The sequence below is a fragment of the Mycolicibacterium septicum DSM 44393 genome (genome assembly GCF_000455325.1).
GTDB lineage: Bacteria > Actinomycetota > Actinomycetes > Mycobacteriales > Mycobacteriaceae > Mycobacterium > Mycobacterium septicum.
In genome coordinates this window covers 3,675,317-3,732,987 of record NZ_HG322951.1, presented here as the reverse complement: position 1 = coordinate 3,732,987, position 57,671 = coordinate 3,675,317, and the positions used below count along the sequence as shown (strand labels likewise).

36 protein-coding genes and 1 tRNA gene (1 of these 37 cut by a window edge) are annotated in these 57,671 nt (G+C 66.8%); 17 read left to right on the top strand and 20 right to left on the bottom strand.

The features are described 5' to 3' along the window. Window positions 1-547, top strand: the 3' portion of a protein-coding gene (locus TX88_RS17535; protein ID WP_044518532.1) for an isocitrate/isopropylmalate dehydrogenase family protein. The gene continues 518 nt to the left of window position 1, outside the view; 547 of the gene's 1,065 nt are visible here — the last part of the coding sequence; its start codon lies beyond the left edge, outside the window; its stop codon occupies window positions 545-547. Window positions 548-550: 3 nt separating this feature from the next. Here TX88_RS17535 and TX88_RS17530 read toward each other — a convergent pair whose 3' ends face one another. Continuing rightward, window positions 551-1,939 carry a purine-cytosine permease family protein gene (locus TX88_RS17530; RefSeq protein WP_044518531.1) on the bottom strand — a complete coding sequence of 463 codons (1,389 nt, stop codon included), beginning with the start codon at window positions 1,937-1,939 and terminating at the stop codon, window positions 551-553. Between the two features lie 94 nt (window positions 1,940-2,033). Between TX88_RS17530 and TX88_RS17525 the strand changes: the two genes are divergently transcribed. From TX88_RS17525 to TX88_RS17505, 5 genes are all read left to right on the top strand, one after another. After that, a complete protein-coding gene (locus TX88_RS17525; RefSeq protein WP_110917964.1) occupies window positions 2,034-3,503 on the top strand; it encodes an MFS transporter in 1,470 nt (489 codons plus the stop codon). 429 nt (window positions 3,504-3,932) lie between these two features. Further along, window positions 3,933-4,961, top strand: coding sequence for an ABC transporter ATP-binding protein (locus TX88_RS17520; protein WP_244438443.1), 1,029 nt, complete (start codon window positions 3,933-3,935; stop codon window positions 4,959-4,961). Between the two features lie 68 nt (window positions 4,962-5,029). Further along, window positions 5,030-6,226 carry a polyamine ABC transporter substrate-binding protein gene (locus TX88_RS17515; protein WP_044518529.1) on the top strand — a complete coding sequence of 399 codons (1,197 nt, stop codon included), beginning with the start codon at window positions 5,030-5,032 and terminating at the stop codon, window positions 6,224-6,226. A 5-nt stretch (window positions 6,227-6,231) separates the two neighbouring features. After that, window positions 6,232-7,107, top strand: coding sequence for an ABC transporter permease (locus tag TX88_RS17510; RefSeq protein WP_044518528.1), 876 nt, complete (start codon window positions 6,232-6,234; stop codon window positions 7,105-7,107). Then, window positions 7,104-7,949, top strand: coding sequence for an ABC transporter permease (locus TX88_RS17505; protein WP_044518527.1), 846 nt, complete (start codon window positions 7,104-7,106; stop codon window positions 7,947-7,949). Before TX88_RS17510 ends, TX88_RS17505 begins: the two co-directional genes overlap by 4 nt. 2 nt (window positions 7,950-7,951) lie before the next feature. Here TX88_RS17505 and TX88_RS17500 read toward each other — a convergent pair whose 3' ends face one another. The 4 genes from TX88_RS17500 to TX88_RS17485 are packed head-to-tail and all read right to left on the bottom strand — an operon-like array spanning window position 7,952 to window position 10,304. Continuing rightward, window positions 7,952-8,308 (bottom strand): hypothetical protein, encoded by a 357-nt coding sequence (locus tag TX88_RS17500; protein WP_044518526.1) that lies wholly within the window; start codon window positions 8,306-8,308, stop codon window positions 7,952-7,954. A 19-nt stretch (window positions 8,309-8,327) separates the two neighbouring features. After that, complete coding sequence (locus TX88_RS17495; protein ID WP_044519522.1) at window positions 8,328-9,161, bottom strand: EamA family transporter; 834 nt, start codon at window positions 9,159-9,161, stop codon at window positions 8,328-8,330. Window positions 9,162-9,196: 35 nt separating this feature from the next. Further along, on the bottom strand, window positions 9,197-9,814 hold the full coding sequence (locus tag TX88_RS17490; RefSeq protein ID WP_044518524.1) for a TetR/AcrR family transcriptional regulator: 618 nt from the start codon (window positions 9,812-9,814) through the stop codon (window positions 9,197-9,199). A gap of 19 nt (window positions 9,815-9,833) precedes the next feature. Then, window positions 9,834-10,304 carry a hypothetical protein gene (locus TX88_RS17485; RefSeq protein WP_162563154.1) on the bottom strand — a complete coding sequence of 157 codons (471 nt, stop codon included), beginning with the start codon at window positions 10,302-10,304 and terminating at the stop codon, window positions 9,834-9,836. A gap of 195 nt (window positions 10,305-10,499) precedes the next feature. Here TX88_RS17485 and TX88_RS17480 point away from each other — a divergent pair, with 195 nt between their 5' ends. The 4 genes from TX88_RS17480 to TX88_RS17465 all read left to right on the top strand — a co-directional run bounded on the left by TX88_RS17480 (window position 10,500) and on the right by TX88_RS17465 (window position 14,220). Continuing rightward, complete coding sequence (locus TX88_RS17480; RefSeq protein WP_044518521.1) at window positions 10,500-11,858, top strand: aromatic ring-hydroxylating oxygenase subunit alpha; 1,359 nt, start codon at window positions 10,500-10,502, stop codon at window positions 11,856-11,858. A 41-nt stretch (window positions 11,859-11,899) separates the two neighbouring features. After that, window positions 11,900-12,364: a hypothetical protein gene (locus TX88_RS17475; RefSeq protein ID WP_209446996.1), complete on the top strand. Its 465-nt coding sequence runs from the start codon at window positions 11,900-11,902 to the stop codon at window positions 12,362-12,364. After that, the gene (locus TX88_RS17470; protein WP_244438442.1) at window positions 12,361-13,674 is read left to right on the top strand and encodes a cytochrome P450; all 1,314 of its coding nucleotides are present in this window, start codon (window positions 12,361-12,363) and stop codon (window positions 13,672-13,674) included. The genes TX88_RS17475 and TX88_RS17470 overlap by 4 nt, the downstream gene beginning before the upstream one ends. A 78-nt stretch (window positions 13,675-13,752) precedes the next feature. Further along, window positions 13,753-14,220, top strand: a complete 468-nt coding sequence (locus TX88_RS17465) for a GtrA family protein (protein WP_044518517.1) — start codon at window positions 13,753-13,755, stop codon at window positions 14,218-14,220. An 11-nt stretch (window positions 14,221-14,231) separates the two neighbouring features. Here the strand turns inward: TX88_RS17465 and TX88_RS17460 are convergent, their stop codons facing one another. The 3 genes from TX88_RS17460 to TX88_RS17450 all read right to left on the bottom strand — a co-directional run bounded on the left by TX88_RS17460 (window position 14,232) and on the right by TX88_RS17450 (window position 17,330). After that, entirely contained in the window at window positions 14,232-15,602 is a 1,371-nt protein-coding gene (locus TX88_RS17460; protein ID WP_044518516.1) for an LLM class flavin-dependent oxidoreductase, read from the bottom strand. 166 nt (window positions 15,603-15,768) lie between these two features. Then, on the bottom strand, window positions 15,769-16,587 hold the full coding sequence (locus TX88_RS17455) for an acyl-CoA thioesterase domain-containing protein (RefSeq protein WP_044518514.1): 819 nt from the start codon (window positions 16,585-16,587) through the stop codon (window positions 15,769-15,771). 44 nt (window positions 16,588-16,631) lie between these two features. Then, a complete protein-coding gene (locus TX88_RS17450; RefSeq protein ID WP_044518513.1) occupies window positions 16,632-17,330 on the bottom strand; it encodes an MBL fold metallo-hydrolase in 699 nt (232 codons plus the stop codon). Between the two features lie 89 nt (window positions 17,331-17,419). Between TX88_RS17450 and TX88_RS17445 the strand changes: the two genes are divergently transcribed. The 3 genes from TX88_RS17445 to TX88_RS17435 all read left to right on the top strand — a co-directional run bounded on the left by TX88_RS17445 (window position 17,420) and on the right by TX88_RS17435 (window position 19,584). Beyond that, on the top strand, window positions 17,420-18,202 hold the full coding sequence (locus tag TX88_RS17445; RefSeq protein WP_210741479.1) for a serine hydrolase: 783 nt from the start codon (window positions 17,420-17,422) through the stop codon (window positions 18,200-18,202). 74 nt (window positions 18,203-18,276) lie between these two features. Further along, window positions 18,277-19,044 (top strand): DoxX family protein, encoded by a 768-nt coding sequence (locus TX88_RS17440; RefSeq protein WP_044518511.1) that lies wholly within the window; start codon window positions 18,277-18,279, stop codon window positions 19,042-19,044. 9 nt (window positions 19,045-19,053) lie between these two features. Continuing rightward, a complete protein-coding gene (locus tag TX88_RS17435) occupies window positions 19,054-19,584 on the top strand; it encodes an RDD family protein (RefSeq protein WP_044518510.1) in 531 nt (176 codons plus the stop codon). Between the two features lie 60 nt (window positions 19,585-19,644). Here TX88_RS17435 and TX88_RS17430 read toward each other — a convergent pair whose 3' ends face one another. Next, window positions 19,645-21,102: a GntT/GntP/DsdX family permease gene (locus TX88_RS17430; RefSeq protein ID WP_044518508.1), complete on the bottom strand. Its 1,458-nt coding sequence runs from the start codon at window positions 21,100-21,102 to the stop codon at window positions 19,645-19,647. Beyond that, on the bottom strand, window positions 21,099-21,614 hold the full coding sequence (locus TX88_RS17425) for a gluconokinase (protein ID WP_044518507.1): 516 nt from the start codon (window positions 21,612-21,614) through the stop codon (window positions 21,099-21,101). The genes TX88_RS17430 and TX88_RS17425 overlap by 4 nt, the downstream gene beginning before the upstream one ends. 124 nt (window positions 21,615-21,738) lie before the next feature. On the opposite strand from TX88_RS17425, the gene TX88_RS17420 reads away from it, so the two are divergent. Next, the gene (locus TX88_RS17420) at window positions 21,739-22,455 is read left to right on the top strand and encodes a FadR/GntR family transcriptional regulator (protein WP_044518505.1); all 717 of its coding nucleotides are present in this window, start codon (window positions 21,739-21,741) and stop codon (window positions 22,453-22,455) included. Between the two features lie 8 nt (window positions 22,456-22,463). Further along, entirely contained in the window at window positions 22,464-23,351 is an 888-nt protein-coding gene (locus tag TX88_RS17415) for an SCO6745 family protein (protein WP_044518503.1), read from the top strand. Between the two features lie 3 nt (window positions 23,352-23,354). On the opposite strand, the gene TX88_RS17410 is transcribed toward TX88_RS17415, so the two are convergent. The 7 genes from TX88_RS17410 to TX88_RS17380 all read right to left on the bottom strand — a co-directional run bounded on the left by TX88_RS17410 (window position 23,355) and on the right by TX88_RS17380 (window position 29,682). Continuing rightward, on the bottom strand, window positions 23,355-23,681 hold the full coding sequence (locus TX88_RS17410) for a YnfA family protein (protein WP_044519519.1): 327 nt from the start codon (window positions 23,679-23,681) through the stop codon (window positions 23,355-23,357). Window positions 23,682-23,744: 63 nt separating this feature from the next. Then, on the bottom strand, window positions 23,745-24,491 hold the full coding sequence (locus TX88_RS17405; protein WP_044518500.1) for an ABC transporter ATP-binding protein: 747 nt from the start codon (window positions 24,489-24,491) through the stop codon (window positions 23,745-23,747). Beyond that, window positions 24,475-25,329 (bottom strand): ABC transporter ATP-binding protein, encoded by an 855-nt coding sequence (locus tag TX88_RS17400; RefSeq protein WP_044518499.1) that lies wholly within the window; start codon window positions 25,327-25,329, stop codon window positions 24,475-24,477. Before TX88_RS17400 ends, TX88_RS17405 begins: the two co-directional genes overlap by 17 nt. Next, on the bottom strand, window positions 25,326-26,528 hold the full coding sequence (locus TX88_RS17395; protein ID WP_044518497.1) for a branched-chain amino acid ABC transporter permease: 1,203 nt from the start codon (window positions 26,526-26,528) through the stop codon (window positions 25,326-25,328). Before TX88_RS17395 ends, TX88_RS17400 begins: the two co-directional genes overlap by 4 nt. Next, window positions 26,525-27,562, bottom strand: coding sequence for a branched-chain amino acid ABC transporter permease (locus tag TX88_RS17390; RefSeq protein ID WP_044518495.1), 1,038 nt, complete (start codon window positions 27,560-27,562; stop codon window positions 26,525-26,527). Before TX88_RS17390 ends, TX88_RS17395 begins: the two co-directional genes overlap by 4 nt. An 84-nt stretch (window positions 27,563-27,646) precedes the next feature. Next, on the bottom strand, window positions 27,647-28,858 hold the full coding sequence (locus tag TX88_RS17385; protein WP_044518494.1) for a branched-chain amino acid ABC transporter substrate-binding protein: 1,212 nt from the start codon (window positions 28,856-28,858) through the stop codon (window positions 27,647-27,649). Between the two features lie 197 nt (window positions 28,859-29,055). Next, the gene (locus TX88_RS17380; protein ID WP_044518492.1) at window positions 29,056-29,682 is read right to left on the bottom strand and encodes a two-component system response regulator PdtaR; all 627 of its coding nucleotides are present in this window, start codon (window positions 29,680-29,682) and stop codon (window positions 29,056-29,058) included. Between the two features lie 83 nt (window positions 29,683-29,765). Here TX88_RS17380 and TX88_RS17375 point away from each other — a divergent pair. Further along, a tRNA-Leu gene (locus tag TX88_RS17375) sits at window positions 29,766-29,842 on the top strand. 26 nt (window positions 29,843-29,868) lie between these two features. Here TX88_RS17375 and TX88_RS17370 read toward each other — a convergent pair. Then, window positions 29,869-30,129 carry an Mtp family mycobacterial-type pilin gene (locus tag TX88_RS17370; protein ID WP_044518490.1) on the bottom strand — a complete coding sequence of 87 codons (261 nt, stop codon included), beginning with the start codon at window positions 30,127-30,129 and terminating at the stop codon, window positions 29,869-29,871. A gap of 198 nt (window positions 30,130-30,327) precedes the next feature. Here TX88_RS17370 and TX88_RS17365 point away from each other — a divergent pair, with 198 nt between their 5' ends. Then, a complete protein-coding gene (locus TX88_RS17365; protein ID WP_044518489.1) occupies window positions 30,328-31,002 on the top strand; it encodes a methyltransferase family protein in 675 nt (224 codons plus the stop codon). A 39-nt stretch (window positions 31,003-31,041) separates the two neighbouring features. Here TX88_RS17365 and TX88_RS35830 read toward each other — a convergent pair whose 3' ends face one another. Further along, window positions 31,042-39,207 carry a non-ribosomal peptide synthetase gene (locus tag TX88_RS35830; RefSeq protein WP_044518488.1) on the bottom strand — a complete coding sequence of 2,722 codons (8,166 nt, stop codon included), beginning with the start codon at window positions 39,205-39,207 and terminating at the stop codon, window positions 31,042-31,044. Next, window positions 39,204-57,671 (bottom strand): non-ribosomal peptide synthetase (locus tag TX88_RS17355; protein ID WP_044518486.1); only part of this gene is annotated, 18,468 nt, incomplete at its 5' end. The genes TX88_RS35830 and TX88_RS17355, both read right to left, overlap by 4 nt.

Here is a 57,671-nt window from a genome sequence, read left to right as displayed (position 1 = left end):
GTCCGTCCGGCGCAAGTCGGTCACCGTCGCCCACAAGACGAATGTCCTGGCCAAGACCACCGGGCTGTTCCGCGACGTGTGCCAGGCGGTTGCCCAGAGCTACCCCGATGTCCAAGTCCGTGGTGAGCATATCGACGCCTTGGCGGCTCGATTGGTGAGCCACCCGCGCGACTTCGATGTGATCGTGGCCGAGAACATGTTCGGCGACATCCTGTCCGACCTCGCCGGCCAGTTGAGCGGCTCACTCGGGATGGCGCCCTCGATCAACGCGTCGCACACTCACGCGATGGCGCAGGCAGCCCACGGGTCTGCGCCCGACATCGCCGGACGCGACATCGCCAATCCGGTCGCGATGATCCTGTCCACCGCGATGCTGCTGCGATGGCTGGCCGGTCGGGAGGACGGCACACCGGCGCTCGGCATTGCCGCGGATCGCATCGAGGACGCGGTCCGGCGGACCCTCGATGCCGGTGTCGGCACCGCCGACATCGGCGGCAGCGCGTCCACGTCGTCGTTCACCGAGCACGTACTGGCCGCACTGGCCTGACGCCTATGGCCGGGCCGCCCGCCGTGTCAGCAGTCGGTAACCTCCGTAAAGCACCAGCGCCGCAACAAAATTGACGAAGTAGGCGATGTCGGCACCGTGCCATGCGGTGGCCACCGCACCCTGGATCAGGGTGGTGTTCATGAACGGCACGGCGACGGCGTAGGCCACCAGGAAGGTGATCAGAGCCGCCACCGCATCGCGGCGCCCGGTGAGTTCGGTGCTCGGATCGATGGTGTTGCGGCCGCGGATACGGATCGTCCAGTCCACCACGACCACAGCGACAAACGCCGGAATCCAGTAGCTGACCAACAGCAGGACGTCGGTGAACCTGGTCGCGGTGTCGGCGGCGTGCAGCCACAGGATCAAACCGAAGGCCAGCGCCGTCACGATGATCGCCGACACCGGCCGCCGCACCCGCACACCGATGGTCTGCAATGCCAAGGAGCCGCTGTAGTCGTTCATCACCCCCGACCCGACCGCCGCGAGCGCGATCACCAACAACGCCAGACCGCCGAGCAGGCCCCCGCCCATGACCGCGTGAACACCGTCGGCGGTGTGTTCACCGATGACCGACGCGGCCGCGATCCCGATGCCCTGAACGAAGATGTAGCCCAGCACGATCCCGGCGAACGAGTACCCGAACACCTGCCACCGCGACGAGTCGCTGGGGAGATACCGACTGAAATCCGCGGCGTAGCTGGCCCACGAGATCGTCAGGCTCAGGGCAATGGTGACCTCGAAAACGAATGCTCCGGCCAGATCGGCACCGGACACCGACGGCGCCACGACGATGTCATGGCCGCTGACCAGCTTGACCGTGAAGACCGCGAACGTGATGAAGAGGATGACGGTCAACACCGCCTGCAGGCGGTGGATCAACTCGTAGCCGAAGAACCCGACGACGCCCTGCACCGCCAGCACGATCAACACCGCGCTCCAGAACGGGATGCCCAGCAGCGCCGCCAGTGCCTCCCCGCCGAACAACCCGACGAGGGCGTCCCAGGCGATCGACGATCCCCACTGCAGGATGCCCGGCACCACGACAAGACCGCCGAATGCCATGCGCGCGTTGGGAAGTTGGCCCGCCCCGGTGCGCGGACCCCACGTCGACAGATAGGCGACCACGGCCGAACCCGCAACGGTGCCGATCACCATGGCCAGCAGTCCCAGCCAGAAGCCCAGTCCGAGGGTGATCGCCAATGTCCCGGTGAAGACGCCGGTCATGTTCACCTGCGGTGCGAACCACACCGTGAACAGCCGGGCGGGATGTCCGTACCGTTGGTCGGCGGCCAGCGGTGCGATCCCATGGGTCTCCACGGTCAGATCACCCGAGCCGGTCGGGCGGCGCCCGCTGAACGTGGATGCGTTGAGCGCACTGACGCCGAAAGCCATTCGTCTATTCGACCACGCACCCGGTGTGCGGGCGCGTGCCGCATCAAGGCCATAATCGGGAAACACAAAGATTAGCTATGGATCGGAGCGGGACGTGGCCAGGACCGAAACCGACCGGTCCGCCTCCCCCGCGGTGCCCGGAGCACCCCGTCGGCCCGGTGTCCTGATCGTCGGCCTGAGTCTGGTGGCCCTCACCGTCGCCATCCTGCAGACCGCAGTGGTCCCCATCCTTGGCATCATCGCCCGGCAGCTCGACACCTCGTCGGTGGCGGTCAGCTGGGCTGTGACCGCCAACCTGCTGGCGGCCGCCGCGTCGACCCCGCTGATCGGCCGGCTGGCCGACCTCTACAGCAAGAAGCGGGTCCTGCTCGGCGTGCTGGTGGTCGTGCTGGCGGGTTCGGTGCTGGCCGCGGTGACGGCGTCGGTACCGCTGCTGGTGGCGGCACGCATCCTGCAGGGCGCCTCGTACGCGCTCTATCCGATCAGCATCGCGATCCTGCGCGAAGAACTCGCCGAGGATCGCCTGGTCGGCGCGATGTCGGTGTTGTCCGGGACGCTGGGCTTCGGCGGCGGCGTCGGCCTCGTCGTCACCGGCCTCCTGATGTCGGGCGACGCCGGGTATCACCGGGTCTTCTGGCTCACCACCGCGTTCACCGCCGTCGTCATCGTGGTGGCAGTCGTGGTCGTACCCAACCGCAAGCCCGCCGCCGGCGGTGCGATCGACTGGCTGGGCGCTGCGGGCCTGGCGATCGGGCTCTCGTCGGTGCTGCTGGCCATCACCCAGGGCAACTCGTGGGGCTGGACCCACCCGGGGACGATCGGCTTTCTGGCCGGCGGTATCGGCGTGCTGATCAGCTGGTGGTGGTGGGAACGACGAGTCGCCGATCCCCTGGTCTCGACCACGATGCTGGCCCGGCGTCCCATCCTGCTGACCAATCTGGCCACGATCCTGGTCGGAATGGGGCTGTACTTCGCCTTCCTCGGCCTCACCCAGTTCGTGCAGATGTCACGGCAGGTCGCCGGCTACGGGTTCGGGGCCACCGTGCTCCAAGCCAGCGTCTACTTCCTGCTGCCCGGAGCGCTGACCGGTTTTCTGGTGGCGCTCGTCAGCGGCCGGTACATCGACCGATACGGCGCCCGCCGGGTGCTGGTGGTGGCCGCCGTCGCCGGCATCGCCGGATTCGTCATGCTCGCCGTCGCCCATGGCCGTCCCTGGCAGGTCGTCGTGGCCGGCGTCTTGGCCAACGCCTACATCAGCCTGGGCTACGGCGCCCTGCCCGCATTGGTCGTCAGCGAGGTGGACGCCAGCGAGACGGGCATCGCCACGAGCATGAACGCGATCGCACGGACGATCGGCAGCTCCGTGGCGGCCGCTGTCGTGGCGGTGTTGCTGGGGCATCGCATGGTCCCATCGGAGGGCAGCTTCGTGACGATCTTCGTCGCCGGAGCGGTCACCGCCGCCCTCGCGATGGCTCTCATCGCGGTGTCCCGAGCACCCGACCGCCACGGCGAGTCCGTGCGCACCATGTCCGAGTCCCGGGCCATGAACCACGAGTGGGGCTGATTTCTCCAGTCGCCGGATTCCCGTCGTGACAGCCCGCTGAGCTGCGAAACTTGAGCCCAGCCAGTCACTGCCCCTCCGGACCATGGACCGACCGCACCCGCCGTGGCCGTTCGCCTGCCACGCTATGGAATCGCGCTGTCAACCCGATTCTGACGAAGGATTCCATTGAAAAATTGTTAATTCATTGCGGAAACGGTTGCGAAGGTCGGCTCCATCGGCGATTGTTTACCGACAGCTTCCCGGCTGTACTGGAGGAGGATTCCGCTGACCGGCCCAGATATCACCGCCGTCGACAAGTCGACGGGACACGACGGCACGCCACGCACCGGCGCGCCAGTCATAGAGATCGACCACGTCACGAAACGGTTCGGCGACTACCTAGCCGTAGCCGAGGCGGACTTCTCCATCGCATCGGGTGAGTTCTTCTCGATGCTCGGCCCCTCGGGCTGCGGGAAGACCACCACGCTGCGCATGATCGCCGGATTCGAAAGCCCGACCGAGGGTGCCATCCGGCTCGAGGGCGTCGACGTCTCCCACACGCCACCGCACAAGCGCAACGTCAACACGGTCTTCCAGCACTATGCGCTGTTCCCGCACATGACCGTGTGGGACAACGTGGCCTACGGGCCGCGCAGCGCGAAGAAGGACAAGGCTGAGATCAAACGCAGCGTCGACGAGCTGCTCGAGATCGTCCGGCTCACCGACTTCGCCAAGCGCAAGCCGGGCCAGCTCTCGGGCGGCCAGCAGCAGCGGGTCGCGTTGGCCCGTGCCCTGGTCAACTACCCCAGCGCACTGTTGCTCGATGAGCCGCTGGGCGCCCTGGATCTCAAGCTGCGCCACGCGATGCAGTTCGAACTCAAGCGCATTCAGCGCGAGGTCGGCATCACGTTCATCTACGTCACCCACGATCAGGAAGAGGCGCTCACGATGAGCGACCGGATCGCGGTGATGAACAACGGAAACGTCGAACAGATCGGCAGCCCCACCGAGATCTACGACCGCCCGGCAACGGTGTTCGTCGCCAGCTTCATCGGGCAGGCCAACCTGTGGCCGGGCCGCCAGACCGGGCGGACCAACCGCGACTTCGTCGAGGTCGACGTGCTCGGCACGACGCTCAAGGCCAAGCCCGGCGACACCACCATCGAACCCGGCGGCCACGCCACCCTGATGATCCGGCCCGAGCGGGTCCGCGTCTCGATGGAGGTGCCCACCGGAGATGTGGCCACCGTGCCCGCCACCGTCAAGGACCTGACGTTCCAGGGTCCGGTTCTCCGGCTTTCCCTTGCCGCACCTGATGATTCGACGATCATCGCCCACGTCGGCCCCGAGCAGGACCTCCCACTTCTGCGCCCGGGCGACCAGGTGCACGTGAGTTGGTCACCGGGCGCGTCGCGGGTACTTCCGGCCGCGGACATCCCCACCACCGAGGATCTCGAAGAGATGCTCGACGACACGTAGGCATTGGCACCAGCCGACCCTCGCCCACCCTTCATCGACGAAAGCGCCCGAATTCAGAAAGGTCGCCCATGCCCGCTCAATTCGATCCCCAACTTCTCGCCCGGCTCACCGCGAATCGCACCTCGAGGCGCCGCTTCCTGGGAGGCGGCGCAGCAGCCGCCGCCGCACTCGCGCTGGGTCCGTCCGTGCTGGCCGCGTGCGGATCAGGTGGTGAGGGAGGTTCCGGTGCGACATCGTCGGCCGCCCCCGACGACGGCTCACCGGCCACCGGCGAAGTCCGCATCTCCAACTGGCCGCTGTACATGGCCGAAGGATTCGTCGCGGCGTTCCAGACCGCATCGGGTCTGACCGTGGATTACAAAGAGGATTTCAACGACAACGAACAGTGGTTCGCCAAGGTCAAGGAACCGTTGTCCCGCAAGCAGGACATCGGCGCCGATCTCGTCGTACCCACCGAGTTCATGGCGGTCCGGCTCGCCGGGCTCAAGTGGCTCAACGAGATCCGTGATTCCCGCGTCCCCAACAAGAAGAACCTGCGCGAGGACCTGCTCAACTCGAAGGCCGATCCGGGCCGCAAGTACACCGCGCCGTACATGACCGGCATGGTGGGCCTGGCCTACAACAAGGCCGCGACCGGGCGCGACATCACCAAGATCGACGATCTGTGGGATCCCGCGTTCAAGGGCCGGGTCAGCTTGTTGTCCGACGTCCAGGACGGGCTCGGCATGATCATGCAGTGGCAGGGCAATTCCGTCGAGGATCCGACCACCGAGTCCATCACCAAGGCCGTCGATTTCGTCCGTGAGCAGAAGGACAAGGGTCAGATCCGCCGGTTCACCGGCAACGACTACGCCGACGATCTGGCGGCCGGCAACATCGCTGTCGCTCAGGCGTATTCGGGTGACGTGGTGCAGCTGCAGGCCGACAACCCGGACCTGCAGTTCATCGTGCCCGAGACCGGCGGCGACTGGTTCATCGACACCATGGTGATCCCCTACACCACGCAGAACCAGAAGGCCGCCGAGGCGTGGATCGACTACGTCTACGACCGGGCGAACTACGCCAAGCTCATCGCGTTCACCCAGTTCGTGCCGGTGTTGTCGGACATGACCGACGAACTCGCCAAGATCGATCCGAAGCTGGCGAGCAACCCGCTGATCAACCCGCCTGCCGACATGCTCGCGAAGCTCAAGTCGTGGCCGGCCCTCACTGACGAGAAGACCCAGGAGTTCAACAGTCTCTACGCCGCAGTGACCGGAGGCTGACGCCGATGGCGGGCGCAGCCACCAGCAACCGGCAGCGGAGCAAGATCGCTCCCTACCTGATGATCCTGCCGGCGCTGGTGTACCTGGGGATCTTCTTTGTGGTGCCGTTCTTCTCGTTGGCGCGCACCTCGTTGTCGACGTCGGGCGGTTCGGTGTACCTACCGACGCTGGAGTTCGATTGGAACTTCGGCAACTACCTGCACGCGTTCAGCGCGTATCAGGACCAGATTCTGCGGACGTTCGGCTACGCATTCGTGGCGACCGTGCTGTGTGCGGTAATGGCCTTTCCGCTGGCCTACGTCATCGCCTTCAAGGCCGGCCGATACAAGAACCTGATCCTGGGCCTGGTCATCCTGCCGTTCTTCGTGACCTTCCTGATCCGCACCATCGCGTGGAAGACGATTCTGGCCGATGACGGATTGGTGGTCAGCGCACTCGGATCCATCGGATTGCTGCCGAGTGAAGGACGGCTGCTGTCGACGAGCTGGGCCGTGATCGGAGGCCTGACCTACAACTGGATCATCTTCATGATCCTGCCGCTGTACGTGAGTCTCGAGAAGATCGATCCCCGCCTGATCGAGGCCTCCAAGGACCTGTACTCGTCGAATACCCGCAGCTTCACCAAAGTCATTCTGCCGCTGTCCATGCCAGGAGTGCTGGCCGGAAGCATGCTGGTGTTCATCCCCGCGGCCGGCGATTTCATCAACGCCGACTACCTCGGCAGCACGCAAACCACCATGATCGGCAACGTGATTCAGAAGCAGTTCCTGGTGGTCAAGGACTATCCGGCCGCGGCCGCACTCAGCATGGTGCTGATGGCGATCATCCTGGTCGGGGTGCTGCTCTACACGCGGGCGCTGGGCACGGAGGATCTCGTATGACGTCGACCGCGTTGGCAGACGCCACGAGCCCGGCCACCCCGAAGGTGGTCAAAGGATCACCGCGATGGGGTGATTGGTCCCTGCGGATCGTCGCCGGCCTGGTGCTGCTGTACCTGTTCCTGCCGATCTTCGTGATCGTGTTGTTCTCGTTCAACAAGCCGGCGGGCAAGTTCAACTACACCTGGCAGGGCTTCACCCTCGACAACTGGGCACACCCGTTCAAGTACCCGGCGCTGACCGATGCGCTCAAGTTGAGCCTGAACGTCGCGGCGGTATCCACCGCGGTAGCCGTTGTGCTCGGCACGTTGGTCGCCATCGCGCTCGTGCGCCAACGGTTCCGGGGCCAGAAGGCGGTCGACACGTTCCTGGTGCTACCGCTGACCGCACCTGAGGTCGTGATGGGTGCCTCGTTGCTGACCCTGTTCCTCGACCTCGGCTGGGCAGCGGGCTACACCACGATCCTCATCGCCCACATCGCGTTCGAGGTGAGCTTCATCGCCATGACGGTGCGGGCGCGAGTGCGCGGATTCGACTGGACGCTTGAGGACGCGTCGATGGATCTCGGGGCCAGCCCGACCAGAACGTTCTTCAAAGTGACTCTGCCGCTGATCGTTCCGGGCATCGTGGCCGCTGCGATGTTGTCGTTCGCCCTGTCCCTGGACGACTTCATCATCACCTACTTCGTCAGCGGCTCCACGGTCACCTATCCGCTGTACGTCAACGCGGCGGTCAAGGCTGCGGTACCCCCGCAGATCAATGTGCTGGCCACGGCGATCCTGGTGGCGAGCCTCCTGCTGCTCATGTTCGGAACGCTGTACCGGCGCAAGCGTATCGACGCCTGACGTCAGGGTGCGTCGAGTCCCACCGTGACGGCCACTTTGCCCCGGTCGTCACGGTGGGCAACGGCGTGCCCCGTACGGTCGCTGCCGTCCAGGTTCAGCAGGGTGAGCTGACCGCCCTCGCCGAGGAAGTTTCGCCACCAGTTCTTGCTGTCCGGCGCCATCACGTTGATGGTCACCTCGTTGCCCTCGCGCGTCACGGAAACCGGAGTCTCGAACGTGCGGCCCGACCGGCGCCCGGTGTACCGGATGACCACCACACCGTGGCCGATCCACCGGCCGAACACCGGAACTCGGGTGAGGCCGATCGCGGCCGCGTTGAACCAGCGGGTGATCGGGGAATTGAAGATTCCACGTGCCATTGGCGCCAGGGTAGCCGGATCAGCCGATCTCGGCAGGGACCGGCGTGGCACGCGCCCCGGTACGCGCCGCGCCGATCCCGGCGGCCACCACGAGGCAGATGCCGATCACGGCGGCCGGGGCCGGGACCTGGTGGAGCAGAACGAAACCGACCAGCATCGCAAATGCCGGCTCCAGGGCCATCAGGGTGCCGAACGCGGCCGTACTCAGGTACCGCAGCGCAGACATCTCGAGGGCGAACGGGATCACCGGCAGCAGGATCGCCAGCCCCACTCCGATGAGGAGCAGCTGCGGCGTCAGCTGAGGAAACACCGACGGCCCGACTACCGCGGTGCCGACCAGGCCGGCGACCGGCATGGACACCGCCAGCCCCTTGATGCCGGCCACCTCGTCACCGACCCGTTGCGTCAGCAGGATGTAGCAGGCCCAGCACAGCGCGGCACACACCGCGTAGAGCACACCGATGAGATCGACGTCGCCTGTCCAGGGCTCGGTGAGCAGCACCACGCCGGCCGCTGCCAGCCCGGGCCACAGAATCCGATTGCGCCCCTTCCCGTGGGCCACGGCGACCCCGAGCGGGCCGAGGAATTCCAGCGCGCTGGCCGTGCCGAGCGGGATCCGGGACAGCGCCGCCATGAAGAGCATCGTCACCCCGGCCGTGACCACGCCGAGCGCGACGCAGGTCCAGAATGCGGATTTGGTGAAGGCCGACGGGCGCGGCCGCACGATCACGAGCATCAGAACGCCGGCCCACGCCAGGCGCAGCCAAGCGGCACCCTCGGCTCCGATGTCATCGATCAGACCGACCGCAACCGCGAGCCCGATCTGCACGCACAGCATGGAGGCCATGGCCATCAGCGCGCCGGTGCGCGCCGGATGTCCGCTGTTGGTCACAAGTTGTTCCCCTTGGGGACAACGATATTGGCCATCACCATGCGAAGGAACGGCCGGTAGACCGCCTGGCCGTCGAGCAGGCTGTTGAGCGTGACGCCGTCGTTGGCGGCCAGAATGACCCGGGCCAGGTCCAGCGCCGGGATGCTCAGGTGGCCTCCCAGCCGGGCAGCGCCTTTGGAGACGTAGTCGGCGAGGGCACGAACCGTCTCCTCCCGCTGTGCGGCCACGCGCTCCCGCGCCTCGGGATTGCGCAGCAGGAACAGCGTGTACTCGGATCCGAGGACCGCGCGGTCGGGCCCCTCGGCCGCGACCAGATCCCGCCAGCGGTCGCCGAGTTCGTCGGCATCGAGGTCCTCGAGCCGGTGAAACGTCGCGATGACGTCGGCGAACCCGTCGAGGAATTGTTGGCGCTGCCGTTCGATGACCGCCAGGAACAACTCGGCCTTACTCCCGAAATGGGAGTAGATGGCACCGCGCGTGTAGCCTCCGACCTCCGCGATGTCTTCGAGCGCGGCTCCGTCAAACCCCTTGCGCGCAAACACCTCCTCAGCGGCGTCCAGCAGGACGTTGCGGGTGTGCTCCAAGCGGCGTTGTTTGGTCCAGCGTTCGGCCATAGCCCCATCCTGTCAAAGGTCATCGCACTTGTGTTGTCACGGTCCGGCCAGCAGATGGGCCGATTGACCACCGCAGGTCGGTAGGGCGGAACATCTCCACCTCTCCGACGGAGCCAGCTCGCCCACAGGCTGTCAGCGCCTGCGCCTTGAAGGCCCGCGCAGCAAAGCTGAGCCGATGGTGGAGTACGCCGTCGACGACCACCTGCGGACTGGCCCTTCCCGTTGCGGCCTCGCCGGGGTCCGGCCGGTCACAGAGATACGTCTGAAGCTGCTCAGCCCCGGCAGGCACCGGGGCGAGCCGGACCAGCGGCACTCCGGTGCCGGCGATGGCGACCTCCGATCCGGCGGCCCGCGCCTCGGCGCCCAGAATCGTCAGCGCCACCGACCCGGTCACCTCGGGCAGCCAGACCACGACCTGCCAGCCCGCGAGTGCCCGGTCGCAGATCAGCCCGCCGGCCCAGATCACCGCCTGCTCCGCACTTTCAGCCATGAGCTCCAACTGAGACCGCACCCGCAACACCTCCACGATCGCTGCGCTTCGACCACGCATATTCATTCTTGTATTAGATATACGCATATGTATAGTAGTGATTGCAGTCACAAGCACCACTGGCGCCGACAGGGCCGGCATACCGGCCGTCAGCGACACCTCACCCGCCCACATATCGATCGAGGAGGTCCGCCCGTGCCGACAGCACGCCCCGGAGATTGGGTCGAGAACGCCACCCGCCTGGACGACATCGCCCCGGATGCGTACCGGATGGAGATTCCGACGAGTCGCTACGTCGCGCCGGAATTTGTTGCCCAGGAACGTGATTCGATCTGGAAGAAAGTCTGGCAGGTGGTCGGCCGGGTCGATGAGTTGAACAAGGCCGGCGACTGGAAGCAGTACCGCATCTTCGATCAGTCCTACATCATCGTGCGCGGCAAGGACGACGGGATCCGCGCGTTCGTCAATGCCTGCCGCCATCGGGGCAACGTGCTGTGCCGCGAGGCCCGCGGGAATGCCAAGCGAGGCTTCCTGTGCCAGTACCACCTGTGGTCCTACGACCTGGACGGCCGCCTCAAGGGCATGTTGCGGGAGGCGCTGGCCGGCCCGATCGACAAGGACACACATGGGCTGATCGAGGTCGCGGTGGACACCTTCGCCGGGTTCATCTTCCTCAATCCGGATCCGGATGCGGCACCGTTGGCGGACTTCATCGGAGAGGAGGTGGCGACCATGCTGGCGCCGTACCACCTCGACGAAATGGTCACCGTGATGGACGTGACCGAGGCCATCGACTGCAACTGGAAGGTCGTGCTCGACGCCTTCCAGGAGGGCTACCACATCGACGGGATCCACCCACAGCTCCTGCGGGTCATCAACATCGATCCCGCCACCAGCCGGTACCGGTTCTTCGAGCAGCACAGTGTGTCGATGGCGCCGTTCGACGTCGTCGGCGCCACCCCGGAGCATCAGGTCGACGGAATCATGGACCTGCCCGAGACCTTCCCCTCGACCGTCGCGGTGATCCCCCGCTTCCAGGAACTCGTCGCCGAATACCGCGCCGACGACGGGTCGCTGAATTTTCCCGAGGAGGTCACCGCCCGCACGTTGCTGCAGAAAGCGACGCGAGACACCTTGACCGCCATGGGGCTTGACGTCAGCGGGCTGACCGACGCCCAGATGAGCGACAACCACGGCTGGGTGTTGTTCCCGAACTTCTTCATGACCATCCGCGCCGGCGAAGCGCACATCATCATGTCGCTGCCCCACCCCGACGGAGACCCCAACCGGTGCATCTGGCACGTCGCCAGCTACATGTGGTTGCCGGACGAGGCCAAAGCCGCGTTCACAGCCGAACCTATCGTCGTCGACGAAGCCGGCAGCTACAAGTATTTCGAAGCGTTGCAACAGGATTACGAGCAGATGCCCCGCCAGCAGACCGGGTTGCGTAACACTGCGCTGCAGCATATGGCCCTGGTCAAGGAAGAGGTCGTCATCGCGCACTTCCATTCGGTCGTCGACAAGTATCTCGAGTCGGCCGGCGTCCGCTCCTGATCGATCCTGTCTCGAAAATCACTACAGAAGAGGTCTTTTCGTTGAAGCATGTCAGTGAGGTCGTCGACGATTACACCGGCCGGAGTCGCGCGGCGGTGCAGTACGCGGTCACCACCAAGCGGCTCGTGGACGCCGCCAAACAACCCGGGTTCGGGGACGAAGGCTGGGCGCCGCTGGCGGATCTGGTCGCCGCCGACGAGTTCGAACGGGTCGGCAACTTCAAAGAGGTGATGAACTGGGAGCAGTACACCGGCTTCCTGACCAACTGGGCGACCGCCTCGGAATGGGACGGCTTGTTCAAACGGGTCAGCGAGGTCGACGGCGTGGTGTTCCTCGAGCTCGAAGAACGCACGAAGATGGGCGATTTCGAGTCCGTGGTCAACTCGATCTCGGTGTACGAGTTCACCCCCGACGACAAGATCCGTCACATCGACGTCTATCTGCAGATGGCGTTGCCGAACACCGAGATGCTGACCAGCTATGAGGGAGTTGAGATCTCGGAGTGAGCATCGAGACCAACCGTGGCGATGTCGACGCCGTCGACTTCTTCACCGACAACAGGCTCTTGCACGACCCCTACGCCTACCTGGCTGAGTTGCGCACGGAATGTCCGCTACGCACGGAGACACACCACGGCGTCGTGATGGTCACCGGATACGACGAGGGCGTGGCGATCTACAACGACAGTGAACGCTTCTCCTCGTGCCTGTCGGTCACCGGCCCGTTTCCCGGTTTTCCGGTTCCACTCGACGGATCGGGCGCTACCGACATCTCGGATCTGATCGAATCCCACCGCGACGACCTGCCGTTCAACGACCAGCTGCCCACCTTCGATCCGCCGAAGCACACGGATCATCGTGCCCTGCTGGCCAGAATGATCACGCCCAAGCGGCTCAAGGAGAACGAACAGTTCATCTGGCGGATCGCCGACCGTCAGTACGACACCGCATTGACCGACGGCTGCTGCGAGTTCATCGACGATTTCGCGGGCCCCTTCGCGATGCTGGTGATCGCCGACCTGCTCGGAGTTCCCGAATCCGATCATCCCGAGTTCCAGCAAGCCTTGCTGCACGGCGGCCACACCGGCACGATCGGCAGCAGTAAGGGCGAGTCGCTGCAACAGACGCCCCTGGAGTACCTGTACGGGAAATTCACCGAGTACATCGGTGACCGGCGGGCCCGGCCGCGCGAGGACGTCCTGACCGGGGTTTCTGCTGCGACCTTCCCGGACGGGAGCACCCCCGAGGTGATCGACGCGGTCCGGGTGGCCGCCAACCTGTTCGCCGCGGGACAGGAGACCACCATCCGGTTGCTGTCGGCCGCGGTGCTGATCCTGGCCGAAGATCAGCAGTTGCAGCGTCGGCTGCGCGCCGACCGCACGCTGATCCCACGTTTCATCGAGGAGTCCCTGCGCTACGAGAGCCCGGTGCGCGGAGATTTCCGGCTCGCCAAGGTCCCCGTGAGAATCGGCGGCGTCGAGGTTCCCGCCGGGACCACCGTCATGCTGGTGAACGCCGCGATGAACCGGGATCCCGCCAAGTTCGAGAATCCGGACCGCTTCGATGCCGACCGCGCCAATGCCCGCAACCATGTGGCGTTCGGTCGCGGACCGCACAGCTGCCCGGGTGCCCCATTGGCCCGCACCGAAGGCCTGGTCAGCCTGAACCGGCTACTCGACCGCACCGAACGCATCTGGATCGACGAGGAGGTCCACGGCCCGCCGGACGCCCGCAGATACCGCTATCTGCCCACGTTCATCCTGCGGGGTCTGACGCATCTGAACATCCGGTTCACCCCGGCCCGAACCGGGGCATGATGCGCGGGATCGCCAGGGCTTCATCGGAGTTCGCTCGGCGCTCACGAACCTGACACCTTCCGATGCCACGGTGTCCATGTGCGAGACGATCGAAGCCGGGCAGCTACCGCCGAACGGTTCCACCGGTTCTGTGTCCTGGTCGTCCGCGCGCTGCCGGCGCCGCTGAATTCTGTTGTGGCCCCGACATTTCTCGGTTTCGTCTTGATCAACACGTTCACCTTCGGCGTCGACCTGGCGATCCTCACGGCCCTGCACGGCGCATTCAGGGTGCCGCTCCCGCTCGCGGTGACCGTCGGATACGTGGGGGCGTTCGGCCTGGCGTACTACCTGAACCGGACCCTGAACTTCCGTTCGCACGCCGCCGTCGGTCCCCAGCTGACGGTGTACGTGGTGGTCGTCGTGATCAATTACCTGGCATTCATCCTGGGGGTGTCCAGCGGGCTGGCGGCTGTCGGTGTCGAGTACCACCTGGCCCGCATCGTTGCGGGCGGCTGCGAGGCGATCTACATGTACAGCGCCATGCGGTGGCTCGTGTTTCGCCGTTGACGCACCGGGAGTCAGCTGGTCAGGGATTCGGCGAGGTCGCGGTAGCCCGCCGCCCGGTGCGATTCGGGCAGCCGCGGACCGCGCCCGAACATCTTGTTGCGCAACGTGCCCTCCTCGTACGAGGTCTTGTACAGCCCGCGCCGCTGCAACTCCGGCACCACGTGGTCGACGAAATCGACGAACGAGCCCGGTGTGATCACGTTGGTCAGGTTGAAACCGTCGACATCGGTCTCCTCGAACCACTCCTGCAGCTCGTCGGCCACCTTCGTCGGCGACCCGACGGTGAAGCCGCCCTCGGCGTCGATCGACTTCGAGTCGATGAAGTCGCGCAACGTCCACTGGCCCTGGCCGAACGTCTCCACCGAGGACTTCAGGAACTCGTTGTCGGTGACCGCCACCGGATCATCGAGGTCGAACCGCGACAGGTCGGTGCCGAGCCACCCGGACCACAGTGCCAGCGTCCCTTCCGGATCGGTGTAACGCCGGAACTCGTCATATCGGGCTTGCGCGGCCTGCTCGGTCGCCCCCGTCACGACCACGTGCCCGTTCACGATCTTGACGTCATACGGGTCACGCCCGGCCGCCGCGGCCCTGGCCCGGATATCGGCCACCGCCTCGCGCAACAGTTCCTTGGTCGGCGCCCCGATGAAGATCACCTCGGCGTTCTCGGCCCCGAACTGACGGCCGCGATTCGACGCACCGGCCTGGTAGAGCACCGGGGTGCGCTGCGGCGAGGGTTCGCACAAGTGGATGCCGGGGACGCGAAAGTGCTTGCCGTCATGCCCGATCGGGTGCACCTTGGCGGGATCGGCGTAGGCGGCCCGACCCGGCGCGGTGCCGACGGCATCGTCTTCCCATGAACCCTCCCACAGCTTGTACAGCACCTCGGTGTACTCGTCGGCGATGTCGTAGCGGTCGGCATGGGGGGTGATGGTGTCCAGGCCGTGGTTGCGCGCGGCACTCTCCAGATAGCCGGTGACGATGTTCCAGCCGACCCGCCCCTTGGTCAGGTGATCCAGCGTGGACATCCGGCGGGCGAACGAGTACGGGTGCTCGAACGACGTGGCCGCGGTGATACCGAAGCCGAGATTGTCGGTCACGGTGGCCATTGCGGGCACCACCAACAGCGGATCGTTGACCGGCACCTGGGCGCCCGAACGCAGCGCGGCTGCCGGGCCACCCCCGTAGACGTCGTAGATGCCGAGCACGTCGGCGATGAACAGTCCGTCGAACAGGCCGCGTTCGAGCAACCGGGCCAGGTCCAGCCAGTAGTCGATGTCCTTGTAGCGCACCGCCTGCGAGTCCGGGTGTCGCCAGGTACCGGCCACGATGTGGGCCACGCAGTTCATGTCGAACGCATTGAGCACGATCTGGCGTGTCACGGGAGACCTCCGGCAGCAGGTTCAGCTCCGCCGGCGGAGACCGGCGAACAACGCGCGGGCTCACAGATCCCGCGGGGCGGCGAAACTATCTGCCAACCCGGCGGCCGAAACAAGGGATCAAATCCGGCCGATCAAAATCGGACGACCACATCGGCCGGCATGTCGGTCACCGTGGTGCGGTGCGATCCGGAAACGGGTCGTGGGAGAAATCGATCTGCGCCGCGGGATTGCTGATCGCCGTGACAAGGCCGGTACCGAACGCCCCCGCGCTGTCGAACAGCGTCGACCCACCGACGGCGACACCATCGGCGGCCCAGTGCGAATCGGCCTGGACGCCGATCCACTCGTCGCCGGGCAACCGCGACAGGGCGACGGTCAGGTCACCGTTGATGTAACCGACACCGGCGGTGCCCAGGTTGGTCACCAGGCTGGTGCCCTCGGCGGCCATCGCGGCCCGCACGAACGGCGAGTTGGGCTGTCCCTGCACCACGGTGATGGTCCGATTCATGAAGCGCTTGCGGGACGCGTTCTGATGTTCGGCGATGGCGCGACTCCAACCGCCCGCATCGCTGCCCATATAGGTGGTCCGGTCCCCATCGAGCGCGGTCGGCGGCTCGAAGTGGGTCGGCGCCGTCCACTCCTCACCGCGCGGGGGTGCACTGAGCCGGTACTGCACCAACGTCGCACGTGCCACGGTGACACCGTCCTGCACCAGCTCGCATTCGGAGTTGCGGACCCGCCGACCGTCGCGGACCAACGCCACCTTCGTCGTGGTCGGCACCCCGCGCGCGGCCTTGAACAGGTCGACCGTCAACCGGGCCGGCAGAAATTCGGGCAGTCCGAAGGCCGCTTCCAGCGCCCGCGCGGCCAGACCGACCAACGCCGGTCCGTTGAGGTGATCCTCACCCCAGTGGCTCTGCGCAAAGCGGGTCGGCTGGAACCTGTCCTGCTCGGACTGCACAAAATGGGCGTCAACCTCGGTCATCGGCGAATCGTCGCATATGGGCTAACTAAATTTGTCGGCGGGGATCACGAAGCGGACCAGGCGCTCAGCCAGCGCTGCTGCAGCCGGATGAAATGCGCGTCGACGACGGCGCCGTGGCCGGGGACGAACACTCCGTCCTCCCCGCCCGCGGCGAGCACCGCGTCCAGGGTGACCGGCCAGGCCTCGAGGTCGGAGTCGGCGTCGATGACCGGGTCACCGGACTGCTCGACGAGATCGCCGCAGAACACCACCGTGTGCCTGCCCGGCACCGTGACGATCAGGTCGTGGTCGGTGTGGCCCCGGCCGGGACGCCGGATGGTCACGGTCCGACCGCCGAGATCGATATCGCCGCCGGACACCTGGTGTGCGGGGACGGGCATCGCCGCGATGGCCTGGTCGACATCGTCGGCATCGGCGCCGTAGCGGATCGCATCCTCGCGCAGGTGCGCCCGGCCCGATGTCATGGCAGCGGCAACCTCTGGTGCGCAATGGATTTCGGCCTCGCTGAACCACGAGCAGCCGAGGACGTGGTCGAAATGGTTGTGCGTCAGGACGATATGCCCGACCCGTCGCGCCGTCAGCGCGGCAACGTCGGCCTCGATGCCGCGGGCCTCGGCCAACGTGGTGCCGGAATCGACCAACAGGGCGTGCGTGCGACCACCGACGAGTCCTACCGTCACATCCAGGAACGGCAGGCGGGTGCGCCACACACCCTCGCCCAACTGTTCCCAGTCGTAGTTCATTGCCCACCGTCGATGCCGGCAATGGGACGCACGCCTGCGAAGCTACTCCTGTGCATCGCCTCCTGTTCTCTGTTTGCGTACTCGTCGCGATGGCGTGCGGCATCACGATCCCGTCGGCGCGGGCAGCCTGCACGACGGGGGCGGACTGCAGCCTCGCCGAGCGCGTCGCCGCCGCCGACGCCTATCTGGCGGGCCGCCCCGGCACGGTCGGATACGTGCTGCGCGACCGCACCACCGGCGCCGTCTACCGGAACGCGCACGCCGGTGACCTGGTGTGGACGGCGTCCACGATCAAGCTGGGCATGGTGGTCGACCTGCTGACCAGGCAACGGGCCGGGGCCGTGACGCTGACCGATTCGGACCGGGCCCTGATGGCAGCGATGCTGCACTCGTCCGACGACGACGCCGCCGACACCCTGTGGACCCGGTACAGCGGCGCCGATCACCAGGCCTTCAACGCCGATTTCGGGGCGTACGGGCTGACCGGGCTACAACCGCAACGCGGATTCAGCAAGACCTTCCCGTACTGGGGCTTCCAGAAGGCCACGCCCGAGGATCTGGACCGGTTGATGAACTACACGCTGACCAGCCTCCCGCCGGCCGAAACGGCAGGCATCGTGGACGCACTGCAGCACGTGGACGCCAACCAGCAGTGGGGTGTCTGGGGTGCGGGCGCGGCGATGAATCCCGGTAACAAGGACGGCTGGTCACTCGAACAGGGCGGCTGGGTGATCAACAGCGTCGGTTTCGCGGGACCGCAGCAGCGGTACACGTTGGCGATCATGAATGCCCTCGGCGACCAGGGCGGCTACGACGACGGAGTCCAGACCACCACCCACCTCAGCGAAGTTCTCCTGGCCGGTCCTCACTGAGCCGACCGCACAGGTTTGCTCTGGCGGCCTGGGGGAACTCCTAGCCCATGTTGATCAGACGAATCGCCCGCCCCATGCTGTCTGCGACCTTCATTGCCCGCGGTGTGGACACCCTGCGCGACCCGAGTACCTCCACCGAGACGACACAGAGAACCCTCGGCGCGCTGAGCGCACTGCCCGGCCCGGTGGGTGCCGGAGTTCCCAACAACGCCCATACCGTCGCCCGGGTCAACGCGGTGGTCCAGGTGGCGGGTGGGCTGCTGCTGGCCGCCGGGCGTGCGCCCCGCCTGACCGCGGCGGCCCTTGCCGTCACGATGATTCCGGGAAGCCTTGGTTCGCAGGCATTCTTGAAGGATTCCGACCCGCAACACGCCGCGCGCCAGCGCCGTGAGTTTCTGACCGACGTGAGCCTGCTGGGCGGTCTGATCATCGCGGCGGCCGACACCGCGGGCAAGCCATCGCTGGCCTGGCGTGGACGCCGTGCCGCGCGACACGTCTCGGCCAGTGTCGCCGCCGCCGTTCCCGGTGTGGCGGCGGGCGGTGACACGCTCGCCGACAGTGCCATCGCCGAGAAGATCGGTCACGGTCTGGCCGTCGGCGCCGAACGCGGCCGCGAACTCGCCGACGCGGCTGTGGACAGGGCGACCGAATTGGCCTCGGAGTTGGCCCAACTCGCGCGTGAACATGGACCCGAGGTGGCCGACGCCGCCCGTGCGCGGGCCGGCGAACTCGCCCATGTCGCCCGCGAACGCGCACCCGAACTGGCCGAGGCCGCCCGGGAACGCTCCGCTGCTCTTGCCGATCTCGCACGAACCCAACTCGACCAGCGCCTTGATCGGTAGCGTTGTGGCATGACCACGGGTGACTATCAACCGGAATTCGGGCAATACGGACAACCGGGCGGCTACCCACCGCCCTACGGCGGGCAGGTCCCGGGCGGCTATCCCCCGCCCTACGGCACGCAGACCCCCGGCGGTTTGGGCCGGCGCTGGCTGGCCCGGGTGATCGACGGCATCCTCGTCGCGATCGTGGCGTTCTTCCTGTCGTTCGTCACCGACTCGCTGTCGAGCTACTGGGTGACCGGCTTGTTCACCGGATTGCTGATGTTCGTGTACTTCGTCGGTCTCGAAGTGGCGACAGGTGCCACACCGGGCAAGAAGATGCTGGGCCTCGCGGTGCACGGCGCGGGCAACACACCGAAGCCGACTGCCAAAGAGTCAGCCATCCGCAATGCCTTTACCCTGCTGCCGATCATCCCGTTCGCGGGTGGCTTCCTGGCCATCGTCGCGATGATCATCATCGCGGTGACGATCAGCTCCAGCCCCACCAAGCAGGGCAAGCACGACGAACTCGCCGGCGGCACGCAGGTGGTCCGGGGCTGAAACCCGTTGCGTGAGGTGCCCGTTGGATCGGGCGCCTCACGCCGGGGCCGGTCAACCGGCTCAGACCACCAGGCCCAGCAACAGGACGAAGATCAGGCCGGACACCGACAGCGCCGTCTCCATCAGGGACCACGATTTGATCGTCTGGCCGACCGTCATCCCGAAATACTCCTTCACGAGCCAGAATCCGGCGTCGTTGACGTGCGAGAAGAACAACGAGCCGGCACCCACCGCAAGCACCACCAGGGACACCTCCCCGGTGCTCATCCCCTCGACCAGTCCGAGCATGAGTGACGACGCGGTGATGGTGGCCACGGTGGCCGATCCCGTGGCCAACCGGATCAGCACGGCCAGCACCCACGCCAGCAGCACCACCGAAAGATTGGCGCCCTTGGCCCATTCGGCGAGCAGGGTTCCGATCCCGGTATCGACCAGAACCTGTTTGAATCCGCCACCGGCCGCGACGATCAAGATGATGCCGGCCACCGGCGGAAGCGATGACTCGATGGTTTTCACGATCTGGTCGCGGCTCATCTTGGCGCCGCCACCGAGCGTGAACATTCCGACCACCACCGCGATCAGCAGCGCCATCAACGGCTGTCCGAGGATGTCGAACGTCTGACGGATAAGGTGCGACTTGTCCTCGACGAAGATGTCGACCAGCGCCTTGCCCATCATCAGTGCCACCGGCAGCAGAACGCTGAACATGGTGATCCCGAACGTCGGTCGCGCCTTCGTAGCGGTCGTCGTGGTCGTGCCGGCCGCGGCCGCGGCACCGCCGCCGGAGTCCGCGCCCGTCGAGCCCGCCGCAGGGTCGGCGGCGTCGAACCGGTCCGGGACCTCAAGGACCACCCAGCGTCCGGCCAACTTGCCGAACAACGGACCTGCCACCACGATCGTCGGGATCGCGACCAGCACACCCAGCGCCAAGGTGACACCGAGGTCTGCGTTGAGCAATGAGATCGCGGCGACGGGTCCCGGGTGTGGTGGTACGAATCCGTGCATGGCCGACAGGCCTGCCAGCGCGGGGATGCCGACCGTGATCAGGGACAGCTGCGAACGGCGGGCCACCAGATAGATGACCGGCATCAGCAGCACCAGACCGATCTCGAAGAACATCGGCAGACCGATGATCGCGCCCACCAACGCCATTGCCCACGGGAGCGCCCGTGGTGAGGCGTGCCCGACGATGGTGTCCACGATCTCGTCCGCTCCCCCAGAGTCGGCCAGGAGTTTGGCGAACATCGCACCGAGAGCGATCAATATGCCGACGCTGGCAGCGGTGGACCCGAATCCGGTGGAGAACGAGGCGAGCACGTCGCTGACGTTCTCGCCCGCCGCCATGCCCACGGTCAGCGCGCCGAAGATGAGGGCCAGGAACGGATGCAGTTTGACGATCGTGATGAGCACGACGATCAGGGCGATGCCGGCCAGCGCGGCCAGGACCAGCTGCGCGCCGCCCGCCACCGGCTCGACCAGCTCCGTCCCGGCCGCGAGATGAGTGAGCGTCGAGGTCATCGGTTGTCCTGTTCTGTTGTCTCGGTGTCGGATTGGGCAATGTACTCGTCGACGATGTCGTCGATGCTCTGATCCACGTCGATGGCGATGCCGGCCTCGTCGGGTCCGAGCGGCTCCAGCGTGGCGAATTGGGAGTCCAGCAGGGCCGCCGGCATGAAATGCCCGGGGCGGCTGGCCTGGCGCCGACGGATCACCTCGGCCGAGCCGCTCAGGAACAGGAACACCACATCGGCGCAGTGCCGCCGCAGTTGGTCGCGGTACTTGTGTTTGAGCGCCGAGCAGCTCATCACGCCGCCGTCGTGGTGCTTGGCGAGCCACTCACCGATCGACTCCAGCCACGGATAGCGATCGTCGTCGTCGAGGGCGTGGCCCGCGGACATCTTGGCGATGTTTGCCGCGGGGTGGAAGTCGTCGGCATCGGCGAACGGCACCCGCATCCGCTGCGCCAACGCGGCGCCGACGGTCGACTTACCCGACCCCGATACACCCATGACCACGACTGGTGAACCCATACATCCGCCCTCACGATATGTGTCTGCCGTCACACAGCATGACTTAAAAAGCATACGTTTGCAAGAGTGTCACGATTACATCTGTTTTTTCACCGCTCAATACCGGATATGACAGGATGTAACCGTGTCCTCGCCCTCAAACGTCGGCGCGCTGCATGCCAGCCTGCTGACCGCGCTCGGCACCGGCATCGTCTCCGGTGAGCTGGCGGCCGAGCAGGTGCTGACCCTGGACCGGGTCAGCACCGAGCACGAGGTATCCCGCAGTGTCGCGCGCGAAGTGATCCGGGTCCTGGAATCGATGGGCATGGTGGAATCACGGCGCCGGGTGGGAATCACCGTCCAGCCCGCGCGCAAATGGAATGTGTTCGACCCCAGGCTGATTCGCTGGCGCCTGCAGGCCGGCGACCGCGCCGCCCTGCTGGCGTCGCTGTCGGAACTCCGGCGGGGTTTCGAACCGGCCGCCGCAGCACTCGCCGCCCGGCGCGCGAACCCGGACCAATGCCGGATCCTGGCCGCCGCGGTTTCCGACATGGTGGTGCACGGCCGGTCCGGCAACCTCGACGCCTACTTGTTGGCGGACAAGGTTTTCCACCAGACGCTCCTGGACGCGAGCGGCAACGAGATGTTCCGCGCACTCAATGACGTGGTGGCCGAGGTCCTGGCCGGGCGCACCCAGCACGGCCTGATGCCGGACTCCCCCAACCCGGCCGCCATCGCGTTGCACGACGAGGTGGCCCGGGCGATCCGGCTGCGCGACGAGGACGGCGCCGAACGGGCGATGCGGGCCATCATCGACGAGGCCGCCACCGCGGTGACCGACGGTGACGGTCCCGATGCTTAACTAGCCGTATGGGTCGTACTCCGGAATTGGCACGTCGTTTCTTCGACCGGCTGGAGCCGGTACACGGGGTCACCTACTTCGCCCCGGAGTCGCTCGCGGCGTTCGCCGAATTGGGCTATCCCGGCTTCTGGATGGGCTACTTCGGCGCCCGCTCGGCGCCGCTGGGCATCGTGCCGCCCGAAGTCGTCGCCGCGGCGTTCTACAACTTCACCACCGCGCGGGTGGCCAGGGCGTTACCCGCGGCATGGGACAAGGCAAGTCCGGCAAAGCTTTTGCAGCTGCGGTCGGAGTCGGCCGTCGCGGCACTGCGTCGCTCCGGGGTGACCGACTCCGAGTCGACCCGCCTCGCGGCCGAGTTGGCCGCGAAGGCAGCCCGCACCGCGCCCCTGGACGGCCGGCCGCTCTACGCCGCCAACCGGGCCCTGCCCTGGCCGGAGGAACCGATCGCCAAGCTCTGGCATGCGGTCACCCTGCTGCGTGAACAACGCGGCGACGGCCATATCGCCGTGCTGGTCGCCGAGGGGATCAGCGGACGGGAATGCAATGTGCTGCACGCCGCGGCCGGCCGGGTGCCGCGCGAGATGATCATGCGCGGCCGCGACTACGACGACGAACAGTGGGCGGGCTACGTCGAGCAGTTGCGCTCGCGCGGCTGGCTCGACGGCCAGGGTGAGCTCACGGACGCCGGGCGAGACGTCAAGCAGGCGGTCGAGGACCGGACCGATGCCCTGGCCCTGGGCGCGCTGGACGCGTTGACCGACGACGAGATCACCACCCTGTTCCGGGTGCTGACGCCGATCACCCGGCAGGTGGTGGCCGCCGGCGACGTGCCCGCCGCGACCCCGATGGGCCTGAGCCGCGACGACCTCGACGACGACAGCGCCCATCTGGGCTGACGATCAGCGCGGGGCGTACATGATCAGCCCGACGCCGACGAGGGCCACGAGCGCACCGGCGACATCCCAGCGGTCGGGCCGGAAGCCGTCGGCCACCATGCCCCACAGCAACGAACCGGCGATGAACACGCCGCCGTAGGCAGCCAGGACCCGGCCGAAGTGCGCGTCGGGCTGGAATGCCGCGACGAAGCCGTAGGCGCCGAGCGCGATCACCCCGGCGCCCATCCACATCCAGCCGCGGTGCTCGCGCACGCCCTGCCATACCAGCCAGGCGCCGCCGATCTCCAGCACGGCGGCCAGGACGAACAGCGCGATCGATTTGCCTACCATCACCACCTCAGAGTGCCGTGAGCGTGCGCAATTGTGGGCTTTTGCGCGGCGTGTCGGGCCCGGTTACGCGACACCGAGGTAGGCAGCACGAATGCTGTCGTCTGCCAACAGTTCCCGCGCATCACCGGTGCGGGTGACATTGCCGGTCTCCAGGATGTAGCCGCGGTCGGACCGGCTCAGCGCCTGTTGGGCATTCTGTTCGACCAGAAGCACCGTGGTGCCCTGGGTGTTGATCTCGGAGATGATCTTGAAGATCTGCGAGATCACCATCGGCGCCAGTCCCATCGACGGCTCGTCGAGTAGCAGCACCCTGGGCCGGGACATCAGTGCCCGGCCGATGGCCAGCATCTGCTGCTCCCCGCCGGAGAGGGTGCCGCCCACCTGGGAGCGCCGCTCGGCCAGCCTCGGGAAGGTCGTGAACACCCAGTCCAACCGCTCGTCATGCTCCCCGCGGGACGCGAATTTGCGTCCATAGCAACCCATCTCGAGGTTCTCCAGCACCGTCATGCCGGGGAACACTCCGCGCCCCTCGGGAGCCTGGATCAGCCCGTCGATCACGCGCTGGTGTGCTTTCACCCGGGAGATGTCACGGCCCTCGAACCAGACCGAACCCGAGGTCAACGGCCGCAGACCCGAGATCGCGCGCATCATCGTGGTCTTACCGGCCCCGTTGGAGCCCAGCAGCGTGACCAGCTCCCCCTCGTGCACCACCAGCGAAACCCCGTGCAACGCCTTGATCCGGCCGTAGTGCACCACCACGTCCCGCACCTCGAGCAGCACCGGGCGGCTGGTCTCAACCGAGCTCGTCATCGGGTACCCCCAGATAGGCGGCGATGACCTTCGGGTCCTCGCGGATTTCGTGTGGCAGTCCGTCGGCGATCTTGCGGCCGAATTCCAGCACCACGATGCGGTCGGTCACCCCCATCACCAGACGCATGTCGTGCTCGATCAGCAGCACCGTGTAGCCGTCGTCGCGGATCTTGCGGATCAACTCGATCAATGACGCCTTCTCGGCGGGATTGAACCCGGCGGCCGGCTCGTCCAGGCACAACAGCTTGGGCTCGGTGGCCAGTGCGCGGGCGATCTCGAGCCGGCGCTGGTCACCGTAGGGCAGATTCTTGGCCTTCTCCTCGCCGCGGTGGGCGATCCCCACAAAGTGCAGCAAGGCCGCGGCGCGTTCGATCGCCGACCGTTCCTCGCGACGGTGCCGAGGGGAACGCACGAGGGCACCGGGCACCGACGTCTTGTGTCGCGCATCGGTGCCCACCATGACGTTCTCCAGCGCGGTCATCTCTCCGAAGAGCCGGATGTTCTGGAAGGTACGGGCGATGCCGCGGCGCGTGATCTGGTGCCGCTTGATCCGGCCCAGCGGCGCGCCGTCGAAGATGACCGATCCCGAGCTGGGCCGGTAGACACCGGTGATCGCATTGAAGCAGGTGGTCTTGCCCGCGCCGTTGGGCCCGATCAGACCGAGGATCTCACCGCGGCGGATGTTGAAGCTGACCGAGTCCAGGGCAACGAGGCCACCGAACTTGACGGTGAGATCCCTGGTCTCCAAAAGGATCTCGCCCTCGGCGGCCTGGATCTCGCGGTGCACCCCGGCCAGTTCCTCGACGCTCTCGGTCACGCCGGGCATGGGCTCACTCATCCCACCGGCTCCTTGTCCGTGTTGCCGCGCAACAACTGTCGAGCCGATCTGCCGTACGTCAACAGCTGCTGGCGTACCGGGAAAAGACCTTGCGGCCGGAAGATCATCAGTACCACCAGCGCCAAACCGAAGAAGAGATACTTGAGGTCACCGAGGTTGATCCCGAGGAACTCGACTCCCAGGAGCCGGTTGGGCAGATACACAACGATGAAGGCACCGAAAATGACGCCGAGCTTGTTGCCCTGCCCGCCGAGCACCACCGCGCACAGGAACAACATCGAGTTGATGATGTTGAACGTCGGCGGCGCCACGTACTGAACCTGGCCGGCGTAGAGCGCCCCCGAGAGGCCGCCGATCGCGGCGCCGATCACGAACGCCCACAGCTTGAACCGGAAGGTGTTGACGCCCATCACCTCTGCGGCGTCCTCGTCCTCGCGGACCGCCACCCAGGCGCGCCCGACCCGGCTGCGCTCCAGGTTGCCCACCAACAGGAGGATGCCGACCATCAGGATCAGGCCCAGCCAGAACCACCAGGTGCCGTAGTTCGCCTCACCGGCCGAGTTGCCGCTGGAGAACACCCCGTTGGGCAGCTTCTCGCTCTCCCCCAGCCGTGGGTACGCAACCTGGTTGAGTCCACGCGAACCGTTGGTGACGTCGGACAGGTTGTCGGCGAGCAGACGGATGATCTCGCCGAATCCGAGGGTGACGATGGCCAGATAGTCCCCACGCAACCGCAGGGTCGGCGTTCCCAGGATCAGCCCGGCCAGCGCGGTGACCGCCATCGCCAGCGGCACACACGACAGCCAGGCCCAGTCCTTGCTGAAGAATCCGTCGGGCCCCACTTTGTTCCACGGACTGTCGGGGCTGGTCAGCAGCGCGACCGTGTAGGCGCCGACCGCGTAGAAGCCCACGTAACCGAGGTCGAGGAGACCGGCCTGCCCGACGACGACGTTGAGCCCGATCGCGATGATGGCGACCATCGCGAATTGAGCCATGGTGCCGCCGAAGCTGATGCCGGTGGTGTTGAGGAAGCTGGGCGTGAACAACGGCAACAGGGCCAGCAGTCCGAAACCCACCACGCCGACAAGCCATTTGGCCACCCGCGGCAGGCTGGACCACGAGTCGCGAATCGCGTCGCCGGGGGCCAGCAGTGTCTTGGTCACCGACCCGGCGGACTCTGAACCGTGATGCTCGCTCATACCCGCGCCTTCCCGAGGCTCTCACCGAGTATGCCGGTCGGCCGGAACAGCAGGACCAGCACCAGCAGAACGAATGCCACGACGTCACGCCACTGCGTTCCGAATACCGCCTGCCCGTAGTTCTCCATGACGCCCAGCAGCAGACCGCCCAGCAGAGCGCCGCGAAGATTACCGATGCCGCCGAGCACCGCTGCCGAGAACGCCTTGATGCCGAGCAGGAATCCGCCGGAATAGATGATGCCCTGCGGAACCTTCAACGTGTAGAGCAGCGCTGCCGCACCCGCCAGCAGACCGCCGATGAGGAAGGTCCGCATGATGATGCGTTCCCGGGAGACACCCATCAGCGTCGCGGTGGTCGGGTCCTGCGCCACGGCCCGGATGCCGCGGCCGAACTTGGTGCGGTTGATCGCGATGTCGGTCAGCACGGCGAGCACCAGCGCGGCTCCCACGATCACCAGTGTCACGTTCGACACCGTGGCGCCGAAGATCGTGAACTGAGTCTTGGGCTGGACCAGGACGATGGGTTGTTGAGCGTTGCTTCCGCCGTAGCCCTTCAGGAGCTTCGGCAACACGAAGTGCACGAACTCCTGCAGCACGAACGACATTCCGATCGCCGTGATGAGGAAGGTCAGGGCGCGGGCGTTGCGTTTTCGCAGCGGCCGGTAGGCGATCAGTTCCAGACCGACCGCCGCCGATCCCGAGACCAACATCGCGAACAGCATGGCGATGCCGAGATACAGCACTGTCAGCGCGACGCCCTTGTTGTACGCGTTACCGCTCGGGGCGAAACCGAGGATGACGTCCAGACAGAAGTAGGCGCCGAACATGCCCAGCATGAAGATCTCGGAATGGGCGAAGTTGATCAGGCGCAGGACACCGAAGACCAGGGTGTAGCCCACCGCCACCAGCGCGTAGATCGCACCCCAGGACAGGCCGTCGATCGTCAACTGCCAGAAGCCGTCTCGCAGGCCATCCAGGTTGAAGCTGATGTTGGATGCCAGGCAGGCGGACTGCTCGACGCACTGGTGGATCATCCGGCGGCGGCTCCTGACTTCGTGGTGTGTAACGAAACGCGTCCGAGTCCTGGTGACGGTCTCGGACGCGTTTCGTCTGGTGGGCTATTTGACTTCGTACATCCAGATCAGGGTGGTGGTGAGCTCACCCTTGTCCGTCCACTGGTACTTGCGGCCCACGCCTTGGCCCTCGTACTTGCGGACGTAGTCCAGCAGTGCCGGCCGGGTGATGGCACCCGAGTCGATGCCCTTGAGCAGGATGGTGCCCAGGTCGTAGCCCTCGGTGCTGTAGGTGCCCGGTGCCTGGCCGAACTTCTGGGTGTACTCGTCGGCGAACGATCCGGTGGCCGGACCGCACGGGCAGGACAGCAGGGCGCCCTTCGACGATTCACCGGCCTGGTCGACGAACTGCGGATCCTTGGTGCCGTCGGCGCTGACGAAGGTCGCCGTTACGCCGCCGTCCTTGAGCTGCTGGACGAACGGTGCGGCCTCGGAGTAGTAGCCGCTGTAGAACACCGAGTCCGGAGCGGCTCCCTTGATCTGGGTGACGGCAGCCGAGAACTCCTTGTCGCCCTTCTTCACCGAGATGTTGCATGACGAATCCGCAACCGGGCCAAGGGTTTCACGCACCGTCTCGGCCAGACCGAGCCCATAGTCGGTGCTGTCGTCGACCACACACACCTTCTTGTTGCCGAGAGTGTTCTTGAGGTAGTTGGCCACCGAGGGGCCCTGGACGCCGTCGTTGGCCAGGCCGCGGAAGAAGGTCTTCCACCCGTTCTCGCTCAACGTGACGTTGGTGGCCGATGCGGTGGCCGCGACCAGACCGGCCTGGTTGAACACGTCACCGGTGGCCTTGGTCTCCCCGGAGAACGCGGGCCCGATCAAGCCGATGATGAACGCCTCGTCGACGATCTGCGGCGCCACACCGGTCGCCTTCTGCGGATCACCTTCGGTGTCAAAGCTCTTGAGCTGCACCTGGCAGCCGGAGTTGGCGGCGTTGTGCTTGTCGATTGCGAGCTGCACGCCGTTCTTGATGTTGATGCCGAGCGCGGCGTCCGGACCGTTGAGCGCACCCATCATGCCGATCATCACCGGCGGGCAGGTGGCCTTCCCGTCGCCGGCGGGATCGGCCGGGCTGACGCCCTCGGCGGCCTTGACCTCAGCACCGTTCTCGTCGATCTGGACCTTCTCGACGATCTTCAAATTGGTCTGCGATGCCTCGCCTTCCGGCGAGGATTGGTTACAGCCGGCAATCGCCAGGGCAACCACACCCGCACTTCCGAGAGCAAATGCTTTCCGTGCCACGCGACCGCGCACGCTTCACCTCCGGGTCAGAGTTGTCAGCGGCACCGGCGCCCTGACCTTGTGAGGGCTGGGCGCCGGAGCTTCGGGTAGAACATAGCCAACGACCGGCCCGAGTGCGGGATGTTGAGTGAATGGTTCGTCCGTGGGTCCTGGTTGAATGCGGAATTTCGGCCCGGCGGAAACCCACAATTAACAACCGGGCCCGCCGATCAGCTCTCCTGAACGGGTGATTCCTCGGAGTCGTCGAGGGTTTCCAATACCACCTCGGCCACCCGTTTCATGGTGGTGCGGCGGTCCATCGCGGCGCGCTGAATCCACTTGAACGCCTCGGGCTCGGTCATCTGGTGTTTGCTCTGCAGCAAACCCTTGGCCCGCTCGACCAGCTTGCGGGTCTCCAGACGATCCCCCAGCGTCGCCACTTCGTTTTCCAGTGCGGCGATCTCGCTGAACCGGCTCACCGCCACCTCGATGGCCGGGACCAGGTCGGTGATGCTGAAGGGCTTGACCAGGTACGCCATCGCCCCGGCATCGCGGGCCCGCTCGACCAGCTCCCGCTGACTGAACGCGGTCAGGATGACGATCGGGGCGATGCGCTTGCTGGCGATCTCGGAAGCCGCGTCGATACCGTCGCGACGCGGCATCTTGACGTCCATGATCACCAGGTCCGGGCGCAGCGACTCGGCGAGCTCGACGGCCTCTTGCCCGTCGCCGGCCTCACCGACGACCTCGTAGCCCTCCTCCCGGAGCATCTCCGCGAGGTCGAGGCGGATGAGCGCCTCATCCTCGGCGATGAGCACGCGGCGGGGGCTGTCAGCGTCTTTCGGTGACCCGGTCATGGGGAACATTCTGTCGTGGAGGCCGCCGTTCGGCGACCTCGGGGCCATCCTCTATGGTGGTAGGCCGCAGTACTGATCGGCACGCCCTCGTATCCCAACTGGCAGAGGAAACGGATTCAAAACCCGTACAGTGTGAGTTCGAATCTCACCGAGGGCACCACCACACACCAATCGGCCCCTGGCTGATCAGAAGCCCGGACGCCAATCGCCGCGTCCGTGCCAGTGCCCGCGGTCACGGGCCTCGCCGTCGAAGTAATAGTCGTCATGGCACCGGTCGCCGCCCCAGTTGAAGCCCCATTCGGGGTGCCAGAACTCCCCCGGGCACCAGTGGTAATCCGGCAGCGGCACTGTGGGCGCCGCCTGTGCGACAGCTCCGCCCAGACCCGCGAGACCGATACCTGCGGTGAGTACCGCTGCCGTTGCCGCAACACGTGCTTTCGTCATCATGAGTCAGGACTATCACCGCCGACTCGGTGTACCGCTGCGAGAAGGCTTCGGGTCCGCTGTCGCTTCTAGGCGACCTGCGTTCAGGGCTTTGACTTGTCCGTCAATCTCGCCCGTCTCACAGGTGACCGACGGTAGGTTGAGCCGTGCGCTGGGTTGCGCCCGCCGGCAGTCTGTGCCGCGACGGACGACAGGAGGATCGTGAAAGCCGTTGCGAGAGTAGTCGGGTTCGGGCTTGTCGAACTCATCGTGTTCGGCTTGGTGCTGTTCTCACTCGCAGGCACCCTCGACTTCTGGCAGGCCTGGGCTTTTCTCGTGGTGTTCGCCCTTTCGACGTGGATTCCCAGCATCTTGTTGCAACGGACAAACCCCGAGGCACACCAACGGCGTAAGCACGCCGGACCGGCCGCCGAGACCCGAACGGTGCAGAAGATCCTCATCGGCGGCTGGTACCTGTCGCTGGCGGCGATGGTCGTGGTCAGCGCCCTGGACCACCGCTTCGACTGGTCGGCGGTACCGGCGGCGATCTGCGTTGCCGGTGATGTTCTGGTGGCCGTCGGACTGGGTGTCACGAGCCTGGTGGTCATCCAGAACAGCTTCGCGGCCTCCACCGTGCAGGTGGAGTCGGGCCAGAAGCTCGCCTCGACCGGCCTGTACGGGTTGGTTCGTCACCCGATGTACACCGGCAACGTGCTGACGATCGTCGGCTTCCCCCTCGCACTCGGCTCCTACTGGGGGCTCCTGCCCGTCATACCGGGCCTCATCGTGCTCGTCATCCGCATCCGGGATGAGGAAAAGCTGCTTGTCGCAGAGCTGGACGGCTACCGCGAATACGCACAGAAAGCGCGCTACCGCCTGGTCCCCTATATGTGGTGACGACCGCACCGGCCCGCACGGGGCCGGCGCGGCAGTCGTTCACTGCACCGGTGCGTTCGCCAACTGCTGAGCCAAGCTGCGTACGGACGGCGCGTCGAACAGCGCGAGCATCGTGAGTTCGACGTCGAGAGCTCCATTGATCGCGGCGATGGCACGCATCGCGGAAATCGAATCGCCACCCGCATCGAAGAACGACTCCTCCACACCCACCCGGTCGACGCCAAGCACCTCGGCGTAGATGCTGGCCACGATCTGCTCGACCAGGGTGGTCGGGGGGCGATAGGCACCGTCGGCCTCACCGGTTTCGGGTGCTGGTACCGCGCTGGTGTCCGGCCGAGCCGATACCGCCTTGCGCCCCCACCCGTCCAGGCGCGCGGTCTTCGTCAGGAGATCCAGGGACGACACGCGGCGACCCGGATGGGCCGTCATCCCCACCAACACCTTCTTGAAACGCTCCATCAGCGCTTCTACGGTTTCGCCGTCGAATACATCGGTGTCGTATTGGACCCGCAGCTCCAACTCGCGACCGGGCCCGGCTTGCACCGCGATCGGGTAGTGATAGAAGTCGCGGCTGCTGAAACCGGTGACGGCCAATCCCTCGCCGCCCGGTGGTGTTCCGGTATCGGTCGGATAGTTCTCGTACACGAAGACGGTGTCGAAGAGGCTGTCCTGGCCGGTCATACGGTGGATGTCGCTGAGCGCCACGTGCTGATGATCGAGTGTGTCGTTGTGGGCACTCTGCAACTGATCCAGCAGGTCGGCCGTGGTGGTGTCCGGGGTGAAGGTGGCCCGCACCGGCACCGTGTTGATCAGCAGGCCGACCATCGAATCCGCACCGTCCACCTCCGGTGGCCTACCCGAGACGACGGTTCCGAAGGCGACGTCGTGATGGCCGGTCAGCGAGCTGAGCAGGAGTGCCCAGGCCCCCTGCAAGACGACGTTCACGGTGGTGTGATGCGCGCGCGCGAGTTTCGTGAGCGCCCGCGTGGTCTTGGCGGGCACCCGGTACGAGCCGACACAACGCTCCCCGAACCGCAGCTTCTGCGGCGGTCCGACGAGAATCGGAGTGTCGAAACCGGCCAGCACCTCACGCCACACCGCATGGGCGGCATGGTGATCGCGTTCGGACAGCCACGTCATGAAGCTGCGGTACGGGGAGGCCGCGGGCAGCCGCAGCCCCTGGTAGCCGGCGAAGATCTCCTGCATCAGGATCGGCATCGACCAGCCGTCGAGCACGATGTGATGGTTGGTCAGGACGAACCGGTGCCGGTCCTCCGCGATACGGATGAGGGCCGTCCGGAAGGCAGGTTGGTTCTCGAGGTCGCACACTGCGCCACGTTCGGCGGCGCAGATCTCCTCGATCTGCTGGTCGATGCCAACGCCGCTGGCGCCCAACTCGATATACCGCCAGGGCGCCACCGGATCAGCGGGGATCACCTGCACGGGTTGCTCGAATTGCGGGCAGAAGCGGGCAGCCAGATGCGGATGCCGGCTCACCACGGTCTGCACGGCATCGCGCAGCCGGTGTACGTCGAGCGGACCGCTCAATGCCAGGTCCAGCTGTACCGCATAGACATCGTCACCGGAGGAGTTCGCGATGCCGGCGTGGTAGAGCAGTCCCTGCTGCAACGGCGTCAGGAGAAGCACGTCGGCGATGGGGAATTCGCTGTGCAGCGCATCGATCTGGTGCTGGCTCAGCCTTGCCGGCGCGATGTCCGACGGCGTCAATCCGCCCCCGCCCCGCCTGACATGGGCACAGATCCCGGCCAGGGCGTCGAACCACAGCCGGCTGATCCGGGTCACAGCCGTACGATCCAGTGCGGTGGGCGCCCACGTCCAGGTGGCATTCAGGTGCGGGCCGCTGTCGGTGTCGATGGTGACCGCATTGAGCTCCACGGTGTGCGCCAGCGCAATCGGCATCGCGCCGGCCGCACCGGTCATCGACAGGCCGTCCTGACTGAAACGCCACACGTCACCGGACGCGTACGCCGCCGGGGAGCCCAGCCGGCCGAGATAGTTGAACCCGATCACCGGATCGGATCCGGCCAGATCCACGTCGGGGTTGAGGTAGCGCAGCAGTCCGTAACTCAGGCCGTCGGGCAGGTTTCGAAGCTGCTCTTTTGCGTCCTTGATGACCGCGCCGAGCGCCGCATCGCCTGCCACCACCTGCGTCCAGCGCAGCCCACCGACCGCCAGCGATACCGGGTACTTGGCGGTGAACCACCCCACCGTGCGCGACAGGTCGACCTCTGGGTCGTCGGGTGCGCCCAGATCTGCCAAGTCCTCCTGGCGCCCGTGGCCCTCCACATCGATGGCGATCGGAGCGCCGCCCGTCCCCAGATACTGGGCCCACGCCAGTGCGAGCGCGATCAACAGGATCTCTTGCACCCCGGCGTGAAACGCCGCAGGCACGTCACCCAGCAGCATGTGGGTGGTCTCGGCATCCAGGAACTCCGACAGGTACCCGGCGGTGGCGAACGTATCCTCCGCGGGCCGCGGTGCCGGCAATGCGGGTGGGATCGAGGCCACCTGCCGCCACGCCTCCGCGCGGCCGACCACGTCGGGGTGGTGCGCGTACTCAGCCAGCAGGTCCGCCCATCGTTTGAACGACGACCCGGTCGGCGGCAGCAGCACCGGCTGCTCGCCGCGATGCTGGGTCCAGGCGATGTTGAGGTCCTCCAGCACAATTCGCCACGACACTCCGTCGACAGCCATGTGGTGGGCGACCAGCGCCAGTTGCCCCGTGGCGGAGCTCCACAACGCGCTCAACATCACCCCGGCGGCGGGATTCAACCGCGACCGCGCCGCCGCCAGCGCGTCTTCCGTCAACAGATCGACGGTGAGCAGATGCTCGCGGGCATCCACCGCATCCGGTTCGGGCACCGTCAACGCCCATCCACCGGCGCCGTCGTCCTCGGCACGCAATCGGAGCATTCCGTGCCGAGCCAGCAAGGCCTGCAACAGGATTACGACATCGTCCTCGGACGCACCGGCGGGTGCCTGCAGCACCACCGTCTGATTGAACTCGTCGATCGGGCCGTCGACACGCTCCAGGCCCTTGAGCCACCGCATGATCGGAGTCGCCACGACCGGACCGAGACCCTCGTCGATCACGTCGCCCGCGTTGTTGGCCATCCTGACCACTCGCGCCAACCGGGCCACCGTCTGCTGGACGAAGATGTCACGTGGGCGCCCGGTCAGGCCGGCACCGTGGGCGCGCCAGATCACCTGAATGGCCGAAATGCTGTCGCCGCCAAGGTCGAAGAACGAGTCGTCGACACCTACCTGTTCCAGACCGAGGACTTGGGCGAAGATCCCCGCCAGAAGCTCCTCGACACCAGTGGCCGGAGCACGGTACCGATCGACGTCCTGGTACTCCGGTGCAGGCAACGCACGGATGTCGAGTTTTCCGTTGACCGTCAACGGCAGGGCCTCGATCTCCACCACCGCGGTCGGGACCATGTAGGGCGGCAGCTTCTCAGCCAGCGCGGCACGCAACTCAGCGGGATCGGCGGTCCCGGTGACATAACCGACCAGCCGCTTGTCCCCCGGCCGGTCCTCACGGGCGATCACCACCGCCTGCTCGACACCGTCCAAAGCCTTCAGCGCGGATTGGATCTCGCCCAATTCGATGCGATACCCACGAATCTTGACCTGCTCATCGGCCCGGCCCAGGTATTGCAGTTCCCCGTCCGCGCGCCAACACACCAGATCCCCGGTGCGATACATCCGCATCCCCGGCGACCCGAACGGGCACGCGACAAACCGCGTCGAGGTCAACGGCGCCCGGCCCACATAGCCGGAACCCAAACCCGCACCGGCGACATACAACTCGCCCACCACCCCGACGGGCACCGGACGCAACCAGCGATCGAGCACGACAAAGGCCAGGTGCTTCAGCGGCACACCGATCGGACTGACCGCGACCTCCGCATCGAGCTCGGTGATCTCCCGGAACGAGGCGTGCACCGTGGTCTCGGTGATCCCGTACATGTTGATCAACCGCGGCAACACCGGATGGTCCTGGAACCACTCCGCCAGCCGAGTCGGGTCCAGTGCTTCACCGCCGAATACGACCAACTCGAGCTCGAGCTCAGAACCCACACCCGATGAGAGCTCATCCGCGGCTTGCAGCGCATAGAACGCCGACGGCGTCTGACTCAACACACTGACCCGCTCGGCGACCAGCAGGGCGTGGAACTCTTCGGGCGACCGTGCCACCGAATCGGACACCACCACCAGCCGGCCGCCGTGCAACAGTGCGCCGAAAATCTCCCAGACCGAGAAGTCGAAGGCCAGCGAATGACTCTGCGTCCACACTTGATCCGCCGACAACTCCAGATCGGCGTCCAGCGCCTGCAGCAAGCGAGTCACGTTGTGGTGCGGGATCGCCACACCTTTCGGCACACCCGTGGTGCCCGAGGTGTAGATCAGGTACGCGATGTCGTCCGGTCCCGGCCCCGGCAGGGCTGTATCGGGTTGGCCGGCCACCGCGGCATCGTCGACGGCGATCACCCTCAATTCGTGCCCGGCCAGCCGGTCGGCCAGATCCGTGGTGGTGACCGCCGCCAGCGGTGTGGCATCGCTGAGGATGAACTCCAGCCGGGAATCGGGCACTGCGGGATCGATCGGCACGTACGCCGCGCCGGTCTTGAGCACCGCGAAGATCGCGACGATCGCCTCTACCGACCTCGAGAACAGCAACGCCACGCGCCGGCCCGGACCAACACCCTGCTCGACGAGCAGGTGCGCCAATCGATTCGCGGCCCGATCGAGATCCCCGTATGTGATGTGGCTTCCGTCGAAACTGACGGCCACCGCACCGGGATCACGGGTCACCTGAGCGTCGAACAGAACCGGAATCGACACCGGGCCGGGGGCTGGACGGGTCAGCGTCGCGAGATTGCCCACCGTGTCCAGACGCGCCCGCTCGTCGGCATCGAGCACATCGATCGCCGACACACGCAGGGTCGGATCGGCAGCCATCGCCTGAAGGACCCGCTGCAACCGGTCGATGAGGGCTTCGATGCTGCCGGCGTCGAAGACATCGGTACGGAACTCGACGGTGCCGGAAATTCCCGCGGCCTCACCGGTTTCCGTCCACCGTTCTGCCAACGACAACGACAGGTCCATCCGCGCGGTGTGGGTGTCCAGTGGCAACTGAGTGACCTGCAGATCCCCCAGCGACACCCCGCCGCCGTCGTCACCCGGCTGTCCGGGAACGTTCTGCCAGGCCAGCATCACCTGCACCAGTGGGTGGTGGGTCAGGGACCGGGTCGGATTGAGCCGCTCGACAAGCACCTCGAACGGCACGTCCTGGTGCTCGAACGCACCCAGACTGCGTGCCCGAACTTGCGCCAGCACTTCGGCGACACTCGGGTCTCCGTCCAGATCGACGCGCAGCACCAACGTGTTGACGAAGAACCCGATCAGCTCGTCGAGGGCCGGGTCACGGCGCCCGGCGATCGGAAAGCCCACCGCCACATCTGAACTCGCGCTGAGCTTCGACAGCAGAGTCAGCAGTGCCGCTTGAATGACCATGAATTTGGTCGCGTTGTGTTCGCGAGCCAGGCGAGCCACCTGTTGCTGCAGATCGGCGGGCCATTCCACATCGACTCGGTCGCCATTCTGGTCGGCCACCAAGGGATAGGGACGATCAGTCGGCAATGCCAGGCGTTCGGGCATCCCGCCGAGTGCGTCCGCCCAGAACCTCAGCTGCTGGGAGATGCGGCTGTCGCTGTCCTCCAGATCGCCGAGCTGGGCACGCTGCCACAACGTGTAGTCGGCGTACTGGACCGCCAACGGCTGCCAGCCCGGCGCCTTCCCTTCACGCCGACTCGCATACGCCACCCCCAGATCGGCGACCAGCGGAGTGATCGACCAACCGTCTGCGGCAATGTGATGCACCACTGCCACCAGCACATGCGCATCCTCGGCTACCCGGAAAACCTTCGCCCGCAGCGGGATCTCGGCAGCGAGGTCGAAGCTGTGACGCGCCGCGGCCTCGACGGCCTGCTCCAACCTGGCGGACGGCCATCCGACCGCATCAACCACCTCCCAGCCGAACTCGGTCCGCTCGGCGGGAACAATCAGCTGCTGAGGCGTCCCGTCAACCGTCGGGAACGACGTACGCAGACTCTCGTGGCGATCCAAGAGGTCCTTGAACGCCGCGCCCAGGGCATCGACATCAAGCGGACCATCCAACCGCAGACCTGCCGCCAGGTTGTAAACCGGTGAAGGCCCGTTCAATTGGTCGATGAACCACAACCGGCTCTGCGCAAACGACAGCGGCATCACCGCGGGCCGCTCGGCGGCCACCAAGGGTTGATGCCGGCCTTCGTCGTCACCGATGCGGAGCATCAGCTGGGCGACCGTCGGAGCATCGAACAGGAGGCGCTCTTCGAGGCCGGTGCCCAGGGTCCGGTTGAGGGCCGCGATCAGGCGCATGGCCTGCAGGGAATCACCGCCGAGATCGAAGAATGAATCGTCGACGCCGACGCGGTCCACGCCGAGGATCTGGGCGTAGATGCCGGCCAGGATCTCCTCGGTGGGCGTACTCGGGGCCCGGTAGCTTTCCAGGAGTTGGTATTCCGGTGCCGGCAAAGCCTTTTTGTCGAGCTTGCCGTTCACCGTCAACGGCACCGCCTGCAAGCCGACCACGGCCGCGGGCACCATATAGGGCGGCAGCGTCTCCCCCAGCGCCGCACGCGCAACGGACACATCGACGGTCCCGGTGACATAACCGACCAGCCGCTTGTCGCCCGGCCGGTCCTCACGGGCGATCACCACCGCCTGCTCGACACCGTCCAGGGCCGCCAGCGCGGACTGGATTTCGCCGAGCTCGATGCGATACCCACGAATCTTGACCTGCTCATCGGCCCGGCCCAGGTACTGCAACTGCCCATCGGCGCCCCACGACACCAGATCCCCGGTGCGATACATCCGGATCCCCGGTGTTCCCGCGCTGCCGAACGGGCAGGCCACAAACCGCGTCGACGTCAACGGCGCCCGGCCCACATAGCCATAGCCCAAACCTGCACCGGCGACGTACAACTCGCCTACGACCCCGACCGGAACCGGTCGCAACCAGCCGTCGAGCACGAAGAAGGCCAGATCCGCCAGCGGCACACCGATCGGACTGACCGCATTCCCCACATCGGCGGCGGTGATCTCCCGGAACGAGGCATGCACCGTCGTCTCGGTGATCCCGTACATATTGATCAACCGTGGCATCGCCGCGTGCCGGTCCATCCATGGTGCAAGCCGCTGCGGCTCCAAGGCCTCGCCGCCGAACACGACGACCTCGAGTGAGAGCTGGTGGTCGGGCCGGGCGCCGTCGACCGCGGCCAACGCATAGAACGCTGCCGGTGTCTGACTGAGCACACCGATCCGCTCGGCGACCAACATCGCGTGGAACTCTTCGGCCGAGCGCGTCACCGATTCGGGCACCACCACCAACCGACCGCCGTGCAACAGCGCGCCGAAGATCTCCCACACCGAGAAGTCAAAAGCCAACGAATGACACTGCGTCCACACCTGACCCGCAGACAAATCCACATCACGATCGATCGCATCCAGCAACCGCGCCACATTCCGATGCGGAATCGCCACACCCTTGGGCACACCCGTCGTCCCCGACGTGTAGATCAGGTACGCAACATCATCGCCAGTTGGTTCGACGGGCGGTGGGCTGCCCGGCCGGCCGGCCGCAGCGGAGTCGTTGACATCGATCACCGTCAACCCACGTCCATCCAACCGACCCACCAGATCAGCGGTGGTGACCACAGCGATCGGAGCCGAGTCGGTCAGGACGAAATCCAAGCGGGCATCCGGCACCGAAGGATCGATCGGCACATACGCCGCACCGGTCTTCAGCACCGCCATGATCGCCACGACCGCCTCGACCGACCGCGGGAACAACAACGCCACCCGCAGCCCGGGACCTGCTCCCCACTCGATCAGCAGGTGCGCCAACCGATTCGCAGCCGTGTCGAGTTCCCGATAGGTCAAAGAACTTTCACCGAAGCTGACCGCCACCGCGTCCGGATGACGAGCCACCTGCTCATGGAACAAGGTCGGGATCGACACCGACACCGGGGCCGCCCCATTCAAGGCTGCCCGGTTACCCCACTCATCCAGCTCCTCGACGTCATCGTCGTCGTCGAGATCCATCGACAACAATCGCCGGTTGGCGTCGGCAGTCACGATGGTTGTACCTCTCCGGTCATGGCCTCCAGCACGCGCTGGAACCGTCCGACGACTTTTTGCACACGCTTCGCAGTGAATACGTCGGTATCGAATTCGACACGCAGAACCAGTTCGGCGCCGGGCATGGCTTGCAGGGTCAGTGGGTAGTGGTTGTATTCGCGGCCGTTGACCTCGGTGATGGCCAACCCGTCGACCATCGTCGCCGCGACCGTCTCGACCGGATAGTTCTGGTAGACGAAAAGCGTGTCGAACAGCTGATCATGGCCCACGGCACGGTGGATTTCACTGAGCGCCAGATGCTGATGCTCGAGAGTGTCGCCGTGATGGCGTTGCAGTTCGTCGAGCAGCCCGGCGATGGTCGTGTCCGGTGTGATGGTGGCCCGTACCGGCACGGTATTGATCAGCAGGCCCACCATCGAATCCGCGCCGGCCACCTCCGCCGACCGGCCCGAGACCGCGACGCCGAAGGCGACGTCATGCCGGCCGGTGAGCCACATGAGCACCTGTGCCCACGCCGCTTGGAGAACGGTGCTGGCAGTCGTGTGCTGTGCGCGCGCGAGTTCATTGACCGCCCTGGTGGTTTCGGCGGGCAAGCGGAACGACTCGGTGGCCCTTCGCCCTGGAGTTCCCCGGTTGGGGGCGACCAGAGCCGGGGTGGCGAAGCCCGCCAGGACTTCGCGCCACGCAGCGTGTGCGGCGTCGACGTCTCGATCGGTGAGCCATGTGACGAACCTGCGGTAGGGCGCGGCGGCGGGAAGCCGCTGCCCGTAATAGCCGGCGAAGATCTCCTGCAACAGGATCGGCAGTGACCAGCCGTCGAGCACGATGTGGTGATACGTCATCACGAAGCGGTGTTCGTCATGCGCGGACCGGATCAGCGCTGCGCGGAACGCCGATTGGTGGGCCAGATCGCAGACGGTCGCACGTTCGTCGGCGCACAACTTCTGTATCTGCTCGTCCACACCGGGGGCATCTGCGTCCGTGGTCATGTCGAGGTACTGCCAGGGCACGCTGGGTTCCGCCGGGATGATCTGGACGGGTTCGCCGAACCGTTTGTCGAACCGCGCGGCCAGGTTGGGGTGGCGGTTGACCACGGTGCGCACCGCCTCGCGCAGCCGGTGTGGATCCAGCGGGCCGGTGATGGTGACGTCGAGTTGCATGGCGTAGACGTCGTCATCGTTGCTTCGAGTTGCATTGGCCTGGAACAGAAGTCCCTGCTGCAGGGGCGTCAGGGGCAGCACATCGGCGATCCGGTGGTGCTCACTCAGCTCGTCGATCTCGGGCTGAGTGAGACGGGCGGGGACGATGTCGGACGGTGTCAGGCCGCCACCGCCCCTGGAGATGTGGGCACAGATGCCGGTGAGCGCCTCGAACCAGAGCCGACTCAGTCGGCTGATCTGGGTCTCGTCGAGAGCCGAGGGCGCCCACGTCCAGGCGGCGTGAAGACTTGGGCCTGCATCGGTTTCGGCGGTGCTCGCGTTGAGTTCGATCGTGTGCCCGAGCGGCATCGGTACGGCCGCGGCGGCCGCGGCGACCGCCGCTCCGTCACGGCTGACCTGCCACAGCCCGGCAAGTTCGTCCGATTGTGCCGGGCCGGTCGCGCCCAGCCTGCCGAGATAGTTGAATCCGATGGTCGGGTCGGCTCCGGACAGATCGACGTCGGGGTTGAGGTAGCGAAGGAGTCCGTAGGTCATTCCCTCGGGTAGGCCGCGCAGTTGTTCCTTGGCGTCCTTGATCACGCGGCCGAGTGCCGGATCGCCGGCCCGCACCTCAGACCATTGCAGCCCGGCAAAGGGGCCTCGGACATCGAGTGACACAGGGTACTTGGTGGTGAACCAGCCCACGGTTCGCGAGAGGTCGAGACTTCGATCGAAAGCTCCACCCAATTCCTCGGTACGGCCGTGGCCCTCGACATCGATGCCGACCGGCAAGGTGACTCCCAGGAACTCGGTCAGCGCCAGCCCGTACGCGATCAGCAGAATGTCTTGTACCCCAGCGTGGAACGCTGCCGGGACCTCACCGAGCAGGACCCGGGTCGTCTCGACATCCAACGATGCGGTGAGGTGCCCGGCCGTCCCGTACGTGTCGAGTTCGGGCCGGACCGTGGGCAGCGCGGAGGAGGTCGCCAACACTCGCCGCCACGTGTCGGCCTGATCCACCACCGGGGCCGAGCGCGCGTGCTCACCGAGCAGTTCCGTCCACTGCGCGAATGAGGTCCCGGTCGTAGGGAGTGCGACCGGCTGACCGTGGCAATGCTGAGCCCAGGCGATGTTGAGGTCTTCGAGCAGAATCCGCCAGGACACCGCGTCCACCGCGAGGTGGTGGACGGTCAATACCAACTGGCCGGTGGAGGCCACCCACAGCGCGCTGACCATCTCCCCGGCACCGGGGTTCAGCCGCGACCGGGCCCGCATCAATGCGTCGTCGGACAGCTCATCGACGGACTCCAGATGTGCTCGCACCGAACCCTTCTCGGGCACTGAGAGCGACCAGCTCCCGGCCCCGTCGTCTTCAGCGCGCAAACGCAGCATGGCATGCCGGTCCAGCAGGGCGGTCAACACCATCTCGACGTCGGACTCGGTGGCTCCCGGCGGGGCCTGGACCACCACCGTCTGGTTGAACTGGTCGACCGGACCGCCGGCACGGTCGACCTCTTCCAGCCAGCGCATGATCGGGGTTGCCCCGACCGGACCGATGCCCTCGTCGACCGGGCCGGTGTCATCGGCGTCGACGCCTGCCACCAGGGCCAGTCGCGCCACCGTCTGTTCGACGAAAACGTCACGGGGCCTGCACATCACACCGCATGCCCTGGCCCGGGCCACCACCTGCATGGACAGGATGCTGTCGCCGCCCAGGTCGAAGAACGAGTCGTCGACCCCCACCCGCTCGAGCCCGAGCACCTGGGCATAGATGCCGGCCAGGATCTCCTCGACTGCGGTCTGCGGTGCGCGATACCGCTCGGCGTCCTGGTATTCCGGTGCAGGCAAGGCGCGGGTGTCGAGTTTGCCGTTGACCGTCAACGGCAATGCGTCCAGAACCACGATCGCGGCCGGGACCATGTACGGCGGCAGCCGATCGGCCAGTGCGCTTCGCAACCCGGCCGGATCCACCGAACCGGCCTCGTCCGGGATGACGTAGCCGACCAGGCGCTTGATGCCCGGCTGATCCTCACGGGCGATCACCACCGCCTGTCCGACTCCGGCCAGCCCACTCAACGCGGCCTGAACCTCGCCGAGTTCGATGCGATAACCACGAATCTTGACCTGGTCATCGGCACGCCCCAGATACTGCAGTTGCCCGTGGGCACGCCAGCTCACCAGGTCTCCGGTGCGATACATCCGCCGTGCGGGCTGCCCCGGCTCACCGAACGGGCACGCCACGAAACGTGCGGCGGTCAATCCCGAGCGGCCCAGATAGCCGCAGGCCACACCGTCGCCGGCGACGTACAGTTCGCCGACCACACCGGGGGGCACCGGGCGCATCCACTCGTCCAGCACGAACAAAGCCGACGTCGGGACGGGCGCCCCGATGGGCGCGGCCCCCGACCCAGCTTCCAGGGGTGCGCTCATCGACGCGTACACCGTGATCTCCGTGGGGCCATAGGCGTTGATCACCACACGCCCGGGCGCCCAACGATCGACCACCTCACCCGGACAGGCCTCACCGCCGAGCAGCAACGCGACCGACTCCAGCCCCTGCGGGGACAGCGCCCCGGCCGCCGACGGGGTCTGGGTGAGCACGTTGACCCGCTCGCCGACCAGGAGGGCATGGAAGTCGTCGGGTGAACTCACGACGGACTCGGGCACCACGACCAGGCGTGCCCCGCCCAGCAGCGCAGCCCAGATCTCCCATACCGAGAAGTCGAAGGCGTACGAATGACATTGCGTCCAAACCTGATTCTCCGGTAGGTGCGCAGGCGTGGAGCGGGCGAGGTGAGTCAGGTTGTGGTGGCTGACGGCCACGCCCTTGGGCAGCCCGGTCGTTCCCGAGGTGTAGATGAGGTACGCGATGCCCTCCGGCGCCGGTTCCGCGGGCGCGGTGCCGGGCTGGTGGGCAACCGCCGGATCGCCGAGGTCGACCACCCGCAAGCGATGGCCATCGAGCCGTTCGGCCAGACCGTTGGTGGTGATCGCGGCGACGGGGTCGGCATCGGTCAGCATGAACTCCACCCGGGCTGCGGGCAGCGCGGGGTCGATGGCCAGGTAGGCAGCCCCGGCCTTCAGCACCGCCAGCATCGCGACGATCGCGTCCGCAGAGCGCTCCAGCAGCAGGGCCACACAGCGACCAGGTCCGACACCTTGCCCGATGAGCAAGTGCGCCAGCCGGTTTGCTGCCTCATCGAGTGCACGATAAGTCAGTGACCGGCCGTCAAAGGTGACCGCGACGGCTTCCGGGTTCCGCGCGACCTGCGCGGCGAACAATCCCGGGACCGATACCGGATCCGTTGGCGGCACCGGCCCCGCCAACGCGGCCCGGTTGCCGATTGCGTCGAGGTGGGCGTGTTCGACGGCATCGAGCAGGTCGATCGAGGACAGGTGGCGGTCCGTGTCGGCGGTCATCGCCGACAACACCAGCTCGAACCGCTTGATCATCGTTTCGATGGTCGCCGTATCGAACACGTCGGTGCGGAACTCCACCGTCCCGCCGATTCCGGCGGGAGCTCCGGTCTGGGTCCGCCGTTCGGCGAGCGAGAAGCTCAGGTCCATGCGCGCGGTGTGGGTGTCCGCGGGCATCTGGCTGACCTCCAGATCGCCGAGTGCCAGGGCGCTCCCGGACTGGCCGGGAACGTTCTGCCATCCCAGTGCCACCTGGATCAGGGGGTGATGGGTCAGGGACCGGGTCGGATTGAGCCGCTCGACGAGTACCTCGAACGGCACATCCTGGTGGTCGTAGGCGGCCAGGCTGCGGGACCGCACCTGCGCCAGCAGTTCTGCCACCGTCGGGTCCCCGGTCAGATCGGCCCGCAGGACCAAGGTGTTGACGAAGAACCCGATCAGGTCGTCGAGGGCGGGGTCGCGGCGTCCGGCGATGGGGAAACCGACTGCCACATCGGAACTTCCGCTGAGCCTGGACAGAAGGGTCAGCAGCGCTGTCTGGATCACCATGAAGCTGGTCGCGTTGTGCTCGCGGGCGACCCGGGCGACCTGCTGCTGCAGTTCGGCGGACCAGTCCAGCGAAACGATGGCGCCGCGCTGATCGGCGGCCGGCGGGTAGGCCCGATCGGTGGGCAGTGCCATCCGTTCGGGCATGCCGGCCAGCGCATCCTGCCAGTAGCTCAGCTGCGTGGCGATACGGCTCTGGCTGTCGTCGAAGTCGCCGAACTGGGCGCGCTGCCACAGCGTGTAGTCGACGTACTGGACGGCCAGATCAGCCCAGGCTGGCGCCTGCCCGGCGCTGCGGCCGGCATAGGCCACCCCGAGGTCGGCCACCAGCGGAGTGAGAGACCAGGCGTCGGCCGCGATGTGGTGCACCACCGCTGCCAGCACGTGTTCGTCACCGCCGAGCCGGAAGAGCTTCGCCCGCAACGGGATTTCGCCGGACAGATCGAACGTGTGACGGGCGGCTTCGCCGATCGCCTCGTGCAACTGCTCCCCCGACCAACCGGTGGCATCCACCACGTCCCAACCGAACTGGGCGTGCTCGATCGGCACCACCGACTGCCGCGGGATTCCCTCGGCCGCAGGGAAGACGGTACGCAGGCTTTCGTGGCGGGCCACCACGTCGGCCAGCGCGACACCCAGGGCTTCGACATCCAGCGCCCCACTGATCCGCAGCGCGGTGGCCATGTTGTAAACCGGTGAGGGGCCTTGCAGTTGGTCGAGGAACCACAGCCGGGACTGCGCGAAGGACAGCGGAATCGTAGCGGGCCGCTGACCGGCCACCAGCGGATCCAGCCGGGCCTCATCGCCGCCGATCCGCGGGGCCAACTGCGCCACCGTGGGCGCCTCGAACAGCACCCGCACCGCAAGACCGGTGTCGAGGGCGGCGTTGATCGCGGCGACCAGGCGCATCGCCGACAGCGAATCTCCACCCAGATCGAAGAACGAATCGTCGACCCCGACGCGCTCCACTCCCAGCACGGCGGCATAGATCCCGGCCAGGATCTCCTCGGTGAGGGTGCCGGGTGCGCGGTAGCGGTCGATGTCCTGATACTCGGGTGCGGGCAGGGCCCGGGTGTTGAGCTTGCCGTTGGTGGTCAACGGCAGCGTCGGCAACGAAACCACCGCCGCCGGAACCATATAGGCCGGGAGCTGCTCGGCCAGCTGGGTGCGCAGCTTCGCCGGGTCCGCGGTCCCGGTCACGTAGCCCACCAGGCGTTGGTCGCCGGGACGGTCGGTCCGGGCGATCACCGCGGCTTGCTCGACGCCGTCCAAGCCGGCCAAGACCGACTGAATCTCACCGAGTTCGATGCGATAGCCGCGGATCTTGACCTGCTCGTCGGCACGCCCGACGTAGCGCAGCTGCCCATCGGGGTCCCAGCACACCAGATCTCCGGTGCGGTACATGCGCTGTCCGGGAGATCCGAACGGGCAGGCCACAAATCGCGAACCGGTCAGGTCCGCCCGGCCCAGATAGCCGACGCCGACCCCGCGGCCGGCCACGTACAACTCACCGACCACCCCGGGCGGAACCCGGCGCATCGCCCCGTCCAGTACGAACAACGCGGCGCCCGGTACCGGCGCACCGATCGACGGCGCCCCTGTCCCTACGGCCAAAGGTGCAGTCCTGGAGGCACATATCGTGGTCTCGGTCGGACCGTAGGCGTTGACCATCACTCGGCCCGGGGCCCAGCGGTCCACCACCTCGGCCGGGCAGGCCTCACCGGCCACCAGCAGTGACATCGCGCCCAACCGTTCGGGGGACAGCATCGCCACCGCCGACGGAGTCTGGCTCAAGACATCGACCTGTTCGGCGACGAGCAACGTCTGCAGGTCCTCTGGTGAGCGGGCCACCGACTCGGGCACGACCACGAGCCGCCCGCCGTGCAACAGTGCGCCCCAGATCTCTTCGACCGAGGCGTCGAAAGCGTAGGAATGCCACTGCGTCCACGCCTGTCCCGCCAGGAACGTGTCGCGCGACCCCAACAGTGCGGCCACATTGCGGTGGGCGATCGCCACGCCTTTGGGGACGCCGGTGGTGCCCGAGGTGTAGATGATGTAAGCGATATCGTCCGGGTGCGGCACCGGCAACACGCTGCCAGTGACGCCGTCGAGATCCGGGTCCGCGACATCGCCGACCCGGATGACCCGCAGGTCGCATCCGGCCAGTCGGTCGGCCAGGCCTGCGGTGACGATCGCGACCGTCGGCCCGGCGTCGGCGAGCATGAATTCGATTCGCGCATCGGGCAACACGGGGTCGATCGGCAGATACGCGGCGCCCGCCTTGAGCACCGCCAGCATGGCCACGATCGCTTCCGCCGAGCGTTCCGACAGCAATGCCACGCATGCACCCGGACCGACGCCGTGAGCGGTCAGCCTGTGCGCCAGTCGAGTTGCGGCCGCATCGAGTTCCAGGTACGTCATGCGGCTGCCGTCGAAGCTGATCGCCACGGCTTCGGGCACACGGGCAGCCTGTGCGGCGAACAGCGCCGGAATCGAGATTGCGGCCGAGGCGGTCGTCGGAGCATTCAGTACCGCCCGGTTGCCCCACCCGTCCAGACACGCGCGCTCGGCCTCGTCGAGAAGGTCGAGTGACGAGACCCGCTGGGACGTGTCGGCGGTCATCGCCGCCAGAACCCGCCGCCACCGTGCGATCAACGCCTCGATGCTGCCGGCGTCGAACACGTCGGTACGGAACTCCACTGCCCCGCCGATCCCGGCGGGGTCGCCCTCGGGCGTCCAGCGTTCCCCGAGGGAGAACGTCAGATCCATGCGGGCGGTCTGCGTGTCGACCGGCAATGGGGTGACCTGGAGGTCTCCCAGGCTCAGCCCGCCGGCCGGGCCGGTGTCCTGCCAGGGCAGGTTCTGCCACGCCAACGCCACCTGAACCAGCGGGTGATGGGTCAGGCTGCGGGTCGGGTTGAGCCGCTCCACCAGAACCTCGAACGGCACGTCCTGGTGCTCGAAGGCGGCCAGGCTCCGCGCCCGCACCTGGGCCAACACCTCTGCCACGGTGGGGTCCCCGGCCAGATCCACCCGGAGCACCAAGTTGTTGACGAAGAAGCCCACCAACTCTTCGAGGGCACGGTCACTGCGCCCGGCGATCGGGAACCCAACGGCCACATCGGAACTGGCACTCATCTTGGACAGCAGCACCGCCAGCGAGGCCTGCATCACCATGAAGTTCGTCGCGCCGTGCTCGCCGGCCACCGCGCACACCCGCTGTTGCAGCTCGACCGGCCAGTCGACCGCGACGGTGGAGCCGCGCTGATCGGCCACCGGAGGGTAGGGCCGATCGGTGGGCAGCGCGATACGTTCGGGCAGCCCGGCCAGCGCGTCTTCCCAGTAGGTCAACTGCGCGGCGATGGGACTGTCGGAGTCGTCGAGATCGCCCAACTGCTCACGCTGCCACAACGTGTAGTCGACGTACTGCACCGCCAGCGGCTCCCAGTCGGGTGCTGCCCCGGCGCAGCGGCCGGCATACGCCACACTGAGATCACGCACCAGCGGGGCGAGTGACCAGCCGTCGGCGGCGATGTGGTGCACCACCGCGACCAGCACGTGGTTGTCGTCGGCGACGCGGAAAAGCTTCGCCTGCAACGGGATTTCGGAGGACAGGTCGAAGCTGTACCGAACCGCGGCGTCGATGGCCTCGTTCAGGGCGCTCTCGGTCCAGCCGGTGGCGTCGACGACGGTCCAACCGAAGTCGGCCCGGTCGACGGATGTGACCACCTGACGAGGAGTTCCGTCGGGCGCATCGAACAGCGTGCGCAGGCTCTCGTGGCGACCCACGACATCGCCCAGTGCCGCACCCAAGGCGTCGGCGTCGAGCCGTCCATGAAGCCGCAGGCCGACCGGCATGTTGTAGACCGGCGACGGTCCCTGCAGCTGGTCGACGAACCACAACCGGTTCTGGGCGAACGACAGCGGGATCACCGCGGGGCGCTCACCGGCCACCAGCGGTGCCAGTCGCCGTTCTCCTGCACCGATACACAGCGCGAGCTGGGCAACCGTGGGTGATTCGAACACCGTCCGTACCGAAAGTTCGGTATCCATGCTGGCGTTGATCGCGGAGACCAGGCGCATCGTCGAGACGGAATCCCCGCCCAGATCGAAGAACGAGTCGTCGGCGCCGACCCGATCGACACCCAGGACCCGCGCGTAGATGCCGGCCAGGATCTCCTCGTCGGGACTGGAGGGCGCACGGTAGTGGTCGACATCCCGATAGTCCGGCGCCGGCAGCGCCCGGGTGTCGAGTTTGCCGTTCACCGTCACCGGCAGCGCGGCGAGGGCCACCACCGAGGCGGGAACCATGTAGCCCGGCAGCCGTTCGGCAAGTGCGGCACGCGCTTTCACGGGGTCGGCCGTCCCGGTGATGTAACCCACCAGACGCTTGTCGCCCGGGTGGTCCTCGCGCGCGATCACCGCCGCTTGATCCACGCCGTCCAGCGCGTTCAGCGCCGACTGGATCTCGCCGAGTTCGATGCGGTACCCGCGGATCTTGACCTGTTCATCAGCGCGGCCGAAGTAGTCCAGCTGCCCGTCGGCGCGCCACCGCACCAGGTCTCCGGTGCGATACATGCGGGTGCCGGGTTCCCCGAACGGGCAGGCCATGAAGCGGGACGCGGTCAGCCCCGACCGGCGCCAGTACCCGATGCCGACGCCCGCGCCGGCCAGGTACAACTCGCCGACCACGCCGGCGGGCACCGGACGCAGCCACTCGTCCAGCACGAAGAACGCCGCCCACGCCGTCGGCGAACCGATCGGCGGAGCTCCGGTCCCGGCAGCCAGCGGCGCACTGGCACACAACCACATGGTGGTCTCGGTCGGGCCGTAGACGTTGACCATCACCCGCCCCGGCGCCCAGCGATCCACCAATTCCGGTGGGCAGGGCTCCGCGCCGATCACCAAAGCCGCGGCGTCCAGGCCCTGCACCGGCAACACTCCCACCGCCGACGGGGTCTGCGTCAGCACCGTGACCTGCTCGCGCAGCAGGAGGGCATGGAAGTCTTCCGGGGAACGGGTCACCGTGTCGGGCACCACCACGAGCCGCCCGCCGTGCAGCAGGGCACCCCAGATCTCCCAGACCGAGAAGTCGAACGCATATGAATGGAACTGCGTCCACACCTGTCCCGGCTCCAGAGGAATCCCGATCTGGAGCGAGTCGAACAGCTGCGCCACGTTGCGCTGGGTGACCGCCACGCCCTTGGGCTGTCCGGTGGTCCCCGAGGTGTAGATGATGTGGGCCATGTCGTCGGGAGCCGGGGGCGCCAGTGCCGCGCTGGGCTGGTCGGCGACGACGGGGTCCGTCACGTCGAAGATCATCAGGCCGTGCCCGTCGAACCGGTCGACGAACTCGGTGGTGGTCACCGCGGCGATCGGGGCGGAGTCGGTCAGCATGAACTCCACGCGGGACTCCGGCAGCGCCGGATCGATCGGCAGGTAGGCCGCCCCGGCCTTGAGGACCGCCAGGATCCCCACGATGGCCTCGGCCGAACGCGGGAACATCACGGCCACCCGCTCGCCGGGACCCACCCCATGACCGACGAGCAAGTGCGCCAACCGATTCGCGGACTCGTCGAGTTCTCGATACGTGAGTGAACGATCCCCGCAGACCAGCGCCACCGACTCCGGTGCCCGCATCACCTGCGCGGCGAACAATTCCGGCACCGACGCCGGCCGCGCCAGGTCGCACAGCACCGCCCGGTTGCCCCAGCGCGCCAGACGGCTGCGCTCGGCCGCGTCGAGCAGGTCCACGGTCGACAGCGAGCGACCCGGATCTGCCGTCATCGCCTCCAGCACCGCCTCGATCCGGTGGGCGAGGACTTCGATGTCGGCGACGTCGAAGACGGCTGTGTCGTATTCGAGACGCAGGCGCAGTTCGTCACCGGGTATGGCCTGCATCGTCAGCGGGTAGTCGGTGGACTCGTGGCTGGCGACCTCGATGATCTCCAACCCACCGTCGCCGCCTGACAACGCGCCCGTGTCCACGGGGTAGTTCTCGAACACGAACAGGGTGTCGAACAGTCGGTCGTGGTCGGCGATGCGGTGGATCTCGCTGAGCGAGAGATATTGGTGCTCAAGGGTCTTCGTTTGCGCGTCCTGCAGCTGGTCGAGCAGTCCGGTGGTGGTGGTCGCCGCGGTGATGTCCGCGCGCACCGGCACCGTGTTGATCAGCAGGCCCACCATCGATTCCGCGCCGACGACCTCGGCCGGGCGTCCCGAGACGACCGTACCGAACACGATGTCGCGCTGGCCGGTCAGGGAATTCAGCAGCAGTGCCCAGGCACCCTGCAAGACGATGTTGGCGGTGGTCCGATGCGAGCGCGCCAGTTCGTTGAGCGCTCGGGTGGTTCTCGCGGACACCCGATGTGCCAGCACTCCCCGCTGCCCCAACTCCGATTTCTGCGCAGGGCCGACGAGGGTCGGGCTGTCAAGACCTTCCAGCACCCCGCGCCAGGCGGCGTGGGCGGCGGGGAGGTCCCGATCGGCGAGCCAGTTGATGAAGCTCCGGTACGGAGTGGCCACGGGCAGTCGGTGCCCCTGATAGCCGGCGAAGATCTCCTGCAGGAGGATGGGTAGCGACCACCCGTCGAGCACGATGTGGTGGTTGGTGAGCACGACCCGGTGCCGGTTGTGTCCGGTGCGGATCATCGCCACCCGGAAGGCCGGCGGATGGGCCAGATCGCAGACCGCGGCGCGTTCGTCCGCGCACACCTGCTGGATCTGCTCTTCGGTTGCGGCGGCGCCCAATTCGACATACCGCCACCCCGCGGTGGGATCGGCCGGAATGATCTGCACGGGCTCGTCGAACTGGTCGCAGAACCTGGCCGCCAGGTGCGGATGGCGGTTGGCGACGGCCTGCACGGCATCCCGCAGCCGGTGCTCGTCGAGCGCACCGGCGACGGTGATGTCCAACTGCACCACGTAGAGATCGTCATCGGGACTCTGCGCACTGCTGCTGTGAAAAACGAGTCCCTGCTGTAACGCGGTCAGCGGCAGGATGTCGGCGATCCGGTACTGGCTTGCCAACTCGTCGATCTCGGACTGGCTGAGCCGGGCCGGCGCGATGTCCGACGGGGTCAATCCACCCCCGCCGTTTCGCACGTGCTCACAGATACCGGCCAGCGCGTCCAGCCACAGCGTGCTGAGCCGGTTGATCTGTGCGTCGTCGACACCAGAGCGTGCCCAGGTCCAATTGGCTTGCAGCTGTGGACCCGAATCGGTGTCGAGGGTGCCCGCGTTGAGTGCCACGGTGTGGGTCAACGGCATGGGTATCGCCGCGGCCGCACCGGTGGCCGAGAGACCATCCGCGGATATCCGCCACAGCTCATCGGCTGCCGCCGTGGATCCGCCACCCAGACGACCCAGGTAGTTGAACCCGATGGTCGGGTCGGCCCCGTCGAGATCGACGTCGGCGTTCAGGTAGCGCAGCAGGCCGTACGTCAGCGGATCCGGGAGCGAACGGAGTTGCTCCTTGGCGTCTTTGACCACCTCGCCCAGCGCCGCATCGCCGGCGACCACCTGGGACCAGGTCAGTCCCCCGAAGCCGCCCGCGACGTTCAATGCCACCGGGTATTTGGTGGTGAACCACCCGACAGTGCGCGACAGATCGATGTTCGGATCGAGGGTTCCGCCCAGTTCTTCCTGACGCCCGTGCCCTTCGACGTCGACGGCGATCGGCGTGTCCGGTGTGCCCAGAGTTCCGGAGAATTCGGCCACCGCCAGCCCGAACGCTATCAACAGGATGTCGTGTACCCCGGCGTGGAACGCCGTCGGCACCTCACCGAGCAACATCCGCGTCGTCGCGGCGTCGAGGGACACCGCGAACTGCCCGGCGGTCTCATAGGTATCCGCTTCGGGCCGCACCGCCGGCAACACCGCAGGGGTGGCCGCCACCCGCCGCCACACCGGGGCCTGGGCCACAACGTCCGGGTGGCCGGCGTGCGTCTCCAGCAGTTCGGCCCACCGCGCGAAGGACGTTCCAGCAGGCGGCAGATCCACCGGTTGTCCGCCGCGACGCTGTGCCCACGCGAGATTGAGGTCTTCCAGGACAATTCGCCACGACACCCCGTCGACAGCGAGGTGGTGGACGATCAGCACAAGCCCGCTCGTCGAGGTCACCCACAGCGCGCTCAGCATCACCCCGGCGGCCGGGTTCAACCGCGACCGCGCCGCCACCAGTGCCTCATCCGTCAGGGTGTCCACCGATTGCAGGCATCCATGCGCGTCGATTGCACCTGCCTCGGGCACGGTCAACGACCAGCCGTCCGCGTCAGGATCCCCGGTCCGCAGCCGCAGCATGCCATGCCGATCGAGCAAGGCCTGCAACAGGATTACGACATCGGCCTCGGCCACCCCATCGGGCGCCTGCAACAACACCGTCTGGTTGAACTGGTCCACGGGACCGTCGGCACGTTCCACGTCGTTCAGCCACCGAATGATGGGAGTCGCCGGCACCGGTCCGACTCCTTCGTCGACCGGGCCACGGGATGCGGCGGCCGTTCCGGCCACCCGCGCCAACCGGGCCACCGTCTGCTCGACGAAGACATCGCGCGGGTGGCACACCAGGCCCGCTGCGCGGGCCCGGGCAACCACCTGCATCGACAAGATGCTGTCGCCGCCAAGGTCGAAGAACGAGTCGTCGACACCGACGCGGTCCAGCCCGAGAACCTGGGCGTAGATACCCGTCAGGACCTCTTCCACCGCGTCTGCCGGGGCGCGATACCCGTCCCCGGAGCCGTAGTCGGGAGCGGGAAGCGCACGGGTGTCGAGTTTTCCGTTGACCGTCAACGGAATCGCGTCCAACACCATCACGGCGACGGGCACCATGTATGCGGGCAGCCGGTCCGACAAGTCGGCACGGATTCCGGCCGGATCGGCCGTGCCGGTGATGTAGCCGACGAGCCTCTTGTCGCCGGGACGGTCCTCGCGGGCGACCACCACCGCCTGCTCCACGCCATCGAGCGCTGCCAAAGCGGCCTGGACTTCACCGAGTTCGATGCGATAGCCGCGGATCTTGACCTGCTCGTCGGCACGGCCCAGGTATTGCAGCTGACCGTCCGGGCGCCAGCACACCAGGTCTCCGGTGCGATACATCCGCGTGCCGATGCCGCCGAACGGGCACGCGACAAACCGTGAGGCGGTCAACCCGGTTCGGCCCACGTAGCCATACGCCAGGCCCGCACCTGCCACGTACAGCTCACCGATCACTCCGGCAGGCACCGGACGCAGCGACTCGTCGAGAACCAACAACGCGGCTCCGGGAACCGGTGAGCCGATCGGCACGCCGCGGCCGGGCAGCAGGGGCGCACTGATCGCCACGCACATCGTGGTCTCGGTGGGTCCGTACGCATTGATCATCACGCGCCCGGGAGCCCACTGCTCGACCACCTCGGGTGAGCAGGCTTCGCCGACCACGACCAACGCCGCCGACTCCAGGCCTTCGGTCGGCAACGCCCTTACCGCAGAGGGCGTCTGGGTGAGAACGTCGACTCGTTCGGCAACCAGCAACGCATGGAAGTCGTCTGGTGAGACCGCGACGTCCTCGGGTACGACCACCACCCGTCCACCACGGAGCAGGGCGCCGAAGATCTCCCACACCGACACATCGAAGGCCAGAGAGTGACACTGGGGCCACACTCCAGGGCGAGGCAGCCCGGCGTCGAGGGACTCCAGCAGTTGGGTCACGTTGTGATGGGTGACCGCAACGCCTTTGGGCACACCGGTGGTACCCGAGGTGTAGATCAGGTAGGCGATGTCGTCTGCGCCCGGCGTCGGCAAATCACCAGCGGCGGATGCGGTGGCATCGACCTCGCTGACGTCGACGACCGCCACACCGCGTCCCCGCACCCGATCGGCGAGTTCGGTGGTGGTGACCACGGCCACCGGCGCCGCGTCGGTCAGTACGAACTCCAACCGCGCATCGGGCACCGACGGATCGATCGGCAGATACGCCGCGCCGGTCTTGAGGACAGCCAGGATGGCGATGATCGCCTCGGCGGACCGGTTGAACAGCACCGCGACACATTGGCCCGGGCCTGCATCCCGGCCGGTGAGCAAGTGCGCCAACCGGTTCGCGGCGTCATCGAGTTCTCGATACGTCCACGAACGGTCACCACAGGTGACCGCCACCGCCCCGGGAGTGCGCGCCACATGCTCGGCGAACAACGCGGGGACCGAGACCGGCCTGGCAGCCGGACGGGTCAGCGCTTCGTGATTGCCCATCGCGGCGAGCCGGGCGTGCTCGTCGTCGTCGAGTAGATCGACCGACGACAACCTCGCCGTCGGGTCGGCAGTCATCACCGTCAGTACCCGCTGCAGCCGGGCGATCAGTGTGGCGATGGTATCGGCGTCGAACACGTCGGTGCGGAACTCCACCGTGCCACCGATTCCGGCGGGCTCGCCGGAATCGGTCCGGCGTTCAGCCAGCGAGAAATTCAAATCCATTCGGGCGGTGTGGGTGTCCACCGGCATCCGGGTGACCTGCAAGTCGCCCAACTCCAGGCCGACAGCTGAGTCATTGATGTCGTGCCCGGCCAGGTTCTGCCATGCCAGCGCTACTTGGATCAGCGGGTGGTGGGCCATCGATCGAGTCGGGTTCAGCCGCTCGACGAGCACTTCGAACGGCACATCTTGGTGATCGAACGCGGCCAGGCTGCGCGCGCGGACCTGAGCCAGCATCTCGGTCACCGTCGGGTCCCCGGCCAGGTCGACCCGCAGGATCAAGGTGTTGACGAAGAAGCCGACCAGTTCATCCAGCGCGGGGTCGCGACGTCCGGCGATCGGGAAACCCACTGCCACATCTGAACTCGCGCTGAGTTTCGCAAGCAGGGTCAGGAGCGCCGCTTGAACCACCATGAAGCTGGTGGCGTTGTGCTCACGCGCCACGCGGGCAACCTGCTGCTGCAACTCCGCAGGCCAGTCCACCGCCATCGTGGCTCCGCGCTGATCGGTCGTCAGCGGGTACGGCCGATCGGTGGGCAGGGCGATGCGCTCGGGCATGCCGGCCAACGCGTCCTGCCAGTAGCTCAGCTGCGTGGCGATGCGACTCTGGCTGTCCTCGAAGTCGCCGAACTGCGCGTGCTGCCACAGGGTGTAATCGGCGTACTGCACCGGCAGGGGCGCCCAGTCGGGTGTCTGCCCGGCGCAACGGCGGGCGTAGGCCACGCCCAGATCAGCCACCAGCGGGGTGATCGACCAGCCGTCGGCGGCGATATGGTGCACCACCGCGACCAGCACGTGCTCGTCGTCGCACAGACAGAAAAGTCGTGCCCGCAGAGGAATCTCGCTCGACAGGTCGAACGCATGCCGTGCCGTGTCCTCGAGAGCGGCCTGCAGCTCCTCCGGTGTCCACCCGCAGGCATCGACGACATCCCAGCCGAGTTCCGTGCGCCCGGTGGCCATCACCACCTGACGTGGAACGCCGTCGGGCGCGACGAACAGGGTGCGCAGACTTTCGTGGCGAGCCACCACGTCGGCCAACGCCTCGTTCATGGCGTCGATGTCCAGCGCACCGCTGATCCGGAACGCAGCCGTCATGTTGTAAACCGCTGACGGACCCTGCAATTGGTCCAGGAACCACAAACGGGACTGGGCGAACGACAACGGAACCACCGCGGGCCGCTCAAGGGCCACCACCGGCTCCAACCGAGCCTCGTGCCCACCGATATGGGAGGCCAGGTGCGCGATGGTTGGCGTGTCGAACAACGAACGCACAGCGATGCCGGCATCCAGCGATTTGTTGATCGCGGCGACCAGGCGCATGGCGGACAACGAGTCCCCACCCAGATCGAAGAACGAATCGTCGACACCCACCCGGTCCGCGCCGAGAACACGGGCGTAGATGTCGGTCAGGATCTCCTCGACCGGGTTGGCCGGGGCCCGATAGCCTTCGCCGCCAACGTAGTCCGGTGCCGGCAGGGCGCGTCGGTCGAGCTTGCCATTGACCGTCAGCGGCACCGTATCGATGACCAGCACCGCGGACGGGACCATGTAACTCGGGAGTCGCTCCGCCAGCCGGGCGCGGATCTGGCCCGGGTCGGCGGTGCCGGTGACGTAACCGACCAGGCGCTTGCCCCCGGGGCCCTCGTCGCGAGCGACAACCACGGCCTGCACGACACCGTCGAGTGCAGCCAGAGCGGCCTGGACCTCACCGAGTTCGATGCGGTAGCCGCGGATCTTGACCTGCTCGTCGGCGCGACCCAAATACTGCACTTGACCATCGAGGCCCCATCGCACCAGATCGCCGGTGCGGTACATGCGGGTTCCCGGCGCCCCGAACGGGCACGCCACAAACCGCGAAGACGTCAGCCCCGACCGGCGCCAATATCCTGTCCCCACACCGCGACCGGCGATATACAGCTCACCGACCACTCCGGGCGGCACCGGACGCAGCCAACCGTCCAAGACGAACAACGCTCCCCCGGCGACCGGCGCGCCGATCGGCACCACCGAATCCGCGGCGAGGGGCGCGCTGATCGACGCGTACACCGTGGCCTCGGTGGGACCGTAGGCGTTGATCATCACCCGGCCCGGCGCCCAGCGCTCCACCAACTCGGGCGGACACGCCTCGCCGGCCACCACCAACGCCGCCGATTCCAGGCCCTGGGGCACGATCATGCCCGCAGCAGACGGGGTCTGGCTCAACACGGTGACATGTTCGGCAACCAGCAGATCGTGGAAGTCGTCGGGCGATGCGGCGACCGACTCCGACACCACCACCAGGCGCGCCCCATGGAGCAACGCACCGAAGATCTCCCAGACCGAGACATCGAAGCTGTACGAGTGCCACTGCGTCCATACCTGCCCCGGTCCCGACGACACGTGAGCGCTGAGGGATCCGAACAGTCCCGGCACGTTACGGTGCGGGATGGCAACACCTTTCGGGACGCCGGTGGTGCCCGAGGTGTAGATGATGTACGCGATGTCATCGGGCGCCGGGCCCGTCAGGGCAGTGCCGGGGCGAGCTCCCGAAACGGAGTCTGCGGTGGCCGCGGCATCGCTGATGTCGATGACCGGAACGTCGCACCCGTCCAGGCGCGACCGCCGCGCCGCCGTGGTGACCGCCACCACCGGCGCGGCATCGGCCACCATGAACTCGATGCGCGCAAGCGGTAGCGCCGGATCGACCGGCACGTAGGCCGCACCGGTTTTCAGAACGGCGAGAATCGCCGTGATGGCTTCGGACGACCGGGAGAAGAGCAGCGCCACTACCTCGCCCGGGCCCGCACCGTGAGCGGACAACACGTGCGCGAACCGGTCGGCGGCCGCATCGAGTTCCCGGTAGGTGACCGACCGGCCATCGAAAGTGACCGCCACCGCATCTGGGGTGCGGGCCACCTGTTCGGCGAACAACGTCGG

What these genes read in the sequence shown, in the direction of transcription:
- TX88_RS17500 (WP_044518526.1), bottom strand. Translation starts at nt 8,308, where the DNA reads ATGGCACGTGGAATCTTCAATTCCCCGATCACCCGCTGGTTCAACGCG.
- TX88_RS17425 (WP_044518507.1), bottom strand. Translation starts at nt 21,614, where the DNA reads ATGGGTTCACCAGTCGTGGTCATGGGTGTATCGGGGTCGGGTAAGTCG.
- TX88_RS17390 (WP_044518495.1), bottom strand. Translation starts at nt 27,562, where the DNA reads ATGATCCACCAGTGCGTCGAGCAGTCCGCCTGCCTGGCATCCAACATC.
- TX88_RS17395 (WP_044518497.1), bottom strand. Translation starts at nt 26,528, where the DNA reads ATGAGCGAGCATCACGGTTCAGAGTCCGCCGGGTCGGTGACCAAGACA.
- TX88_RS17510 (WP_044518528.1), top strand. Translation starts at nt 6,232, where the DNA reads ATGGCGGGCGCAGCCACCAGCAACCGGCAGCGGAGCAAGATCGCTCCC.
- TX88_RS17490 (WP_044518524.1), bottom strand. Translation starts at nt 9,814, where the DNA reads ATGGCCGAACGCTGGACCAAACAACGCCGCTTGGAGCACACCCGCAAC.
- TX88_RS17485 (WP_162563154.1), bottom strand. Translation starts at nt 10,304, where the DNA reads ATGGCTGAAAGTGCGGAGCAGGCGGTGATCTGGGCCGGCGGGCTGATC.
- TX88_RS17435 (WP_044518510.1), top strand. Translation starts at nt 19,054, where the DNA reads ATGACCACGGGTGACTATCAACCGGAATTCGGGCAATACGGACAACCG.
- TX88_RS17505 (WP_044518527.1), top strand. Translation starts at nt 7,104, where the DNA reads ATGACGTCGACCGCGTTGGCAGACGCCACGAGCCCGGCCACCCCGAAG.
- TX88_RS17530 (WP_044518531.1), bottom strand. Translation starts at nt 1,939, where the DNA reads ATGGCTTTCGGCGTCAGTGCGCTCAACGCATCCACGTTCAGCGGGCGC.
- TX88_RS17495 (WP_044519522.1), bottom strand. Translation starts at nt 9,161, where the DNA reads ATGGCCATGGCCTCCATGCTGTGCGTGCAGATCGGGCTCGCGGTTGCG.
- TX88_RS17410 (WP_044519519.1), bottom strand. Translation starts at nt 23,681, where the DNA reads ATGGTAGGCAAATCGATCGCGCTGTTCGTCCTGGCCGCCGTGCTGGAG.
- TX88_RS17370 (WP_044518490.1), bottom strand. Translation starts at nt 30,129, where the DNA reads ATGATGACGAAAGCACGTGTTGCGGCAACGGCAGCGGTACTCACCGCA.
- TX88_RS17430 (WP_044518508.1), bottom strand. Translation starts at nt 21,102, where the DNA reads ATGACCTCGACGCTCACTCATCTCGCGGCCGGGACGGAGCTGGTCGAG.
- TX88_RS17380 (WP_044518492.1), bottom strand. Translation starts at nt 29,682, where the DNA reads ATGACCGGGTCACCGAAAGACGCTGACAGCCCCCGCCGCGTGCTCATC.
- TX88_RS17455 (WP_044518514.1), bottom strand. Translation starts at nt 16,587, where the DNA reads ATGACCGAGGTTGACGCCCATTTTGTGCAGTCCGAGCAGGACAGGTTC.
- TX88_RS17405 (WP_044518500.1), bottom strand. Translation starts at nt 24,491, where the DNA reads ATGACGAGCTCGGTTGAGACCAGCCGCCCGGTGCTGCTCGAGGTGCGG.
- TX88_RS17515 (WP_044518529.1), top strand. Translation starts at nt 5,030, where the DNA reads ATGCCCGCTCAATTCGATCCCCAACTTCTCGCCCGGCTCACCGCGAAT.
- TX88_RS17400 (WP_044518499.1), bottom strand. Translation starts at nt 25,329, where the DNA reads ATGAGTGAGCCCATGCCCGGCGTGACCGAGAGCGTCGAGGAACTGGCC.
- TX88_RS17415 (WP_044518503.1), top strand. Translation starts at nt 22,464, where the DNA reads ATGGGTCGTACTCCGGAATTGGCACGTCGTTTCTTCGACCGGCTGGAG.
- TX88_RS17445 (WP_210741479.1), top strand. Translation starts at nt 17,420, where the DNA reads ATGGCGTGCGGCATCACGATCCCGTCGGCGCGGGCAGCCTGCACGACG.
- TX88_RS17440 (WP_044518511.1), top strand. Translation starts at nt 18,277, where the DNA reads ATGCTGTCTGCGACCTTCATTGCCCGCGGTGTGGACACCCTGCGCGAC.
- TX88_RS17450 (WP_044518513.1), bottom strand. Translation starts at nt 17,330, where the DNA reads ATGAACTACGACTGGGAACAGTTGGGCGAGGGTGTGTGGCGCACCCGC.
- TX88_RS17520 (WP_244438443.1), top strand. Translation starts at nt 3,933, where the DNA reads ATGCTCGGCCCCTCGGGCTGCGGGAAGACCACCACGCTGCGCATGATC.